The 48,428-nt window shown below is 46.5% G+C and carries 45 protein-coding genes and 1 riboswitch (1 of these 46 only partly in view); of the genes, 9 read left to right on the top strand and 36 right to left on the bottom strand.

All coding sequences use genetic code 11. The annotated features are described in order from the left end of the window. Positions 1-108: 108 nt before the first annotated feature. The 4 genes from EV211_RS00455 to metK form a co-directional block, all read right to left on the bottom strand. The gene (locus EV211_RS00455; RefSeq protein ID WP_133527462.1) at positions 109-849 is read right to left on the bottom strand and encodes a hypothetical protein; all 741 of its coding nucleotides are present in this window, start codon (positions 847-849) and stop codon (positions 109-111) included. Positions 850-938: 89 nt separating this feature from the next. Continuing rightward, positions 939-1,400: a MarR family transcriptional regulator gene (locus EV211_RS00450; RefSeq protein WP_133527461.1), complete on the bottom strand. Its 462-nt coding sequence runs from the start codon at positions 1,398-1,400 to the stop codon at positions 939-941. Between the two features lie 355 nt (positions 1,401-1,755). Further along, positions 1,756-3,066 (bottom strand): aspartate kinase, encoded by a 1,311-nt coding sequence (locus tag EV211_RS00445; protein ID WP_133527460.1) that lies wholly within the window; start codon positions 3,064-3,066, stop codon positions 1,756-1,758. A 15-nt stretch (positions 3,067-3,081) separates the two neighbouring features. After that, the gene (gene metK / locus EV211_RS00440; RefSeq protein ID WP_133527459.1) at positions 3,082-4,263 is read right to left on the bottom strand and encodes a methionine adenosyltransferase; all 1,182 of its coding nucleotides are present in this window, start codon (positions 4,261-4,263) and stop codon (positions 3,082-3,084) included. A 93-nt stretch (positions 4,264-4,356) separates the two neighbouring features. Continuing rightward, a riboswitch (SAM riboswitch) is annotated at positions 4,357-4,482 on the bottom strand. A gap of 108 nt (positions 4,483-4,590) precedes the next feature. On the opposite strand from metK, the gene EV211_RS00435 reads away from it, so the two are divergent. Then, the gene (locus tag EV211_RS00435; protein ID WP_133527458.1) at positions 4,591-5,784 is read left to right on the top strand and encodes a hypothetical protein; all 1,194 of its coding nucleotides are present in this window, start codon (positions 4,591-4,593) and stop codon (positions 5,782-5,784) included. 281 nt (positions 5,785-6,065) lie between these two features. Beyond that, positions 6,066-7,307 (top strand): alanyl-tRNA editing protein, encoded by a 1,242-nt coding sequence (locus EV211_RS00430; RefSeq protein WP_133527457.1) that lies wholly within the window; start codon positions 6,066-6,068, stop codon positions 7,305-7,307. Between the two features lie 59 nt (positions 7,308-7,366). Here the strand turns inward: EV211_RS00430 and EV211_RS00425 are convergent, their stop codons facing one another. The 10 genes from EV211_RS00425 to EV211_RS00380 all read right to left on the bottom strand — a co-directional run bounded on the left by EV211_RS00425 (position 7,367) and on the right by EV211_RS00380 (position 20,263). Next, positions 7,367-8,020 carry a 3-oxoacid CoA-transferase subunit B gene (locus EV211_RS00425; RefSeq protein WP_133527456.1) on the bottom strand — a complete coding sequence of 218 codons (654 nt, stop codon included), beginning with the start codon at positions 8,018-8,020 and terminating at the stop codon, positions 7,367-7,369. After that, positions 8,008-8,730: a CoA transferase subunit A gene (locus EV211_RS00420; protein WP_133527455.1), complete on the bottom strand. Its 723-nt coding sequence runs from the start codon at positions 8,728-8,730 to the stop codon at positions 8,008-8,010. Before EV211_RS00420 ends, EV211_RS00425 begins: the two co-directional genes overlap by 13 nt. 74 nt (positions 8,731-8,804) lie before the next feature. Next, positions 8,805-10,172 carry a TIGR00366 family protein gene (locus tag EV211_RS00415; RefSeq protein ID WP_133527454.1) on the bottom strand — a complete coding sequence of 456 codons (1,368 nt, stop codon included), beginning with the start codon at positions 10,170-10,172 and terminating at the stop codon, positions 8,805-8,807. 190 nt (positions 10,173-10,362) lie between these two features. Further along, complete coding sequence (gene kamE, locus EV211_RS00410; RefSeq protein ID WP_133527453.1) at positions 10,363-11,163, bottom strand: lysine 5,6-aminomutase subunit beta; 801 nt, start codon at positions 11,161-11,163, stop codon at positions 10,363-10,365. Further along, on the bottom strand, positions 11,163-12,719 hold the full coding sequence (kamD, locus tag EV211_RS00405; protein WP_133527452.1) for a lysine 5,6-aminomutase subunit alpha: 1,557 nt from the start codon (positions 12,717-12,719) through the stop codon (positions 11,163-11,165). Before kamD ends, kamE begins: the two co-directional genes overlap by 1 nt. A 12-nt stretch (positions 12,720-12,731) precedes the next feature. Further along, positions 12,732-14,375 (bottom strand): lysine 5,6-aminomutase reactivase ATPase KamC, encoded by a 1,644-nt coding sequence (gene kamC, locus EV211_RS00400; protein ID WP_133527451.1) that lies wholly within the window; start codon positions 14,373-14,375, stop codon positions 12,732-12,734. Positions 14,376-14,389: 14 nt separating this feature from the next. After that, positions 14,390-15,409 (bottom strand): lysine 5,6-aminomutase reactivase subunit KamB, encoded by a 1,020-nt coding sequence (gene kamB, locus EV211_RS00395; protein WP_133527450.1) that lies wholly within the window; start codon positions 15,407-15,409, stop codon positions 14,390-14,392. Between the two features lie 85 nt (positions 15,410-15,494). Next, on the bottom strand, positions 15,495-16,766 hold the full coding sequence (gene kamA, locus EV211_RS00390) for a lysine 2,3-aminomutase (protein WP_207667970.1): 1,272 nt from the start codon (positions 16,764-16,766) through the stop codon (positions 15,495-15,497). 149 nt (positions 16,767-16,915) lie between these two features. Beyond that, positions 16,916-17,977, bottom strand: coding sequence for an L-erythro-3,5-diaminohexanoate dehydrogenase (kdd, locus tag EV211_RS00385; RefSeq protein ID WP_133527449.1), 1,062 nt, complete (start codon positions 17,975-17,977; stop codon positions 16,916-16,918). Between the two features lie 204 nt (positions 17,978-18,181). Further along, positions 18,182-20,263, bottom strand: a complete 2,082-nt coding sequence (locus tag EV211_RS00380; RefSeq protein WP_133527448.1) for a sigma-54 interaction domain-containing protein — start codon at positions 20,261-20,263, stop codon at positions 18,182-18,184. Positions 20,264-20,431: 168 nt separating this feature from the next. Between EV211_RS00380 and kal the strand changes: the two genes are divergently transcribed. Next, positions 20,432-20,821 carry a 3-aminobutyryl-CoA ammonia lyase gene (kal, locus tag EV211_RS00375; protein ID WP_133527447.1) on the top strand — a complete coding sequence of 130 codons (390 nt, stop codon included), beginning with the start codon at positions 20,432-20,434 and terminating at the stop codon, positions 20,819-20,821. Between the two features lie 430 nt (positions 20,822-21,251). Here the strand turns inward: kal and EV211_RS00370 are convergent, their stop codons facing one another. From EV211_RS00370 to EV211_RS11030, 7 genes are all read right to left on the bottom strand, one after another. Further along, on the bottom strand, positions 21,252-22,241 hold the full coding sequence (locus EV211_RS00370; RefSeq protein WP_133527446.1) for a M14 family zinc carboxypeptidase: 990 nt from the start codon (positions 22,239-22,241) through the stop codon (positions 21,252-21,254). A 27-nt stretch (positions 22,242-22,268) separates the two neighbouring features. Continuing rightward, positions 22,269-22,973: a pseudouridine synthase gene (locus EV211_RS00365; RefSeq protein ID WP_133527445.1), complete on the bottom strand. Its 705-nt coding sequence runs from the start codon at positions 22,971-22,973 to the stop codon at positions 22,269-22,271. Further along, positions 22,960-24,345 (bottom strand): thioether cross-link-forming SCIFF peptide maturase, encoded by a 1,386-nt coding sequence (gene scfB, locus EV211_RS00360; protein ID WP_133527444.1) that lies wholly within the window; start codon positions 24,343-24,345, stop codon positions 22,960-22,962. Before scfB ends, EV211_RS00365 begins: the two co-directional genes overlap by 14 nt. Then, positions 24,345-24,488 (bottom strand): six-cysteine ranthipeptide SCIFF, encoded by a 144-nt coding sequence (gene scfA, locus EV211_RS00355; protein ID WP_133527443.1) that lies wholly within the window; start codon positions 24,486-24,488, stop codon positions 24,345-24,347. Before scfA ends, scfB begins: the two co-directional genes overlap by 1 nt. A gap of 79 nt (positions 24,489-24,567) precedes the next feature. Further along, positions 24,568-25,035: a low molecular weight protein-tyrosine-phosphatase gene (locus EV211_RS00350; protein WP_133527442.1), complete on the bottom strand. Its 468-nt coding sequence runs from the start codon at positions 25,033-25,035 to the stop codon at positions 24,568-24,570. 71 nt (positions 25,036-25,106) lie between these two features. Then, the gene (locus tag EV211_RS11130) at positions 25,107-25,511 is read right to left on the bottom strand and encodes a DUF4143 domain-containing protein (RefSeq protein ID WP_408608606.1); all 405 of its coding nucleotides are present in this window, start codon (positions 25,509-25,511) and stop codon (positions 25,107-25,109) included. Positions 25,512-25,531: 20 nt separating this feature from the next. Beyond that, positions 25,532-25,966 (bottom strand): AAA family ATPase, encoded by a 435-nt coding sequence (locus tag EV211_RS11030; protein ID WP_330564449.1) that lies wholly within the window; start codon positions 25,964-25,966, stop codon positions 25,532-25,534. 532 nt (positions 25,967-26,498) lie between these two features. Here EV211_RS11030 and EV211_RS00340 point away from each other — a divergent pair. Then, complete coding sequence (locus EV211_RS00340) at positions 26,499-27,239, top strand: hypothetical protein (protein WP_133527441.1); 741 nt, start codon at positions 26,499-26,501, stop codon at positions 27,237-27,239. Here the strand turns inward: EV211_RS00340 and EV211_RS00335 are convergent. After that, positions 27,228-27,560, bottom strand: a complete 333-nt coding sequence (locus EV211_RS00335) for a hypothetical protein (protein WP_133527440.1) — start codon at positions 27,558-27,560, stop codon at positions 27,228-27,230. The two genes, EV211_RS00340 and EV211_RS00335, sit on opposite strands and share 12 nt — an antisense overlap. A gap of 13 nt (positions 27,561-27,573) precedes the next feature. Continuing rightward, a complete protein-coding gene (locus EV211_RS00330) occupies positions 27,574-29,676 on the bottom strand; it encodes a PHP domain-containing protein (RefSeq protein WP_133527439.1) in 2,103 nt (700 codons plus the stop codon). A gap of 496 nt (positions 29,677-30,172) precedes the next feature. Here EV211_RS00330 and EV211_RS00325 point away from each other — a divergent pair, with 496 nt between their 5' ends. The 3 genes from EV211_RS00325 to EV211_RS00315 all read left to right on the top strand — a co-directional run bounded on the left by EV211_RS00325 (position 30,173) and on the right by EV211_RS00315 (position 35,792). Further along, positions 30,173-32,680, top strand: a complete 2,508-nt coding sequence (locus EV211_RS00325; protein ID WP_166635313.1) for a PD-(D/E)XK nuclease family protein — start codon at positions 30,173-30,175, stop codon at positions 32,678-32,680. Further along, a complete protein-coding gene (locus EV211_RS00320; RefSeq protein WP_133527437.1) occupies positions 32,673-33,920 on the top strand; it encodes a UvrD-helicase domain-containing protein in 1,248 nt (415 codons plus the stop codon). Before EV211_RS00325 ends, EV211_RS00320 begins: the two co-directional genes overlap by 8 nt. Positions 33,921-34,022: 102 nt before the next feature. After that, on the top strand, positions 34,023-35,792 hold the full coding sequence (locus EV211_RS00315; protein ID WP_133527436.1) for a 3'-5' exonuclease: 1,770 nt from the start codon (positions 34,023-34,025) through the stop codon (positions 35,790-35,792). A gap of 169 nt (positions 35,793-35,961) precedes the next feature. On the opposite strand, the gene EV211_RS00310 is transcribed toward EV211_RS00315, so the two are convergent. The 9 genes from EV211_RS00310 to EV211_RS00270 form a co-directional block, all read right to left on the bottom strand. Continuing rightward, positions 35,962-36,468, bottom strand: a complete 507-nt coding sequence (locus EV211_RS00310) for a shikimate kinase (RefSeq protein ID WP_243108517.1) — start codon at positions 36,466-36,468, stop codon at positions 35,962-35,964. Continuing rightward, positions 36,458-37,099 carry a CpXC domain-containing protein gene (locus EV211_RS00305; protein ID WP_166635312.1) on the bottom strand — a complete coding sequence of 214 codons (642 nt, stop codon included), beginning with the start codon at positions 37,097-37,099 and terminating at the stop codon, positions 36,458-36,460. The genes EV211_RS00310 and EV211_RS00305 overlap by 11 nt, the downstream gene beginning before the upstream one ends. Beyond that, positions 37,083-37,697, bottom strand: coding sequence for an SMC-Scp complex subunit ScpB (scpB, locus tag EV211_RS00300; RefSeq protein ID WP_133527434.1), 615 nt, complete (start codon positions 37,695-37,697; stop codon positions 37,083-37,085). The genes EV211_RS00305 and scpB overlap by 17 nt, the downstream gene beginning before the upstream one ends. Further along, positions 37,687-38,475: a segregation and condensation protein A gene (locus tag EV211_RS00295; RefSeq protein WP_133527433.1), complete on the bottom strand. Its 789-nt coding sequence runs from the start codon at positions 38,473-38,475 to the stop codon at positions 37,687-37,689. Before EV211_RS00295 ends, scpB begins: the two co-directional genes overlap by 11 nt. Then, positions 38,459-39,376: a DMT family transporter gene (locus tag EV211_RS00290; protein ID WP_133527432.1), complete on the bottom strand. Its 918-nt coding sequence runs from the start codon at positions 39,374-39,376 to the stop codon at positions 38,459-38,461. Before EV211_RS00290 ends, EV211_RS00295 begins: the two co-directional genes overlap by 17 nt. Next, positions 39,376-40,434, bottom strand: coding sequence for an S-methyl-5-thioribose-1-phosphate isomerase (mtnA, locus tag EV211_RS00285; RefSeq protein ID WP_133527431.1), 1,059 nt, complete (start codon positions 40,432-40,434; stop codon positions 39,376-39,378). The genes EV211_RS00290 and mtnA overlap by 1 nt, the downstream gene beginning before the upstream one ends. 115 nt (positions 40,435-40,549) lie before the next feature. Further along, a complete protein-coding gene (locus EV211_RS00280; protein WP_133527430.1) occupies positions 40,550-40,828 on the bottom strand; it encodes a type II toxin-antitoxin system YafQ family toxin in 279 nt (92 codons plus the stop codon). Beyond that, positions 40,821-41,081, bottom strand: a complete 261-nt coding sequence (locus EV211_RS00275) for a hypothetical protein (RefSeq protein ID WP_133527429.1) — start codon at positions 41,079-41,081, stop codon at positions 40,821-40,823. The genes EV211_RS00280 and EV211_RS00275 overlap by 8 nt, the downstream gene beginning before the upstream one ends. A 131-nt stretch (positions 41,082-41,212) precedes the next feature. Continuing rightward, on the bottom strand, positions 41,213-41,938 hold the full coding sequence (locus tag EV211_RS00270; protein WP_133527428.1) for a transglycosylase SLT domain-containing protein: 726 nt from the start codon (positions 41,936-41,938) through the stop codon (positions 41,213-41,215). A gap of 293 nt (positions 41,939-42,231) precedes the next feature. On the opposite strand from EV211_RS00270, the gene EV211_RS00265 reads away from it, so the two are divergent. Both EV211_RS00265 and feoB read left to right on the top strand, forming a co-directional pair. Continuing rightward, entirely contained in the window at positions 42,232-42,459 is a 228-nt protein-coding gene (locus EV211_RS00265; protein WP_133527427.1) for a FeoA family protein, read from the top strand. Then, positions 42,459-44,483: a ferrous iron transport protein B gene (gene feoB, locus EV211_RS00260; RefSeq protein ID WP_133527426.1), complete on the top strand. Its 2,025-nt coding sequence runs from the start codon at positions 42,459-42,461 to the stop codon at positions 44,481-44,483. Before EV211_RS00265 ends, feoB begins: the two co-directional genes overlap by 1 nt. A gap of 574 nt (positions 44,484-45,057) precedes the next feature. On the opposite strand, the gene EV211_RS00255 is transcribed toward feoB, so the two are convergent. The 4 genes in view from EV211_RS00255 to truA are tightly spaced (at most 25 nt apart) and all read right to left on the bottom strand, a layout consistent with a single transcriptional unit that may run on beyond the window. Next, positions 45,058-46,434 (bottom strand): MATE family efflux transporter, encoded by a 1,377-nt coding sequence (locus tag EV211_RS00255; RefSeq protein ID WP_133527425.1) that lies wholly within the window; start codon positions 46,432-46,434, stop codon positions 45,058-45,060. Then, entirely contained in the window at positions 46,424-47,521 is a 1,098-nt protein-coding gene (locus tag EV211_RS00250) for a glycosyltransferase family 4 protein (RefSeq protein ID WP_133527424.1), read from the bottom strand. The genes EV211_RS00255 and EV211_RS00250 overlap by 11 nt, the downstream gene beginning before the upstream one ends. Before the next feature lie 19 nt (positions 47,522-47,540). Then, positions 47,541-48,005: a deoxycytidylate deaminase gene (locus EV211_RS00245; protein ID WP_133527423.1), complete on the bottom strand. Its 465-nt coding sequence runs from the start codon at positions 48,003-48,005 to the stop codon at positions 47,541-47,543. A gap of 25 nt (positions 48,006-48,030) precedes the next feature. Then, on the bottom strand, positions 48,031-48,428 hold the 3' portion of the coding sequence (gene truA / locus EV211_RS00240; RefSeq protein WP_133527422.1) for a tRNA pseudouridine(38-40) synthase TruA. The gene runs 370 nt beyond the window's last position; the window shows 398 of its 768 coding nt (coding positions 371-768); its start codon lies off the right edge, out of view; the stop codon is at positions 48,031-48,033.

The raw sequence follows: 48,428 nt of genomic DNA, 5'->3' as shown, positions 1-48,428 counted from the left end.
GTTACACAGGCTTTTATTTTGCTTTTTGTTTGTTTTTTGTATACAAAAGGGGCCTCGTCATTAACGAATCTCTTATTCGTTAATGCGACAGCCCCTTACTTTTGTGATCTAAGTTCTGGCAGCCTGGGCTCTCTCCACCCAGGCGTTGATCCAGTTGCTGAATTCGCAAGCCAAATGGATCTCGTGCTGTGCCAGTATCTTCTTTGGCGTGATCTTCGGAAATTCGACCACCAGTTTCACATGACAACCATCAGTTGTATCACGCATCTGATGGCGAACGCCGCCTATAACAGTACCATTTTGTATCCTGCAGATCCCCGTAGCCTGGCTCGGATAAGCCGAATCAGCCTTTGAGTTCAGACCGTTCTCCTGGCCGAAACAAACGTAGAACAGGCTTTGTTTTGAGAGACCTCCGGAAGCTTCGATAACCTCCTGCTCGTTGTTCTCGCGACCGATCAAAAGCATGTGATCGGGATTCGCACTGAGATTCAGTCTGCGGTTAGCCTCATTATTATCAAACATCATTCCGAAATACTGGTCATGAATCTCCTGAGCGCTGGCACCGGCGACCTCCATTTCAACTTCACAAAAAGCAGTCTTGCCCCGCGAGATTTTTGCCAGCATTCCCGATGTGACGTCGTTGCTCTTGCAGTTCCTGGCTGTGATCTCGCGCATCTTCTGCTCAGGTATAGTCATCTTCAGATCCGTCAGTTCCTCAGCCGTGGCCACCTTAGGTGTGCCCAGCTCCTTAGTAAGAAAATCAGAAATAAAGTCCACCCTCTTCTGCTCCCAGTCCTTAATGGTTTTCTTGGGCACTTCCTGACCTTTAATAAATACTTTGACTCCCATGGTAATTCCTCCTCTTTGGTTGGGTTTTTGTTTAGTTCTAAACAATCATGGTATAGTGATGGAACAAAACATTTCCCCTGTAGTGACTGCTAAACCTTACTCTTATAGTCCAGCATGCTCTCCTCGATCTGGTCTAAAAACTTCTCGATGCTGGCCAGGCCCTCGACCGTGTAGCTGTCCATCAGGTTATTCAACTTGCCGTAGAGCTCCTCGTGATATTTTTCATGGCCATCGTAAATGCGCTGGCCCTCCTCGCAGAGCTCGAATCGGATATTCTTATTATTGTCATCACTCTGGACACGCCGGATTATATCCTTCTTCTCCAGCGCCTTGGCCATCTGCGAAACGGCCCCCTTGGTCACTCCCAGATAATCTGTAAGCTCCGTCAGGTTCGCCTCGGGATGCTTGCCGATCATGTCGATGAGATGGATGGACGCCGTCCGCAGAGGCGTGGTGCCATCAAAGCTCAAAGGTATATTCTGAAAGTGCACAATCGTATTGGAAATCCGATAATACTGCCGCAAAAGTTTCTCTGATTCTGCCTGGTTCATTGCTTTGCTCCTTACTGTTTAATAAATTTAGTATATGCCTAAACTAAATTTATGTCAAGGCCTTTCTCACAACCAGGCGAGCCGTCCTTCCCTCGAACGATTTCGCAGGAGCAGATACAGTCCCCGACGAAATAAAACGACAAGAATAGCAAACACTATGCACTGTCTGAAGTTGAAGCAAAGGGTGAACACTCGAGGAGACCATACTTGTATGATCTCCTCGAGTGTTCACCCTTTAGAGCCTTGAAAAGGCTCCCTCGCTTCAACGAGTTTGCATAGTGTTCTATTCTTGGTTTTATAAGTCGCAGGGGCTGTTCGCGCACGAGGACCAGTGAGGGGAAGCGGCGGCTCGCTTCTATACAAATGCCTCGTATATAGCCTTTATAGCTTTATTGAAATCCTTATTCTCGACGCCGACGATGATGTTCATCTCGCTGGAGCCCTGGTCGATCATTCTGATATTGACCTTGGCCTCTGCAAGTGCCGAGAACAGTGTGGCCGAAACGCCCGGGCGGAAACTCATTCCGTATCCAACAGTAGCGATCAGCGCGATATTCTCGAATATCTCTATATTGTCCGGTTTCAACTGAGCGTTGAACTCGTCAACTATCTCATCCAGCCTGCCGTCAATGGCGTCGTTGGAGATAACTACGGAAACCGTGTCGATACCGCTTGGAAGATGCTCGAAATTGATATCGAAGTCCTCCAATATCATAAGTATACGGCGTACGAAGCCCTTCTCCTTGCTGAGCATATTCTTATACAGGGCGATTACGGTAAAGTCCTTATTGCCCGCAATGCCCGTTACTACCTTTCCGCTGGTTTCATCCTCGGCGGTAATGATAGTGCCCTTATCCTCAGGGAAATTGGTGTTCCTGATATTGATAGGAATATTCGCTATTCTCACCGGATAGATGGCGTCCTCGTGGAGCACCGAAGCCCCCATGTAAGACAACTCACGCAACTCTTTGTACGAGATGCGGTCTATCGGTTTCGGATTCTTGACTATGCGTGGGTCCGCCATAAGGAAGCCCGACACATCGGTCCAGTTTTCATAAGCGTCGGCCTCGACAGCGCGAGCCACCAGCGATCCTGTAATGTCCGAACCGCCGCGAGAGAAGGTCTTGACCTTGCCTGTGTCTTTGCAGGTTCCGTAGAAGCCCGGCAACACGGCGTTTTCATGTTTTGCCAGCTCTGTCTTCAGAGCCTCGTTAGTCTCCTCCGCCAGAAGTCTGCCTTTGTTATCGAACAAAATGAGACCTGCGGTGTCGACGAAGTCGTAACCCATGAAGGCTGCCACCAGAACGGCCGACAGGTACTCGCCACGGCTGGCAATGTAGTCAGAGGTGGTCTCCTGCTTCATCTGTTCGTGGATGGCGTCAAAATGCGTCTGCAGATCTACGTCGATGTTAAGATTCATTTTCACCGCGGCAAACCTGTCCGTCACTACCTGGAAAACCTGATCATAAGGGATGTTTTGTTCCATATGAGTCTGGCACAGGTACAACAGATCTGTGATTTTGTTATCGCTTTCAAAACGCTTGCCCGGAGCGGAAACTACTACGAATTTCCTGTCCGGGTCAGCATTGATTATTGCCTTGGTTTTGGTCAGCTGGATCCCGTCTGCTACGGAAGACCCTCCGAATTTAGCTACTTTTACTCCCATCTATTTATCAGCCTCCTATTTCAGCTCGGCCTTCAGCTCGTCAACTTTATCCAGATGCTCCCATGGCAGGTCGATATCTGTTCTTCCAAAGTGACCGTAAGCAGCTGTCTGTCTGTAGATAGGTCTTCTCAGATCTAACTCTTTGATGATTGCTGCAGGGCGAAGGTCGAAATGCTTATTTACGATTTCTGCGATCTTCTCATCGTCTAATTTACCTGTTCCCTCTGTGTCTACCATTACGGATACAGGTTTGGCAACGCCTATAGCGTATGCCAGCTGGATCTCGCATTTGTCGGCAAGACCTGCCGCTACTACATTCTTAGCCGCATATCTTGCAGCGTATGCAGCAGAACGGTCAACCTTAGTTGGGTCCTTGCCTGAGAAAGCGCCGCCGCCATGACGAGCGTATCCACCGTAAGTATCAACTATGATCTTTCTTCCTGTAAGTCCTGAATCTCCGTGAGGTCCGCCGATAACGAATCTGCCTGTAGGATTTACGAAGTACTTGGTCTCGTCGTCCAGAAGTTCCGCAGGTATTATAGGCTTGATGACATGTTCGATGATGTCAGCTCTGATCTGCTCCTGTTTGGCACTTGGATCGTGCTGAGTGGATACGAGAACTGTATCGATTCTCTTAACCTTGTCTCCGTCGTATTCAACTGTTACCTGAGTCTTGCCGTCAGGTCTCAAATATTTGATAGTTCCGTCTTTCCTTACCTTGGTAAGCTGAAGTGCCAGCTTGTGAGCCAGTGAAATAGGCATTGGCATAAGTTCAGGCGTCTCATTGCACGCATAGCCGAACATCATACCCTGGTCGCCTGCGCCGATAGCCTCGACCTCATCATTCATAGAGCCCTCTTTGTGCTCTAATGCGTCGTTTACGCCCATGGCAATATCGCCGGACTGCTCGTCGATAGCCTGCAGCACTGCGCAGGTGCTTGCGTCGAATCCGTATTTGCCGCGAGTGTAACCGATATCCTTGATGACTCCTCTGACAATCTTAGGAATGTCAACATAGCAATTAGTACTGATTTCTCCCATTACCATGGCATATCCTGTAGTCGTAGTTGTTTCACAGGCAACTCTTCCGTTAGGATCCTGTTCCATTATTGCATCCAGGATAGCATCCGAGATCTGGTCGCACATTTTATCAGGATGTCCCTCAGTAACTGATTCTGATGTAAATAATCGTTTCATTTTCTTTACTCCTCCTTCAAACTATTAATCCCTAACAAGTACAAAAATAGCCTTTTCTTCTCAGAAAGAAAAGGCATGGTTTTTCAAACTCATTCCTCATCTTTCAGAATACTAGATTCTGTAGGATTTGGCACCTTGCCTGTCATCGGCCATACGCCGCCTGACTTCCAGGTTGCCGGGCATCAAAGGGCCTAGTCCCTCCGCCGCTCTTGATAAGGATTATTTCTACATCATTATACTCTTTAGTGATTCTTTGTCAATATACAATCTTGCCTATTTTGTCTAAAGACGGTATACTTTTAACAAAGGAAGAAATGAGGTAATGATTTGGAACAGGATGTACGCAGATTCAAAGTAATAGAAGGCGGGCTGGACAAGCCCGTTACATACACCGGGGATCAGTCTTTCCGGTCGGCATGGATCACAGATACCAGGCTTATGGGGGTATTTTGCATGGGTGTCCACTGGCGTATGAACAAAAAGGAAAAGGCCCAGGACCGCGACTTGCATCAGTACTTTTATTTCGATGCTGAGGATCTGGGCTTCGACAGGTTCGAGTGGGTCTTTGGCAAGGACAAAACTAAACTCGAGGATACCGAGGCGTCCATGATCGGCTGTCTTGGCGGATCCAAGGTGGACATAGATCTGGTGGATGCTATCTACCTCCTGAAGAAATATGTGCATTTTAACGAGGTCAACGGCCTGCCTCTGCCAAATGGCAAAGAAAACTATATGTTCATGACGTCTATAGATGTACATCTGTCTGACGCTGCTGCCAGGCGATTGCTGTCCAAATGCTGCATCCGCTTTTCCTCTAAGACTGAGCTGGCTAATTATTTCATTATGCGTTACGTGGCCCGCGATACCGAGGCCCTGTCGATCCTCTGCCCTCCGAATATGCCAACGCCTGCGCCATGCAGTCGGCAAGGCTATATTTTGTACAAAAATGACGTGTCACCTACGGAGAATAATGATGTCTGCCGTTGCGCGTCACTGGTCGGCAATGATGCCGGATACAGGTTGCTGGTGTCTGAGCTTGAAATCAAGAATATGCTTGTGTGTGGATTTAAGCTTATTTCCAATATGGAAATAAGCGATGCCGAGGCATACATGAATCTGTCGCACTCAGAGTTCGTGACTATATACGATTATTCGGGGCCGTCGGAGGTTCTCAACAGGCAGTCGTCCCGGCTCACCAAGAATGCTATGATAATGAATGAGCACGGCGGCACCACCTGTATGATGTTGAGAAGCAATAATGAGCATGTCAATAAGAAGAACTACAAACTCTATGATGATATGATGGGCATCTACCATCTTACGGGGGATGGGCAGCTTATCATAGCGGCCAATAGCCTTGATGATATACAGCGGCTGGAGATGGATCTGACTTTTTCAACTCTGTACGCTGACCTGAAACTGAAGAACAGTTATGAGTTCAACGAACCGGTCCTCGCACAGTATCTGGAGAGTGATTTTTCAGATTTTATGGACTTTATTGATGCGATAAAATTAGACTAAAGTACAAGTTTGAAAGCAACAATTATGTAAACCCCTGTTCGTAATTCGCAAACGGTTTTCAACAATCGATAATCCCCAGTTTTTAAGGGCAAAGTGAGTTTTCCACAGGGTTTTCAAAAATTGTATACAATTTTATCAACAGATACCTGTTGATAACTCGAATCCGTATAAACCCATAAGTTCCAACGTTGTACAGGTTCAAACGGGTTTGTCAAGATGTAGTTTTCCACATTTTTTTGTTCGCCGTTATTATAAACTTGGTAAAGTTACCTGGAGGTCTTATGTATACAAGAAAAGCCTTTGAAAAGAGTGAATATTTAACCAAATGGGACTCCATTATCACTTCTGTAGAAGAAACGAATGGTAATTTTTTGGTTATTTTTGAGTCAACAATCTTCTTCCCAACCGGGGGTGGACAGAACTGTGATACCGGTACAATAACATCACCTGAGAGGGGCTCTTCTGCCCAAATATCTGATGTGAATATTCGGGATGGCGTCATCTATCATACCCTTGAAAATGTCCGGGGTGATTTCCAGCCGGGAGATAAGGTCACTATGGAAATCGACTGGCCCAACAGATTTGATAATATGCAGCGCCACTGCGGCGAGCACATATTGTCCGGGGCCTTCTACCGTCTCTACGGCGGCATGAACAAAGGTTTTCACATGGGAAAGGACTTCATAACCATAGATATCGCTTTCCCCCATGGGGATCCTTATCAGCAGGTGACCTGGGAAATGGCTGAAGCGGCAGAAGCCGATGCTAACGCCGTTATTCAGTCAGACGTTCCCGTGACCGTCGATTACTTTAAAACCCGCTCAGAAGCCGTAAAAATGCCTCTGCGCAAAGCCCTGGCCTTTGATGAGGATATCTCAGTAGTAACCATTGGTGACAAAGAGCATCCTATGGATTGTGTCGCCTGCTGCGGCACCCACCCTTCCACCGCCGGACAGGTTGGCCTGATCAAGATTTACAAAATAGAGCCTAACAAGGGCATGTCCAGGGTGTTTTTCGAGGCTGGCGGCAGAGCCTATGCCAAATACCGCGATCAGTTCGATGTTCTATACGACCTGGGGAACCGCCTGTCAGCCGGTTATGAGGACATATTGTCTAAATACGATAAGCAGGTCAGGAGAAACCAGGAAAGCCGTGACAGGCTACACAGACTGACACAGGTCTTGGTATCGCAGAAAAGTTCACAGATACTCAGTGACCTGTCATCAGTATCCGAATGCATGCTTGTATATGAGGAGGATCTGTTTACTGCAGACGACATCCTTGATATCGGCAAAATCATAGAGCCCTCCATAAAAGGGCTCGTTGCTCTGATAGCTACTGATACCAATACAGTATTCCTGTTTTCCGGCGGCGAACCGGCCTGCGGAAAGTTTGTCAAAGAATATGCATCCGATTTCGGCGGCCGCGGAGGCGGCAAGGCTAATATGGCCCGGGCGGTCTTCCCGGATAAAGCTGGATACAAAGCCTTTATCGCTGCTATAGATCCGCATATATGCAAATAATGAGTATCTAAAAAAAAGGGAACTGCAATGCAGTTCCCTTTAATATCGTCAATTTGCGATTAGTCTTCCATAGGTTTCAGATCAGGTGAGAAGATCAACTTGCAGCCTGTTGCTGCCTGCATTTCTTCCTTAGTGAAATCCGGATGTAATTCTGTTACAACCAGACCCTCTGGTCTTACTTCCATAACGCCCATCTCAGTTATGATGAGGTTTACGCACTTCTCTGCTGTAAGAGGAAGTGTGCACTTCTCCAGGATTTTAGGATTACCCTTCTGAGTATGTGTCATAGCGATAATGCACTCTTTGGCGCCTTCCACCAGGTCCATTGCTCCGCCCATTCCGGCAACTTTCTTACCAGGGATGATCCAGTTAGCAAGGTCTCCGTTTTCAGCAACCTGCATAGCTCCCAGAACAGTTGCGTCCACATGTCCGCCTCTGATGATTCCGAAACTTGTTGCTGTGTCGAAGAAATTAACTCTTGGAAGAGTTGTAACATAGCTTCCGCCTGAGTCGATAACATCTACATCCTGTTTTCCATCTTCAGCCATAGAATCTAGGCCTGTGAATCCGTTCTCTGAATGTATCGTAACCATTATATCTTCTGGAATAAACTGTGGTACCATAGTAGGAAGACCGATTCCCAGATTTACTGCATCTCCGTCGTGCAGCTCTTTTGCTACTCTCTTAGCAATTCTTGCTTTTATATCTGCCATTTTGGTTCTCCTTCCACTACATCATTGACCATAACTCCTGAAACTGCAAAGATATCAGGGTCAACTGATCCAATTTCAACCAGCTTTTCTGTTGCTACTACTACGTGATCTGCAGCTCCTGCCATTACGTAGTTATAGTTCTTAGTAGCCTTAGCACTCATGAAATTGCCAAATCTGTCGCAAAGGGATGCTCTGCAGAAAGCATAATCTGCATGGAGAGGTCTCTCAAACAGGAATTTCTTTCCGTCGATTACAACTGTCTTCTTCTCTCTGCCAAGTTCATCTTTCTCAGTCTCCATAGGAGTACCAAGACCAGTCGGTGTAAGAACTCCGCCTAACCCGTAGTTAGCTGCTCTGATTTTCTCAGCCAATGTTCCCTGTGGAACCAGAGTATATGTCAGGGTGCCATCTGCAAACTGCTCGTTAAGTCTAGGATTTACTCCAAGATGTGAAGCGATAATATGGTCTACCATGTGGTGTTCCAGAAGTTTACCGATTCCTCTAGGGGTTTTTCCCGGTCCATTAGCAGGCTGTCCTTCGGCTAATCCGCCGTCGTTACCTATTACTGTCAAATGCTTTACGCCTTTTCTGACAAGAGCGTCCATAAGGATCTCCGGTGAACCTGTTCCCAGGAAGCCGCCGACCATTATAGTCATTCCGTCTTTAACGCCTGCAACCGCTTCATCAGCAGTTATAACTTTGTTAATCATTTTTACTAATCACCTTTCTATTAAAAATTTAATTAACTATATCAATAGCTAGCCCGACATGTTGATCTGACTACCTACAATAGTCCTACTATGACGAAACCACCGCAAACGACGATTCCGACAAATATCAGTGTTATCAAGCAGTATCCCATGATATCCCTTGCGGATAGTCCCGCGATACCAAGAGCAGGTAATGCCCAGAATGGCTGGATCATGTTGGTCCAAGCATCTCCCCAGGCAATAGCCATACCTGTAACTGACGGATCTACGCCAAGTTTCAATCCGGCAGGCATCATTATAGGTCCCTGCACTGCCCACTGTCCGCCGCCTGACGGTACGAATATGTTTACGATACCTGCTGACAGGAATGTAAACAACGGGAAGGTAATCTCATTTGAAATAGATACAAAGAAATTACTAATGCAGCCTGCCAGGGATGTGCCGCCCTCTGGGGTGAACACCATCATACCCATAATGCCCGCATAGAACGGGAACTGAAGGATGATGCCCGCAGCGCCTTTGGTAGACTCAGTAACGGCTCTGACGTAGCCGATAGGAGTCTTATGGAATATTATTCCTAAAACAAGGAATATGAAGTTTACTATATTAAGTGTAAGGTTAAATCCTGCTGTAGCGAAATAATATACCAAGAATATCAATCCTGCAACAGAAATTATTCCCGAGCATACGACGCTGTTCTCCAGTTTCTCTGCCGGAGTAACCGGCTTGGAGTAAGCTATCTCTTCTTCCATAAGAAGTTTAGGATCTACTACTATGGTCTCTTCCGGTGATGGATGCATCTTCGCATTGATAAATGGAAGACATATTATAATTACCAGAACCATCAGCAGATTCCATGGTGAGAATATCGTCTGTGAAGTTGCTATTACGCTTGTTACTGCTCCGCCTGTAGCTGTAGCCAGTGTGCTCGCTGCTCCTGCAACGTCCGGCGTAGCCAATGCCAGTGGAATAGAACCGGAAAAGCCTGCGTGCCAGATAACGAATCCCGAATAAGCGGAAGCTATCAGTAATCTGTAATCAACACCCTTGACCTGCCTTGCAATTTCTTTCGCAAGGATAGCTCCTACTACTAAACCGAATCCCCAGTTCAACCAGCAAGCTATCAGTGAAAAGAAAGTTACTACTATTATACTCTGTTTAGGCGTCTTGGCAATACTTGCGATTTTTGAAATCAACCGCTTGACTGCCGGTGCATTAGCTAGAGCACTTCCCAGTACCAGTACCAACGCCATCTGCATTGAAAATGCCAATAGATTCCATACTCCTGTACCCCACGCATTGATAATAGTGATCGGGCCCTGCTTAGTAGCAGGCATAGCACCCAAGAATACTATTACTGTCAATACGATACAAAAAATGAAGGGATCTGGCAGGAAACGATTCACAAGATGAACGCATCCATTAGTAAGTTTCTTAAACATCTCTTTTCTCCTTAAATAACAATAACAACGGTGATAATAAATACAATATGAATAATATCATTGCACCTTCATTATAGTCCTGTAAGGAGTTATTGTCAATTAATTGTCAAACATTGTCTTAGACGTCAAAACACTTAAATTTCAACGTCTAAGACATATTGTTCAGAAATTAACACAAAACTATTCAGTTTTATCTGTCTTCTATCTTAGGCTTTTTCTGCCAGCCTCTCTTGACGATCTCTTCCATTATGAATGACATAACGTGTTCTGCGTATTTTCCAGGGCCAAAACCAGCATCATAACCCAGCTCCTGAGCCATGTCATGTGAGATTCTAGGACCGCCGCATGTAAGAATGATCTTATCACGCAGGCCTTCAGCCTCAACCAGTTCAACCATGTTTGTCAGGTTCATGATGTGGATATCCTTCTGAGTAACTGTCTGTGAAACCAAAATGGCATCGGCATTTACTTCCTTAGCCTTTGCTATCAGTTCTTCATTAGGCACCTGTGAACCCATATTGTACGCTACTACGTTCTTGAATCTCTCAAGTCCGAAGTGACCATGGAAGCCCTTCATCTGGATTATAGCATCAATACCAACTGTATGTGCGTCTGAACCTGTGGAAGCTCCTACAACTACTACATCTCTGCCGATGTTGTCTGCGATCCACTTGCCGCACTCTTCTCTATCGAAGATAGGAACATCTACCTTGTTGACCTTGATCTTAGTGAAGTCAACGGTGTGCTGTGCCTTAGCGTAAACTACGAAGAACGTATATCCCGGGCAAAGCTCGTGATAATATGTTACGTTAGGCTCTTCCATTCCCATTTTTCCAACATACTGTTTAGCTGCTTCTTCTGCTTCTTCACCGTAAGGTACCGGAAGCGTGAAAGCCAATTCCATATAGCCATCATTCATAGTGTCGCCATAAGGCTTAACTTTAGTCAGATCAACCTGTGAGGTTGCTGCTCCGCAATTCTTATCTGCCATTATTCTGCACCTTCTTTCATTAGTGGAATAAATGGGTTGAAGTACTGATCGTCTTTGACGCATACTCCGTCAAGTCCATGTCCACCGTCTTTAGGTCTCTTGACTCCGCCGAATTTGCCCTGCTCAATAGTTGAGAACAAGCCTTCCTTCTCGATATCTGCAAGGAGATCGTTAGCCTTAGAAAGTACTAACTGAGCTCTCTTCTGGATGATTCCGTCTTTCTTGAATTCGACTTCTTCTCCCAGATCTCTGCAGTTATTAAAGATGTAAGATGCGTTCTCGATCGACAGGTATCTGTCCTGCATATGCGGTGTCAGAATAGCCTCCGTCATCATTCCCAGCAACTGGATGGACTGACCTGACCAAACTGAAACCAGATTGAACAGAGCGTCCTGTATATGACCTCTGAAAATATTACCTGTCATATACTTGGTTGGAGGCATGTATTTCAGGCAGGCGTTAGGGAATATTTCCTTAGCCATTATAGCCTGAGCCAACTCATAAAGGAATCCGTTCTTCGTCATTGGATCCATCTCGAAGGCATGGCCAAGGCCCATCTGCTCTTCTTTAATGTTTGCAAGTACTGCGAACTGTTCATTTATGAACTGTGAAGCTGTAACTGTATGAGCTGCTTCATAAGCGTCATCTGTAGTCAGGTAGTTATCCTCGCCTGAGTTGAAGATGATTCCGCAGTAACCGATGATTACACGGCTCATATACTGGTCTACCAGTGTTCTCTGCATATTGATATCTCTGAACAAAATACCATATATAGCATCGTTCAGCATCATGTCAAGTCTTTCAAGAGCTCCCATGGCTGCGATCTCCGGCATGCACATTCCTGATGAATAGTTGCAGATTCTGATGTATCTGCCAACTTCTTCTCCTACCTCGTCAAGACCTTTTCTCATGATCCTGAAGTTCTCCTGTGTAGCGTATGTTCCGCCGAAGCCTTCAGTTGTAGGTCCGTAAGGTACATAGTCAAGAAGTGACTGTGCAGTAGTTCTGATAACTGCTATTACGTCAGCTCCCTGTCTGGCCGCTGCCTTAGCCTGAACAACGTCCTCATAGATGTTGCCTGTGGCTACGATTACGTACAGATATGGTTTGGTGCCTTCGCCCAGTGTTTTCAGATACTCATCTCTCTTAGCTGTCTGAGCCTTGATTTTCTTAAGGGACTCGTGAACAGCCGGCATTATTGCCGCTTCTGCATCTTTGGCAGATGCTGTATCAAGTTTGGTGATTTCCAACTCACCTGCAGAAACCTTTTCAGCGATTTCCTGTGGCGTAAGTCCTGTCTGGATCATTGCATTGCCCATCCAGTACGCTGTACCTCTCTGAAGTCCGCCTGCTGCCTGGATCTGTTCAACAACAACATTTGGAAGCGGAGTTTCAACATCGTCAATGCCATCAACTCCCAACAACCTCAGGATCGTTCTCTCTGTGCTTACTGTAGTATGCGCATCGATGAATTCCTGCATGTCCTTGGCGATATTTGCCGCATGATTACGGGCGCTATCGACCATTTTAGGATCAATGTTTAATTTGCTTTTCATCCTACTATCTCCTTATTCAATATATTTTTTTGCTCCATTTATGATCTCATCACTGAGACCGAGCATTTTTGCTATATTTAAAGCATCTTTGGGTATTTCTCTGTTTTCCGTGACGGTATAGAGTCTGTAGTCCATATACCTGGAAATAATATTGATTCGTTCTTTTCTGTTTGCTATATGCAGTTCGCTGTCCAACTTTCTGAAATCCGCATCTGCCAGACCTCTAACCTGCATATTCACAATGTCTTTCTCTTCTGTAACCGCCTCGAAATGAGTGGTTATCAGCGAAATGTATGTTTTCTTTTTCAGATAATCTATTATGCTCTTGGTCAAGGCCAATCCTTCAACGGGATTCGTCCCGCTGGCTATCTCATCAATGAGCAGGATAGTTCTATCCATGCTGTTGTCCAGCATTTCCTTCAACTCTTCCATTTCACTACCGAAACTGGAAAGACCTCTCTCCACCGACTGGCTGTCGCCTATCAGTATCTGCATATAATTTGAAAGCCCTATTCTGGCCCTGGTGCACGGAACAAAGAATCCGTACTGAGCAAGTATAGGTACCAGACCGGCCAGTTTCAATGAAATGGTCTTCCCTCCCATATTCGCTCCCGTGATACAAGTCACACCGTCAGCCAGTTTGATACTTACGGGGCAATACTCTTTTTTCTTGGAATTGAGGATATCCTCTACCTGCAGTTGTCTACCGTTTTCTATTTCAACGATATGCTCTTGGACTATTTCCGGTTTAACGCAATTATGCCTGATTCCATAAATAGCTTTCGCAAGGGCCAGATCCAAAGCTCCCACTTTGTCACAGTTGCTCCTCAGGATCTCATCGTATTTGGCGACTCTTTTGGAAAGAGCCTCCCGAACAACGAGTTCCTCCTCCTCGATTTCACTGTTGACATCTTCTATTTCCTTGACGTGTTCGAATACTTCTTCAGACTTGCCAAGTTCGAAGGTCACTGACATATAGTCTTCTGTGACCTGCTCAAGATCCTTGATCTGCTTTGCTTTCTCCAACTCTTCGCTGGACTTGGAAATTATTACGTCAAACTTAGGCGTCAGCACGATGCCATAGTCCTTTCGAATCTCCTCTTTCCTCGCCTTCTGAGCCTTCCTTACTAAAATTTCAAGCTCATGTTTCTTCTTTCGCGATTCTGCCAGTTTTTCTGAAAAGTCATCGTAGATATAAAAAGTGTTAAGCCGGTCTTTCCTTGGATCTAGACAATCCAGCAGCTCCTCAACATCCTCCAGAATATATTCCTTCGGTACTGCACAATCCGGATCTTTACATATTTTATCCAGGTCTTTCATCTGCAAAAGCAGAGATTTCACTTCGAAGAGTTCAACTACTGACAGTGCAGTCTTATGACTGCGCTCCAAAGTGTAGGATAGGTCTTTCATCATCATGAAATTTTCCTGCATCTTAGATACTTGTCTCTCGCTGGCTTTAACGAAGGTCATCATGCCCTCGACTTTATCAAGTTCGGCCCTCAGCTCTTCTTCCTGACCGGGATAGAAGGGCTTAGTCTCCTTAAGAAGTTTCTTTCCGAAAGGCGTATTCAGATCTAAATTCTGCATTACATACTCGAGCCCTGTTTCAGTCCTGGTTTTTACATTAGCCAGTCTTCTATTAGCGCCTTGTTTCATAACTGCTCCTTAAATCACATTCTTACATCTAATACCGGAATATCCGGAAGCGCCTCCTGCATCGTATCCCTCAACGTTCCATGGTCGAAAGAATAACCGCTCGGCGCATATGGATTAACGGTCACTGCCGCAATCTCTATGTTCTTCAGGACACTGACTATGAATCCCTTCTTAACAAGCTGTCTCCAGTCCATAACATTGATAAATATCCTCGTAGGATCTTTCAGAATGAATTTGACCTGTTTCAGCTTGTCGCGCTCTATATCAGCGATAACGCTGTTAGTGAACGCGCCCGGGATATACACATATCTGGTATTCTCATTGATAGCGTCATCTATGAACCGACTGGCTCCGAGACCCGTAGTCAGGTTGAGTTTATTGATCTTACCCTTGTCATCAACGAGCATAACTCTGTTTTCATGACTATGTTTAGCGATCTCATCTCTCACCTTGCCCTCTTCAAGAACAGGGAGATTATACAGATTCACTACATGGCTGGTCTCCTCCACAACCTTCTTGATACTCCTCGAGAGCACTGCTCCCGTAGAAAGTATAATGGCGTCCGAAGTGTCCGGTGACGCAATGGACTTTCTATCTATGGCCCCGTCTATCAGAATCAGTTCTGTCCCCATATCAAACATCCTACCGCACATCTTCTTGGTTTCAGCAGTTGCAACAGGTCCGGCTATCTGAACATACCCGCTCTCGCATACTCTGCAAAGCAAAACATCGCCTAATGCTGTTCCGAATTTAGTCATTTCAACTATTTCCAGTCCAGCTTCAGCTAAATCGTAAAGCTGCGATGGTATGGACACGATAGTGTCCTCGTAAAGAAACACCTTAGGTTTATCCGTTCCGGTAACCAGATCCAGCGTTTCGCCGTCTCTTCCTGTTGATGTGATGCCTAGTGTAATGCCTTCATCGTCGGCCTCTTCTATCAAATAGTTCAGGGCCGTGGTTTTCCCAGCATTTTTGGCCATTCCGACAATTGATAGGGTTTTATATTTGGTTGATAGATCGTAAAGCAAGCCCATGTCAATATCCTTTTATTGAGGCTATAGGGAGACCGAAGCCTCCCTATAGTCTATAACCTTATAGGTAGCTACCTAAGCAGTTTCCCTATCTATTCTGATTCCTCTTATTTCTCTCGTGTCTAGCCATGTGAGCAGGCTCGATCGTCTTGATCTGAAGTCCTTCGCCCAATGCTGAAACGCCTTCGTACTCGTATTTCTTCTTGCCTGTGCAATAATCGCAATGGCATGGAAGATCCGGCAGACGAGGCTGAGTATAAGTAGTAATAACTCCCTCGTAGTTTCTCAGAATAACCTTATCAGGTGTCTCTGAAATTACGTACTGAGGCTGTACAGGTGTCTTTCCGCCACCGCCAGGAGCGTCAACTACGAATGTAGGTACGCAGAATCCTGAAGTATGACCTCTCAGACCCTCGATGATCTCGATTCCTTTAGCAACTGATGTTCTGAAGTGCTCGATACCAACTGACAGATCGCAGATGTAGATGTAGTAAGGTCTAACTCTGTTCTTAACCAGTACATGAACCAGGTCTCTCATTATATGCTTGCAGTCGTTAACTCCTCTGAGCAATACTGACTGGTTGCCTAGTGGGATGCCAGCATCAGCCAGCTTCTTCAAAGCAGCTTCTGCATCCGGTGTCATTTCCTTAGGATGGTTAAAGTGAGTATTCAGCCAGATTGGGTGATACTTAGCAAGCATCTTAACCAAGTCGTCTGTGATTCTCTGTGGCATAACTACAGGAGTCCTTGTTCCGAGTCTTACGATCTCAACGTGATCGATCTTTCTCAGCTCGCTGATGATGTACTCGAGAGTATCATCCTCAACCAGAAGAGCGTCTCCGCCTGAAAGCAGTACGTCTCTAACTTCAGGAGTCTTCCTGATGTATGCGATACATGCATCGATATCTTCTCTTGATCTTGCTCCATCAGTTTCTCCTGCGAGTCTTCTTCTGGTGCAATGACGGCAGTACATTGAGCACTGGTCTGTGATCAGGAACAATACTCTGTCAGGATATCTGTGAGTAAGTCCAGGTGCCGGTGAATCTGAATCCTCATGAAGTGGATCAGCATCATCAGCTTCTGATCTATGCATTTCAGCAAGTGTAGGAACAGCCTGCATTCTTACTGGATCTCTTGGATCATCAGGATCCATCAGTGATGCGTAGTAAGGAGTGATTCCAACTCTGAATCCGCCCATTACCTTTTCGATATCAGCTTTTTCCTGGTCTGTCAGGTTTACAACTGCAGCAATGTCCTCTACTGTGGACAATCTGTGTGATACCTGCCAATGCCAATCGTTCCACTGCTCGTCTGTAACATCCTTGAATAGAGGGATGTCCTTCCAATTTCTAATTGCCATAATAAATCTCCTATCGTTTACTAATAAACTGTTTATTTTGTATGATATTAAAGAATATTCATGCATGCCCAGCAGAGCCGCCCATGCAGCCCTGTCAGTCATGCTATTTTACAATAGGTATTAACTTGCTAGATCTGTGTGCAAATCAATTATGCATACATCTCCTGGAACAACTTTCTCAGTCCGTCATGATCTCTCAGGCACTGAAGTGTGATCTCTGCATGGCCCTTGCAATATCCGTTACCAATGATCATGTTAACGTCTTTGCCAACGCCCTCTGCACCCAGAGCAGCCTTAGTGAAGCTTGTAGCCATTGAGAAGAAGTAAACAACTCCGTCATCCTTGCATGCAAGAACTGAAGCCATCTCTGTGTTCTCGATGTTTACGCAGTTGATAACTACGTCGCAAAGCTGTCCGTCTGTAAGTTCCATGATCTTGTCATACATTCCAACTGCATCTGTAGCATCAATGTGGAAGTACTCGTCAGCAAGATCAAGATTCCTTGCTCTGTCTTCTGATTTCTGTGAACCTGCTGCGCAGATTACCTTACCTGTAACGCCAGCTCTCTTCTTAGCCTCGAACAGGCAAAGAAGTCCGGATTTTCCGCCGCCGCCGATAACCAGTACAGTCTGTCCTGACTGAACGAGTTTAGCTGTCTGAGCAGGAGCTCCTGCTACGTCTAATGCTGAAAGAGCAAGTCCTTCTGGCATATCATCAGGCAACTTAGCATAGATGCCGCTCTGGAACAGGATAGCATGTCCAGTAATGTCAACCTGGTCGATTGAAGCTCTCATCTCGTGGATCTCATCGATTACGAGCGGTGTCAATGACAGTGAAACCAGTGTTGCGATCTTGTCTCCAACCTTCAGGTCGCCCTTCCAGTTAGGTCCGATTTCTTCAACTGTTCCGATAAGCATTCCGCCGGAACCTGTCCATGGGTTCTTATGCTTGCCAGCTTTGGCAACGATTCCCATCATGCAATCCTTGATCTTCTGGATCTCGTCTGCTGAAAGGTCATCTGTAGGCTTCTTGCCTACTGACTGTTTAACGATCTCTGTGAATGAAGCTGAATCTATGTTCAAAGTCTTAACGTTGATTTTAACTTCGTTATCGTAGATCTCCATGTTGTTGTCGATTACGTCTGCTGGCTGTGGCAGAACTCCTTTAGGTGAAATTACTCTGTGAGTTCCATATGGGTTTCCTTTTTTCATTATCGTATCCTCCTAGAAAAATAATATTAATTATAAGCCGAAGCTTACTACTGACTAAATATAATTATAGTGTTATGGTAATTATATGTCCACATTTAAGTACAATTCCTTTGTGAAATTTTTGCTAATCTCAATTGTGAACCGTTTTATGTTCAATCTTAAAAGGCTATGAACCTATATGGATTCATAGCCTTGCCCGCCTTATTACAAGTTGTATTTTTTCTTCTTCCGTACCAGCTGTGTCTGACTTATGCCAACGGCTTTCGCGATTTTTCGCGTCGATCCGTACTCCTCGCAGGCATGCTTCAGAATATTTTTCTCAAAGTTCTGCACCATCTTTTCAAGGTCCATGACCTTGTCCGGGTTCTCATTTTCCAAAGGCGGCTCTATGGCCGATGAATCGAAAATGTCTCCGTGAAGTTCCTTCATAACATCTATCAACGTGATCTGCTCGTTGTTTGCAGACATCATAAGCCTCTGAACGACATTTTCCAGTTCTCTGATATTGCCCGGCCAGTCGCACTGTTTCAAATACTCCACAGCATCCCTGTCAATAGTCCTCTTCATATCAAACTTGCCGCCATACATTTTAAGGAAGTGGTTGACCAAAGCAGGTATGTCACCCGCTCTTTCCTTCAGGCTCGGCACCTTGATCCGTACTACGTTCAGTCTGTAATAGAGATCTCTCCTGAAACCGCCGGCCTCTATGAGTTCTTCAATGTCGCGGTTCGTCGCCGACATTATCCTCACGTTTGTTTTGATAGGCAGCGTCCCGCCCATCCTGTAAAACTCGCCATCCTGTATGACCCGCAGAAGCTTTGCCTGCATATCCTGAGACAATTCCCCCACATCATCCAAAAAGATAGCCCCGTTGTCCGCCAGCTCAAAGTACCCTTTGCGCTCGCTGGAGTTCTCCCCGGACAGCACGCCCTTCTCACAGCCGAAAAATTCCGCCTCGATCAGTGTCGGCGATATGGACGCGCAGTTTACTTTGATAAACGGTTGCATCTTCCTGTTGCTGTTTTTGTATATGATGTTAGCGACTTTTTCTTTGCCAACGCCGGTCTCGCCGGTGATGAGCACGTTGCAGTCGTACTTGGACACGGTCAGGATCTCATCCAGGACGGCCGCCATGGCTCTGCTTTCGCAAACAAAATCTTCTAACATGGTCTTCCGCTGTCCGGAGACTTCCTGGAGTCTGGTGCGGCGGTTGATCGGGTACGCCGGATCGTCGTCAAGCTGCTCGCTGGTCTCAACGGCTGACTCTATGTAAGGGGCAAGCTCCTTGACGATCTCGATGTCAAATTTATCGTAGGCTTCCACATAGCCGTCGGCGCATCTGATGTCAAGCTGCCTGGAGATGGACTCCGTAATGTACAAAGCGATGTTGTAGTTGTTTATGAGGTTGGCAAAGACTACCGTGCCGCCTTTCTTGGTTGCCAGGATGTTTATGGTCTCTGCGCCGGGTATGTCTGCGCAGTTGACCGATAGGTCAAAGGGTGCCTTGGTATCCAGGTCAGCCAGACATTCCAAAGGTTTAAGAATGTCTACCCGTTTGACCTCGGTGAAAATGCCAGTCATGAGTTTTTCTATAGAACTGCCCTTCAGGACGGCGTAGGCCTTCTTATCCAGGAGGCATACGATTTCAGCATCCTCCCGGGCTACTTTCTTGATGGCATATCCGTAGAAAATGTTTGTCAGCTGGTTATTGCCGACTACGAGGAATTTCTTCTTGCCAACGGCAGTGCTGCTGATTTTCAAAAGCGTGCCTGACTCGTTCAGGGCAAAGAGCATCAGGTTGATCGGCACGTCCTCGGGTTTGCGCACCAGCGGTACCAAAGGGTACAGTATGGCGTAGCCTTCAACATCTACCTGACCGAAGGCCCGGTCTATGGCTGTGACCTTGTCTATATATAATGGTATGGAAGTCAGGGAAGCGTTGCACACTACCCGGTCTCCAACTTCAAAGCCTTTATCGTTTGGATACTCAGCACCGATCTCCGTAATGAAACCGCAGAACAAACCGCCCGTGTCTGTTACGGGGTTATGCAGTTTGCCACGCCTGATAACTATATCCATTATTTTCTGTTTGATACGTTCATCGTTATCGTTGGCCTCCAGGCATATCTGCTTGAAGCTGGTTCCTTCTATATGTATCTTATTGACTGCGATTTTCAACTCGAAGGGCATTATCTTCCTGCCGTTGTCCAGTTTCCAGGCCGATACAGGCAGGACATACTGGGGTTCCAGGACTCTATTAATACCAAAGTCAAGGTTCTGGTTCATTTTCAGTTCACTCCTTTTCCATCGAACACAAATCGGTTCAAGTGTCGTCACTCAAATCATAACGCAATTTGTAATATTTTGCAAATATTATTTACTTATGGATAAATCATAGATATAATGTCATTATGTATTTTAAATAATAAGTTGAAAAGCAAAGGAGAATCTAAAATGGAAAAAGTAACATCATTGATCAGAGTTAGAATGTCTGCTAAGGACGCTCATTACGGCGGAGAATTAGTTGACGGAGCACATATGGTTCATCTATTCGGAGATGTAGCTACAGAGCTGCTTATCAAGTTGGACGGAGACGAGGGTCTTTTCTGCGCATATGATAACGTAGAATTCCTGGCACCTACATATGCCGGAGATTATATCGAAGCTTACGGCGAAATCACTAAGGTTGGAAACACTTCAAGACAGATGAAGTTCGAAGCAAGAAAGGTTGTTGTTTCAAGAAAAGACATCAACGCTTCAGCTGCTGACTTCCTTGAGGAGCCTATCGTTGTTTGCAGAGCTACAGGAACTTGCGTAACTCCTAAAGAGAGCAAGAGAAAATAGTTTAGCAAGATAGTTAAACAGCCTTCTGCAGAATGCGGGAGGCTGCTTTTTTATTGGGAACAACACCGTAGGGCTTCGCTGGTCCTCATAGCAGGTAGCCATATAGTCTCACTCGCCAAGAACAGAATGTGCGGCGAACTCGTTGAAACCTTTTAATGTGGCTGATAGGAATTCATTACAGCCACATTTCAATGGTGTTCACCTTGAAATATCATGCAGGCATGATATTTCTGCGATTCACACCCTTGGGTTTCAACTCAAACAGCGCCACACATTTGTCTGTTCTTGTTGCTCGTCTGCGACTATGGCTACAACTGCCACTGCGGAATCACTCTGTCCTACGGTATTGCTCCTTGGTTATTGATTATTATCCAAATTGGCTTATTTACCAAACCCAAAACCCCAGTCACTTTCAACCAGGCCGGGCCGGCTATTTATATTTCTTAGCGGTGGCGGCGAGTACATTCTTATACTTACTGTAAATCGAATTAAACTGGCTATGTGGTACAGGGATCCTGTTTCCCGTCTCGATGCAGACATAAGGCTTATGTGTCGTCTTAATAATATAATGCTCGAAATCTCCGTGGTCATTCTTGCTGGCGCTCTCATTGATCGGGCGGTAGCCGTTGAAAGATCTGATCATCTTAACGAAACTCCAGCAGGCCGACTTGTACTTCTTGCTGTAATATCCCCAGTAAGAAACATTGCCCATACTGTGCATATTGATGAAAGCCTGAATATCCGTGCACCCGCTCATGGCCGTCAGGATTGCCTGAGACTCAAGCTGATCCTTAGCCGTCTTGCCGCCGTAATAAGCATACTGCGGCTTCTTGGCCCCTTTGGACCAGACCTTGTAATTTCGATTCAGATCCACGCCGAGAGCATTAGCCTGCCAGTTTCTATATCCGCCGTAACGGTACATCTTCTGAACCTTTGCGCGCAGAGTCTTGTTGCGGATGACAGTGCTGGAGCCGGTGGTCGCAATGGCCACGCCGTCGGGATTGACCATTGGCATTATAACTATGCAGACATTATTAAAAAGGTCTGCGTAGCTGGTGCCTTTGTACGAGCCCGTATTATAATTAGCGCAGTAATACTCCACGCTTTTCATGACTACCTGACCGTTGATATATTCCCGGGCGTGCATGTCCGCAGTAACAAAAATCTGCTTGGGAGCGTTACGGTTGCCCAGGTATAAACAATAGAGGCTCCTGTTGTCGGCCGTCTTGCCAAGGACCTCGCTCTGAAGGATCTCAGGGTAGGCCGCCGTCAGCTGAGCGACATCAGCCTTCAGATCTCCATAGGTGTATTTACTGTCGGAGCTGCTAACCACAGCGCCGTGGCTGACAACAGTGGCAATAGTAAACACCATTACCAGCGCAGCCGCCAATAAGATCGACTTTCTCAAACTCAATTTCATTATTAATGCCTTTCTCCAAGTGTTGCTCTACATATCCATCAGATATTCGATTTCGCTCTGGGTCAGCTTCCGGTACTGGCCCGGCTTCAGGTGCCCAAGCTTGATGTTTCCAATAGAAATACGCTCCAGTTCCTCTACGCCATAACCCACTGCCTCGAACATGCGGCGGATCTGGCGATTTTTGCCTTCGTGGATGGTGACCTCCAGAACATTCGATCTTCTGGTTCCCTCCACCAGATCCACCCGGGCCCTGGAAGTGACGAAGCCTCCTATGTCGACGCCGTGACGAAGCTTTCCGATTTTTTCTTTGCTGATGTTTCCTGCGATCCTGACGCGGTAAACCTTGTCCACGCGGTTTTTCGGGTGGGTCAGCTTGTAGGCGAAGTCGCCGTCATTGGTCAGGAACAAAAGTCCGCTTGTGTTGTAATCCAAACGTCCTACCGGGAATACGCGCTCCTCCACATCCGTCAGCAGATCAACTACTGTGAGCCTGCCTTTATCATCGGTCACTGAGGTGATGACTCCGATCGGTTTATTCATGGCGAAATAGACCTTCTTCTCGCTGGCCTCCAGCTTGTGGCCTTCCACCTCGACTACGTCACAGGTGACCACATCATATCCGGGTTCATTCATTGTCAGGCCGTTGACCTTGACCTTGCCGGCCTGTATCAGCTCATCCGCCTTGCGCCGGCTGGCATAGCCCGCGCCGGCAATGTATTTATTTATCCTCATTTTCTTCTCCGTAAGTTTCTGCAACTTTCATCATTATAGCGCATTCTATGCGCTTTTTAAAGAGTTTGCAGCCATATTCGTATATGCCTTTGATGGAGCCTGTGCCGTGATAAGCATTGGCAGCACAGCCGCCGGAGCAGTATAGCCTGGCCCAGCAATCACGGCATTCTTCGCGAGCATAGACATTGCACATTTTGAAATCCTTCAAGAGTTCGCCGTTTGTGACTCCCTGCCAGATGTCGCCCATTTTAAACTTTTCCTCGCCGACAAACTGATGGCATGGGTAGAGATCTCCCCAGGGCGTCACAGCGTAATACTCCGTGCCGGAGCCGCAGCCCGAGATCCTTTTGTATATGCAGGGCCCGCCTGTCAGGTCTATCATATAATGATAAAAGGTGATCGGGTGGCCTTCCCGCTCACGGCGGAGCATGTCCTTGGCCAGGATCTCATATTGCTCGCAGATCTTCGACAGGTCCTCTTCAGTCAAAGCGTAGGGGTCTTCCGGTCCGCAGACTACCGGCTCCATAGACAGCTGGTCGAAGCCCAGGTCTGCCATATGGAAAATGTCATTGGTAAAATCCACGTTATTATGAGTGAAGGTCCCGCGCATGTAGTAGTCCTTGCCGCCTCTGGCTGCAACGAGTTTCTGGAAGCCCGGCACTATCATGTCGTAGCTGCCGCGGCCGTCAGGAGTCTTGCGAAGCCTGTCATGAACCTCTTTGCGTCCGTCCAGGCTCAAAACCACATTATGCATCTCTTTGTTCGCGAAGTCGATAACGTCGTCATCTATAGCCACGCCGTTAGTTGTCAGGGTGAAGCGGAAGTTTTTATTATGCGCCTTTTCTATAGAACGGCCGTAACGTACGATTCCCTTGACTACGTCCCAGTTCATAAGGGGCTCGCCACCGAAGAAATCCACCTCCAGATTCACTCTGTCGCCGGAATTTTCTATGAGGAAGTCCAGGGCCCGCTTGCCGGTCTCCAGACTCATGAGAGCCCGCTCGCCATGGAATTTTCCCTGGCTGGCGAAGCAGTATTCGCAGCTGAGATTGCAGGTGTGAGCCACATGAAGGCACAGGGCCTTTATATCCGTGTGACGGTTTTTCAGGTCGAAAGCCCGGGGCTCGTAAGTGTCCTCTTCAAAGAGTTTCCCGTCTGCCTTCAGCTGATCCACATCGTCGAAGACCTCATTCACATCTGCCATCGTCACGGGATATTTCTTCATGATCGCATCTGCGATCTCCTGCCGGCTCAGGTTCCCCTCATAAAAAAGCTGGATGATGTCATAAGCAACATCATCCACGCAATGTACGGAACCACTGTTCACATCCAGCACTATGTTATAACCATTTAACTTGTACTGGTGTATCATTATTCAGCCTTCTCACACTTCTGGTTAGCAACGCCGCATGAAGTCTTGCACGCCGACTGGCATGAAGTCTGGCATTCGCCGCAACCTCCGTTTTTAACGCTGTCTTTCAGGTTTCTTGTTTCAATTGTTTTGATTCTTTTCATTTTATCTCTGCCTTTCGTTTTTTATAGTACGGAATATATCTTACCTATTTTCACAGGTTTTGTCAACTTTTACCGGGATCTACAGGTCATGAGCTTCCTTCAGGCATTTAAGCAGCCCGGACAAACCCACCAGTATATCATCGTAGGTATCGTCAAAATCGTGAGTGTACCACGGATCCGGGATGTCCTTGTCATTGTCCGTGAACTCCATGAGTTTGTAGGTCTTGCCGTCGGGATCGCCGTTGAACAGCTGCCGCAGCTCGCGCATATTCAGTTCATCCATACCTATTATATAGTCGAACTCTTCATAGTCGCGGCTGGTCATCATGCGAGCCTTCTTGTTTTCATCATAGGATACGCCGACTGCCTCCAGCTTTTCTCTGATTCCCTCATGTATGCCGTTTCCTATTTCCTCAGTGCTCAGGGCCGCCGAATCAACATATATCTCGTCATCCAGCTGCCTGTACTTGACCATATCCTTCATCATGAACTCCGCCATAGGCGATCTGCATATATTGCCATGGCAGACGAATAATATCTTTATCATTTTCTTGTAACTCCTGTTAAAATCTAAACGCAACATACTTAATATACCATATTTCACACAATTCTTCCATATCAATTCTTCAGTTGCTTCAGAGCCAGTCCAATCAACCGGTCCGTCTGGTCTGCCATGAACAATGGGATATTCAGCATATCATCATCCAGTTTCAGATTATCCAGGGAAAATCTGATTCGAAGTTTGACCTGATCAGGGAACAACTCCTTGAATTTTTTCAAGCTCTTGCTGGTAGTATTAGCCTCAGACTTGACTTCCACTGGAAAGATATCGTTCTCACGTTGAATAAGAAAGTCCACTTCATAAGACGGATTATTCCGGCTCCAATATCGAGGCGTAACTTCAAATTGTGTAAGCAACGTTTGAAGGACATAGCTCTCGGTCAATGCGCACTCTTTGACAACCTTGTATATAAACTCTTTATTCTCTCTTGCGAGCTGAGATGGGACAGACTTCCAAATCATAGAAATTTTAGGGAATTCACTTAGATCGGGATGCTTGGCAAAATCCCTCTCATAAGCGCCGAGTATTTCCAGCAGAGCCTCCTGCATAGCTGAGTGAATGTCATGGGGTCTATCTGCATGAAGTTGACCTTCCCTACAGGAAAGGTAGATGGCTTCGCAAGAGCAATACCGAACAGAGAACCAGCGCAGGCAATATGGTACTGCGAGGCGTTTTCACAAAAATACTTCATGGAGTTAATGACCTTAGGGCAATCTTGTACCTCATCAAAAATAATCAATGTCTGTTCCGGAACAATCTTCTGCCCACTGGCCAGCATTAAATTCTGAAGAATACGTTCCACATCTTTAGTGGTCTCGAAAAACCGCCTGTACTCCTCGTTTTCATAAAAGTTAAAATAGGCTGTATTCTCATAATAACGTCTGCCAAACTCCTTTAGGATCCAGGTTTTCCCCACTTATCGAACGCCCTTTAAAATAAGCGGTTTACGATAAGGTGATGTTTTCCATTTCAGCAATTTATTTAAAATCAGTCGTTCCATGGGTGGCCTCCTCTCACACTTTTATATATATTTATGTGTATAATAATCACACTTTTATTATATCAGGAATTACAACTCTATTTTTTCAATTCTTAAAATTATCTAACTGTCTACTGGCAAAAGTGATTTCCACCCCTGTGTGTCGATATGGATGAAGATGAGCGACTGGGATGGTGAACGGTCGCTCAGCTTTTTTCTTATATACAAATTAATATTATCCATCATCAGATCCACCTTTTCCTGTGTAAGATGTTGGCATGATACCTTCTTAGGCAATATACTATCAATTGATAGTAGTCAACATTAAAGATATTTGGAATAGTATTGTGAATTTTCTGAATTAATAATATAATATTGAATAAGGATGTGCACTATCATGAGTGAACCTCAGAGATTACAAACAAACACAGATTAATATGTTAATCGGAAAGGACTAATGGTGTTAACGATGAGCAAAACAGACAAACTGAATGACCTATTTAAAAAATGGGAAAGCAAATACGTTTTTAAACATTTTATCCAGGATGGAATTGTTGATGAGAGCCAATATGAGAAGCAACGTATACATATTCTTTTCGTGCTACGTGATAAAAATGATAAAGAAGTCACAGACGCAACGGAAGCAACCGATTTAGAGCCCCTAAAGGATTTAAGAAAAACACTATTGGTCGATAAGCAAGGCCACGTAGAAGGCTGGAGGACATGGAACAACATCGCCCGTTGGACACAAACGATATTGGACCAATCCCCATATTTACATGATGTTAGTTTAGCTAAACGTATTGAAGAATTGCACCGTGTAGCTGTCATGAACTTGAAAAAGGAATGTGGCAGCAGTTCATCTGATTTAAATGAAATTGAAGATGCAACAAAAGAGCAATCTGATCTTATACTAAAGGAAATCAAAATCTGCGACCCTGATGTAATTATTGGTTGCGGTTTGGGTGGTGACCGATCAAACGCCGCATTGCTAAAGAAATATGTATTCCGTGATAATGTTTCTGATTCCGGGTCTATGAAATCAAAAAATGATAAGGATCGTAGTTGGAATTATTATTATACTGCCATAAATAAGAGAAAAGTTCCGGTTATCGAATTCCGCCATCCATCAACTCGTTGCAGCCATGAGAAATCGGAATGGCTATGCAATGATATGGCTGAGTTATGCGACATACTATTAGTTAAATAGCAAGCACTCTCTGCAGTGATAATGTATATCGTACTCGACTACGTATTCGCTCAGGTCAAAGGCTTTGATGATTTCATCAAGTACCGACTTGTTGTTTATGCACCGGTCGATATAGATTACAGCGCAAGTATTGGTCTGGTCCCAGACCACGCGGCCTCTCGGATAATCGATATAATCACCTGTACTGTAATTGTCATCGTAGAGGCTTTCATGACTATACGAATTATCCAGCTTATCAGCCTGCTCCCTCCCTTCTTCGAGAGAGCAGGCATTGTAAATCAGCTTATGCTGAATGAAAAAGAACGGTCCTATTTTAGCCATAATATCTATCCTCCTATTTGAAGCTCTTGTCTTCATTATGTTCTCTGCGATATTTCAAATATGGCGCATACCCTTCGATTATGTGAGCCTTAGGGAATAAGAATTCGATATTCTCCAGTGACCTGAGATACCATTCAGGCAATTTGGAACGTCTGACTATCTCCTTCATGTCCGGCGTAAGAGGCAGCCCTTTGAACACGACTTCCATTATGCTGGCAGCTACATCCTCCATATCCACATAGTCCTCTATCCCCGCATATGCATCAAGCCCCTTGATGCAGCTTATATCAGCTTCGCGGACTATATCATTAAACACATCATCTCTGGTCGAAATAACAGTTTCCAGCGTGGCTTCTCCGGAATCCAGAAGTTCCTGGGCGTTATTCTCCCATGCCCCTGAATCATGAGCCAGGGCGCAGGCCGCGAAAGCCCCCGCAAAAGTCTGAGGATCATACTCGTTTATGATCTTGGAAACACGTCCGCTTACTTGTTCATGTTCAGCAGCGGGATATGATAATGCTGAATCGCAGATCAAGCCAAACCTTACGGTGGATCTGGGCAGATCGGTATCGCGGAACTCCATTACCGGAAGCGATGAGAGTTCATCATAACCTGTAACAGGCGTGATCTCATTTATATCTACATTCTTTCCGAGCACAATCAATTTAGCTATACGAGGATCCTTATACCAGACGTTCGCGTTATCGTCTGAAACAACCATAGTACTGCTTTGACATACATTCCCTTTACCAAAGGCTTCCTCAAGGTAAGTAATTATTTCATCGTATATCTCAGGAGCAACGGTGAGCTCCATGTCCAGAGCGCGTCCCCCATCTTCCCTGAACAATGTCTGATAGGGGATATTAAATCCGATTTTCTCCATAGGTTTTTTACAATCCGGACAAAGTCTGCTGACTAAGTCGAGGCATATGCCTCGAGTGGCAATATAACGGTCATCAGTATGGTGACAATCCGGGCAATGGTAATGAGGCTTTGACGGGTTTACATCAGTGATGCCGAGAAAATAAGCGATCAGACTCGCCCCCAGACAGCCACGATAGCCCATATGATATCCCAGCTCCCTTGATTTCTCTGCGATCATTGCGGCAATCAGGAACGACTTCTCACTGCACTGAAATATCATGCATCCAAGCTCTTTCGCTAGTCTGTCCTCGATAAAGTCAGGCAAAACATCGCCGTACATCTCATGAGCGGCTTTCCAGGCAAGCTCTCTTACCATTGGCGTATCCGCGTCTTCTATGGCTGAATCATAGTCAATGCCCTCTTTGTACTTCTCGCTTCCTGGTATTACCGGTGAATCCACTATATCCGCAACAGGCTGTATTATATCGCACGCTTCAGCTATCTTATTCGAATTACATATAACGATTTCATCGGCTTTATCCTCACCCAGGAAAGAAAACGCATCCAGCATCCCCTCAGTAGATTGTAAATGTAATGAATGCACATCTCCGGTAGCAACGACAGGTATCCCGCATCGATCACCTGATTCCGTGATCATCCTGATGATCTCTTTGATTCTCTCAGGGCCTTCAACATCCTTCATATCATTCTTCGGCGGTTGTACCTCCAGATAATCATAAAACCCTGCGATGTTATCAATCTCCTGCTTATCAACACCCCTGAGCATTGCCTGATACATCTCCCCTTTTGAGCAACCGGAGCCCACCAGCAGGCCTTCCCGCTTCTTATTCAATTCGCTTTTAGGGATTATCCGCTGGCCCTCATCCAGGTACTTAGTCGCAGAATCTGATATGAGCGCGTACAGATTCTTTCTGCCTTCCTCTTTAGAAATGAGTATCGTTGCGTGAAATACAGGCCACACTGACGGAGGGGCTGAAGTAGAATCGTCAGCTATATTTGCCTCTATGCCATATATGACTTTAACAAATTTCCCTTTATTGTAATACTTCTGTTGCATTCGACAGACTCTGGGGAAATCGCTGACTGAAGCATGGTTAGTGATGGCGACTGCTGTTACCCTGTTCTTTATGGCATGTCTTATCAACTCATTGACACTGATAGCGCCATCTTTCTCGCCGCATATAGTGCGGCAATGCAATTCTACTCGCATCATATTATCTCTTGTATTCATAAACTGGTCTCCTTTCCAGACATTTGTTGTACTTAATAATGTCTATATTTAAGATCCTCAAGATAATTTAACTCCTCTACGATTATGGTCAATAAAATATCCAGAATCGATAGTATAAGAGTTATTGTAAGAGTTTTTGTTTCCTTCTTCATGATAGTACCTCCTGTCTCATCTACCTTACCTTATCATAATATCAAACAGTGCCCCTCCCTATATAATGGATTTTAAAATCGTAAATCCCTCTTTTTTGTGGGTGGCTTTCCAAAAAAAATACAGATAAATTCCATAAAATAACAGATTTTCATCCCATAAATTCCCATATCTTGGTCCGCACACTATATAGGGTATAAATATAAATAGAGCTGCACTATCGTTTTTATGCAATCCACCAGTAATAGTCCATGCTATTGAGGAGATCATAGCTGCCGCTTTTGAATTTTTTTAAATGTGCTACAATACAGGTATATTAGCTACGCTCATTCAAAGGAGTATCATTATGCGAGAAAGAATTATCCTTGCGCCGGGCATAGGCGAAACTGAGATGTTACGCACTCTGGCAAGATTCGGAGTCAATACGATCGGCACCCGTTTCATGAACGCTGTTGAACTTTCTGAAGCAGCGCTGGAACGTTTTGGAATATCTACTACGGAAGAATTCCTCACGAGGCAGGAGGAGCCTTCTGTCATCAGTTCCTTTTTAAATGATATACCCTACTTCTCGGCTGCATCATATGTGGATGCAGAGAAGCTCTCTGCGGCCCTTTACGATATACGCAGTCTGGTTACCAGCGAGGAAGCATCTACGATCCACACATACCTTTCCAAAAGTGTTTTCCGCCATAAGAATACTGCCATTGCAGAAGTTTATGACAGATACATTTCTACATATGAAGAATCCCGTAAGATTGACAGTATCAGTCTTATCAGAAGAGCCATGGAAACAGCCAGTCCCTTTGATGCGGATTTTATATACATCCGAGAGTTCCCTCTGACTCCCCTTGAGAAGGAACTCATTCTTCAGCTGTCTTCGGGCCGCGCGTCCGAGCTCAGCATCGCTGACCTGTTCCAGGTAAATCAGAAATCTATTAAAGATCTGACATACACAAACTGTTACGGCGCTGTAAATGAAGTGGAACATGTCATCACTGAAATACTTGAAAACAATATCCCACTTGATAAATGCACCATAGCCTGCGCAGATTCTTTAGCATATTCCCAAATATTATTCGACATATCTCGTAATTATAATATCCCCGTTACATACGGATCAGGAATCGCCATCACCAATTCCGAACCGGCCAGATTATTGCAATTGATACATCTATGGGATACTGACGGATATCATGGCATAGACGCACTGCGGAACATTTTTCTTTCTGAGTCCTTCAACCGAAAGGCCCTGGCAAAGGAACTGGGCCCCGACTACCCACTCGACAGAGCTCATATCGAAAGCATAGTGAAGATGGCAGGCAATCTGCGTTTATCTTTTGACAACAAAACGAATGTTGCAAAAATCAACGCCTGCGGCGGGCCGGATATTCTTAATAAAGTCGGATGCCTATTCGAGTCAGGCATTACGGGATTTATTCGAAAGTATTCTGCCATCCGGCAAGGACCCTTCGTGCGGATGGATATATCTGCAGTCAGCGTAATTACCGATTTGATCAGTACATATACCATGTATGCTCCGAATGCTGATGTAAGCGACATAACACCTGACATTCTCAGGGAATCCATAGGCTCAGAAGTCAGCAAGGAAGGCTCTCTCCACATTACGTCCATCACCGGCGCCATTTCATCACTGCGAGAGCATCTCTTTGTGTGCGGATTGTCAGCGGACGAATTCCCGGGAACGCCAGCAGAAAACCACCTGCTGCTGGACGATGAGCTAACTACATTTGCAGACAGTTCTACCGCGCCGACATCGGGAAATCATATTAAGCAAAATAAGCAAAGCCTGACCGACCTTTTGTCACTGGCTTCCAGTCTCGGCATCAGTCCAAGGCTGTCATATTCAGGGTACGACCTGTCAGAGCTGAAGGAACATAATCCATCTTCCGTTCTTTTCACATATTATGAACTCGAACACCCTAAATGTACAATGGACGATTTCAATAATGCCATCAAACACGTACAATACTTCGATGACAAACTGTCCAATGTCAGATATATGGCCAAGGCATACAACGAAGGCCGCATGACATCTTTTGCGCCTGTTTACGCAACCATGCCCGGCACGGACGGAATCCTAGACCGCAAATGGTCACCGTCGGATTTGGATGTATTCTTTCAGTGTCCACGACGGTTCTACCTGAAATATATCGCCGGCATACCTGAGAACGAAACAGATGACCCATTTACAGTACTCGGCCCTGCCGATATCGGAATCCTTGCGCATTCATTGATGGAGTATCTCGCCTCGGCAAAAATGACGAAGTCGGAATTTCTCGACGCGTGCGAGAATGCCTTCGATGACAGACTTGTACAAAGGCCGCCGCTGCACGCAGATGACGCAGCTAAAGCAAAAGAAGATTTTCTGGAGATGATGGAGTCGGCATTTCGGCAGGATCCGGGCAATGTGGTGGTTTCTGCAGAAGATAAGTATATGCATGTTCACCCCAGCGGCGTGAGCCTTCACGGATACCCCGACAGAGTTGAAAAAGATAAAGATGGAAAATATCTGATTGTGGATTTCAAGACAAAAAGAAAAATGGACCATGTTAAGGATGACATCGACACCTGCCTGCAGATAGTAATCTACGCATGGCTATGCGAACAGAAGGGTATACCCGTAGATCGTTGCGAATACAGATATCTGCGTAATGGTCTGACCATACCATGCAGGTATGATGATTTAATGAGAACAGCTTTGGATAAGAAAATGGAAGAATTCGCGGCTGCTGTAAGTGGCAACGATTTCCCTCGCAGAGCCAGTGATAACAACTGCAATTACTGCCAGATGTCGGATATATACATATGGCCGGAGGATACAGAGAATGATTAACAATGACGGAGATAAGGCATCACGCGCTAAGATACGTGAAAATATACACTCGAATTATTTCGTTGAAGCCGGCGCGGGTTCTGGAAAGACAAGTATGCTGGTAGACCGCATGGTAGCCATGGTGGAAGGCGGCATAGATATTGGAAAGATCTGCGCCATCACTTTTACGAAAGCGGCCGCAGGCGAATTCTACGCCAGATTCCAGAAGAAACTTTCGGAGTCCGATTCCGAATATGCCAGGGCAGCTGTGAAAGACATTGACCTATGCTTCATGGGTACGATCGATTCTTTTTGTAACATGGTAATATCAGAACATCCAGCGGAAGCCGGTATCCCTTCGGATGCGGCAGTACTGGATGACACAAGCATCACGGCCAAATACCGCCGCGTATATTCACGTATTCAAAGCGGAGACTACAGTGATGATCTGCAGAAGAAGTGTGCGCGTCTGAATGGCTACTTCTTCAATGCAGAAGATTTTTTCCAAGGCACCGTGAGGATCATCTCGTCAAATGCTAATGTTGATTTCAAATATCAGAAGCCACCGGCATCCAAACCAGATATAGCATTTGGGAGCCAGCGCACAGAACTTATAGAGTTTCTGCAATATCTTTCAGACCATGAGGAGCTCAGTTATGATAGAAACAAAAACTCCATAGCAGCATGGACATACCTGAGGGAGAACTCCCGTACTATCTTCTCGTCATGGAATTACAACCTGGAATCAGTGGTATATGCTTTGAAGCAACTGCAAGGGCTCAAGGTAATACCCGAATTCGATCCTGCAACGCTTGGGATAAACCATGAGCATTTCCTCAGCCCTCACCTGACCAGAAACAAACTCACCTGGTATGAAATCAACAGTGATGAAGATCCGCTTATGCTGAATAAATTAGATGGGTATCGATTTTCGGTTCTCATGGATTTTGTAGTTCCTGCAATGCCAGAAATTTCAGCAACTCTGAGAAGTGAAGGTGCTATGACATTCTCCGATTATCTTATCTGTCTGCGTGACCTTCTGAAGAAGGACGCGACCGACGACGGGAAGCTTATTCACCACATATATGAGAGACACAGCTATTTTCTGATAGATGAATTCCAGGATACGAATCCAATGCAGGCGGAGATTTTTTTCTATCTTACGGGGCAGAAGCCTGTGGCCGACTGGGAGAAATGCCAGCCAAGGCCCGGCTCACTTTTCATTGTCGGCGACCCTAAGCAATCTATTTACAGATTCTGAAGCGCAGACATAACTTCATTCCAAAAAGTACGGACGCTGTTTGATGATCCATCTGTCGGTGAAGTTTTACATCTGACACGTAATTACAGGTCGTCAGATACTATGTGCGCCTGGTTCAACGATGTATTCACAGACTTGCTTCCTGATAATAACGCCAACCAAAGCAAGTTCGATCCGATACCCCTGATGAAAGAATCGCCCTGCTCCGCCACTCTGAGCGGCGCTTATAAATACAGGGTCACCTACTCCTATAAAAGAGAGAATAACTCTGATCCTTCTGTTGTAGCAGGAATAATATCAGACATCATGAATGATCCCGCCATGACCATCCAGGATAAGGATAGAAACAGCGTAGCAAGTCTTCCCAGGAAACTTGAGTATAGGGATTTCATGGTGATCACGCCTGGTAAAGGGCACCTTTCTGAATATATGAACGCCCTTTCCGATACTGGCATACCCTTCAGGATCGAAGGCGAAGTATTGTTTGGTCAATGCCCGGCCCTGATTGCTGTTTCACATCTCATGTCAGCTGTTGCCGATCCCTTTGATAAGAAAAATCTCTTCGCGGCGTGCTATCTTTCCGCTTGTGATATAACAAAGGATAGCCTGGGGGATTACCACGCAATGGCGCTCACTATATCGCCGGCCGCGGTGTTTACTATGCTTCTCGAGGAGAATCGTATATTCGCCTGCACAGGCACACATAATGCGGAGTATGTATTCTTCGCTCTTGAGTTGCTACGCAGCGCGGAAATATCCGGCGATGTTACATCAATCAGACAAGGCGCGGAATTTCTGCATAGCCTTATCAGTAATGACTCCGGTGAAGAACGCTGTCTCCAACTCCTTCCGGATACAAACAGGGTCCTCATAGCAAATCTTCATAAAGTCAAAGGCCTGGAAGCGCCTGTCGTGATCCTGGCAGATCCTGCTGAAAGACGGCTACACGCAGACTACAGAACAAATTATACAGATAAGGCCCCACAGGGATGGATATTTAAGATCAACACACTGAAAAGCAACTCATTCCCATCAGAGAAAATCAAAGAGGAAAGCGCACTGCATAGGGAAAATGACAGGCTTATTTATGTTGCTGCAACCAGGGCCGCTAACGCGCTTATTATTGCCGATTGTATCAAATCCGATGGGACGCCGTACGAAGGCAGCATGTGGTCTCCCCTTCTCCGATCCACAGAAAGAGATATCTACGACCTGGTAAAGAAACAACAAATTGAAGCTGTAGAAGAAATAATCGTGGATTCCGACGATCTCTATAAGAAGGCAACTAAAGAATGCGTATTATTCAATAATGCGCCTTTTGCGCCTAGTTACACCATAGACCGTCCCAGCGATACGCCGCTCATGAGCAAAGCTTCGCCTGAAAACAGGAACCTGCGCCATGATCCGGCCCTGACCGGAACCATAGTGCACAGGCTAATGGAGGTTCTGGTTTCTTCCGCCAACACTGTCGATGTAGAACTATTGATAAAAGAGATTTCAAATGACTACGGAACAGACGATAGCTATTACACAGACCTCCTGAGAAAAGTGGCAAAAACTACCAGGAGCGGCGGTTACCCGCAGCAGGGCTCCGTGCCCCATGATATTCTCACAGAACTGCTGGCCGCAGATGAGGTCTTCTGCGAACTCCCCTTCTGCTTAGCTCAAGAGAACGCCGTGATACTTAACGGTGTAATCGATGTAGTATATCCGAAGTGCAACGCCTGGCACATAATAGACTATAAAACTGATGCGGATACCGAAGACATCAACCAAAAGCATCAGAAGCAGCTCTCCGACTATACCACCGCCTTCAAGGCCATTACCGGCAACGATGCTGACGCTTCAATATACCATATAGATATTTCATAGGCGCCTGCAGTCATATCGGCTGAGCACTTGACTGCCGTTTATTCCCCACACTTGCATTCTGCTTCCTGATGATTGTAACTGTGTTGAAATTAGTTGTAACAATCAAAGAACATTTTATTCAGTTGCTTCAAATCGTGACGTCATTTCATCAGCGGCTTTTAAACAGGTACTATATTAAGAAACTGCTGGAATAAACTATTTTTTCTATGACCTGCTCCACTGTGCAGCCATCTGCGTCGACAGTAATGTCGGCGTATTTTTCGTACAACGGCGCCCGCTCCAGGTAAAGCTCTTCTATAGTCTGTCCTTTGTCCATGGAAATGCCTCTGGTCCTGATATTGCTCATTCTATCCAGAATGTTCTCAGGCGAAACCTTCAGATAAACAACTACGCCGTCACGTCGGAAATGTTCCATGGCATCGTCGAAGTAAACGGCGCTGCCGCCTGTAGCCACTACCTGACCGCTGCCCTTGAAATCCATCAGCACCGACCTTTCAACACGGCGAAAATAATCATTTCCCTCGGCATCGATGATCTCCTGAAGGCGCCTGCCTTCCCTTTGTTGTATGAGAAGGTCCGTGTCCAGGAAGCCTTTGTTCACGGTCTTGGCCAGTACAACGCCGACAGTGCTTTTGCCGCAGGCCGGCATTCCTATGAGTATGATATTACTTTTCAAAGCGCTCGCCTATCCACCGCTGGTCGACTTCGGCGTACTTGTTCGACGGTATACCCAGGACCTCTGTGTAGTCTGAAGCCAGCTGATTATAAAGGTTGTCGTCGAAAGGTATGGTAAGCTTCTCGCCGGCCTCGTTTTCTGAAGGCCACACTACCAGGTATTCCTCGTCGTCGTCGAACATGAACAAAAGGTCGCCCTCTTCAAGGTCCGGGTAGTCTTCCTTTACATCGTCCCAGACAACGAACTTATACAGCTCGACGACTCTGTCGTCTCTGTTGCGCTCGGCAATGAGGATCTTCTCCATAAGTTGCAGACCGCAGGATGTCAGCCTGTAAACGGCCTCTTCGTCCTGATCCGAATCAGGCACATCCAGACTGTTCAGCTGTTCCAGCATGTCATCCTCGTGCTCCGGCGCCATATATACATTCAACTTGCGGCTGGGATCCATGTACATTACAGGGTATTCCACCATTACTCCATCACCGCAGCCGGGACATTCGTTGAGGAAGAAATCCCCCTCTATGATCTGAGCCTTGTACTCAGGATCCTCGACTACGTCAACGAACTCATTCATATTGACCTTGATGGTCTCGCCGCAATTCGGGCATTCTACTTCAATTATTTCGGACATCTTCACCCTCCATTTCAATAGTGATCTGTCTGGAATCATCTTCTACTTCATCATCGGTATCGTCATCTACATTGATGATACCCTCTATATTCTCGATTTCCGGCAGGTCCTTAAGGGACTCGAAACCGAAATTCTTAAGAAATGCATCTGTGGTGCCGTACAGCACAGGTCTGCCTACGGCGTCGCTCCTGCCGAGATCCTCGATCAATTCCTTCTTCATAAGGCCTTCTATGACTCTGTCACACTTGATGCCTCTGATCGAATCTATCTCGCCCTTGGTTACAGGCTGCCTGTAAGCAATAATCGCCAGGACTTCAAGTGCCGCCTGAGACAGCTTCTTGATCTTAACCGGCGTACAGAGCCTCCTGACGAATTCCTCGTTATCGCCTCTGGTGACGAACTGGAAGGAATCGTTGACTCTGCGTATGAGTATACCACGGCCCTCCTGCTCGTATTCAGCCGCCAGCTCCTCGAAGTACTCGATGGCTTCATCCTTGCTGATATCGAATATTTCCGCGGCATCTCCCGCGGGCAGCAGCTGTCCCCACACATAGAGCATGGATTCGAATGCTGACTTTATTACCTTCTTACTGGTCATCAGTTAGTACCTCCATTGGCGCCTCGTCAAATGACTTCTTGCCTTTTTTCACCGTTATTTCTCCGTAGGTGACGCGCTGTGTGGCGTCGAGATATCTGTAACGCATCATCTGCAGCACCGAAACGAAGGTCACGACTACATCGAAGCGGTCGCGGGCGTTCGGCACCAGGTCTCTGATGCTGATTTCGTAATTCCCTGACTTTTCTTCCCGCTCAAAAGCCGTCCTGATGTAGGCCATGCGATTTTCCATGGTTTCTCTTTCACGCTCGACCATAGTGTAATGCCGGGCCGTCTCCTCTATCTTCTGCTTTTTGTGCAAAAAGAGACTGAAGGCCTTGGCAAACTCCTTAATGTCCAGGCTGAGATATTCGTCCGGGTTATCAAGGTAGCAGGAAATGTCCTCCTGCGGTTTCTCGAAGACGCCCTCCATATCCTCCTGGCATTCTTTCAGCAGCTGGCTGTAATGCTTACAGCGCTTGTATGCCAGCAGCCTTTCCACCAGATCGCTCCGCGGATCCTCTACCTTGAGAAGATCTGAATCAAGATCGGATTTCGGCAGCATCATCTTGGATTTGATTTCGATGAGTTCCGCCGCCAGCAGCATAAATTCAGATGAAAGATTGAAATTCATCTCGTTCATGCTGTCGATATAGTCCAGATACTGGCTTGTGATGGTCGACACCTGTATATCGTAGATGCTCATCTGGGCATCCTCTATGAGATATACGAGAAGGTCGAAAGGCCCCTCAAAGGTGGGCAATTTAACTTTGTAGCTCATTCTCTTTTTCCTCTAGGCCCGTGTAGTGGTTGTAATACAGCAGACCGATAACTACGATGGCTGCGCCGAGCAGCTCCCATGATGTAGGTATTTCGCCAAGGAAAATGAAACTCAGTATTATAGCGAATACCGACTCGCCTGACTCCCATGCCGATACATATAATGAATCAACATAGCCGAAGCACAGGTTGAATACTGCGTGAGCGCCGATCTGGCATACCAGTGTCAGAAGCACTATGAGCAGATAATCTTTAGTTGAGTATCCAAGCAGCTGTGTGTGAGTGGCCGCGGATCCCACGGCGAAACATACCCAGCATGCGAAGAAGCAAAGGAATACATAGACAGGCCCTACGACGTTTTTGCGGACTTCATTTCCTACCAGGAAGTATACGCCCATGAATACGGCCGCGGCAAAAGCCAGTATGTCGCCTTTGAAATTGCCTGAGGACAGGTGCCTGTAATCAAGGCCGGCCACCAGCACTCCGCCCAGCAGAGCCAGGATAATGCCCATGATAGGTCTTCTGCCTACGTGACGCTTGAATATGAATATGGTCACCAGCAGTACCACCAGCGGATGAAGGGCTGCCAGCACTACGGCGCTGGCTATGTCTGTCATCTTCACTGCGTTATACCAGCTGAAGAAGTGACCGAACAGGAATGCGCCTGCCACGAAAGACCATATCAGGTCCTTCCTGGACACTGCCTTAAGTTCATCTCTCATGTTCAGCAGAACAGGGACGGCGAAGAAAGGTACGCCCAATGTCAGTCTCCAGAATCCTATGGCCATGGACCCGGCGCTTATAGCCTTGCCGAATATGCCCGATGACGATCCTGCAATAACTGCGAATATTACTATGATTTTAACGTATTTTGCCAGAAAGCTTTTCTTTTCCTCTGCCATTATTTCACCGTTCTTTCCTTAAGTTTAAGCAGATTTTCTTCATAAGGTGCTCTCACTATGCCATTTTCAGTTATGACGGCGGTAATGTACCTGGCCGGCGTCACGTCGAAGGACGGGTTATATGTTTTCACTCCCTGTGGTGCCATTGGCTGTTTATACCACATTTCGGAGATCTCTTTTCCGTCTCTGAGTTCTATCTGTATATCGTCTCCCGTTTTCGTGTCGTAGTCTATTGTCGACGTAGGCACGAACATGTAGAAAGGGATGCCGTATTCCTTGGCAAGGATGGCCACTGCTGATGTGCCTATCTTGTTGGCTCCGTCGCCATTGGCTGCCATTCTGTCGCAGCCTACTACCACAGCGTCTATCCAGCCGTTTTTCATGACTATGGACGCCATGTTGTCGCATATGAGTGTCACGTCCACTCCCGCCTTGGTCAGTTCCCAGGCTGTCAGTCTGGCCCCCTGAAGCAAAGGTCTGGTCTCATCAGCAAAGACTTTAAAGTCGTAGTTTTTCTCTGTGCCAAGGTAAATAGGCGCAAGGCTTGTACCGTACTTGGCTGTTGCCAGGGTTCCGGCATTGCAGTGGGTAAGGATACCCATGCCCGGCTTCAGAAGTGTGAGCCCGTACTCACCCATCTTGTGACACGAGTTCTCGTCTTCGACTCTGATCTTATCCGCCTCGGACAAAAGCATCTGTTTGGCATCGCTCACGTCGCCGTTGAATGTGTCCAGCCTGTCCATCATGCGGCTAAGGGCCCATGAAAGATTGACTGCTGTTGGCCTGGCCTTGACTATGTAGTCTGCCACTTCTTTCACCTCAGGTCTGAACTCCTTCAAAGTTTTGGCGTGGCTGTGGCGCGTTGATACATACAATCCGTATGCGGCGGCTACGCCTATGGCCGGAGCTCCTCTGACCTTAAGCTTCTTGATGGCCACATATATATCTTCCTTGGTCTCCATTTCCAGGTACTTTTCTTCTCCCGGAAGCTTGCTCTGATCAAGTATTAGCATCTTCCCGCCGACAAATTTGACCGGAACTACTTCTGATACCTTCATTTCCTCATCTCCTGTTAAATGTATTAATCACGAACATATATTATATCATTTATCTCTGTCTATGGCAAATATCCAAAGCAAAAAAAGACCGGCGCGATGCCGGTCCCTGTCATTATCAGAAAAGATCACTATGTGTACCTGTTCTGGTCAGATACAGTATCAACTCATTATCAGATATTTCGTAAATCAGAAGCCAATCCGGGGTTATATGGCACTCTCTGCACCCTCTGTAGTTTCCCATCAGGTTATGATCATTGTACTTTTCAGGCAAAGGCTCACCAGCTGAAAGAGTATCTACCACATACTCTAACAGGTCGATATTGTATCCTCTTTTAACAGCTGTTTTCAAATCTTTCCTGAATGCTCTGGTCAGAACTATCCTGTATTTAATCATTATCAATGCCTTTCATTATTTCCGCAAAAGAACCATATGTCTTTTTATCAGGATCAGCTTTTAACTTTTTTACTTCTTCCATAGCTTCAATAGTTTCAGCATTTGGTGTTCCATAATCGATAACACTCTGCATATATCTTATAATATTCCCTTTAACGTTCTCTCCATTTCCTGTAACTATACTCTTATATGCGTTATAGACATCCCTGTCCATTACGAAAGAGCAAGTAACAGTCTTCATGTTATTATTCATGTTTCAAGTCCCCTTTCTGTTACTTAGTAAACTTACTTAGTAAATATAGTATATCTTCTTATTCATAGCATGTCAACAGGGATTTTGCCGAAAAAAAGACCGGCGCGATGCCGGTCCCTGTCATTGATTCTTTAAACGTAATTGTGTCTTGCCAGATATTTCTTGATGTTCTTCATAGTCCTTACTCTGGCATTGGATGTAGTCTTGCTGTAGTGGCCTGTCTTGACAGCGTATGTTCCGCAGCAGTATCCTGCAATGCCCTTGGAGTAGTTGTAATTGAAATACTTGAGATTGTACCTCAGATAGCTGGCTGCCACCTTGATGCTGTTCTTGGCTATCAGCAGTTCGCTCTTGCTGAATCCCTTAGCTCTGCCCAGGCTTGCGCTGGTCTGCATCATTCCGTAGTATCCTGCCGGATTATGAGCTCTGGCGCTGAAGCCACTCTCATGCTTAGCCATAGCCATAAGTGCCAGAGGGCTGACCTTGTACTTCTTGCCATAGCTGATGAAATAACCTGCCAGCTTCATGGAACCTGCCTTGCTGTAATTTCCATTGACCGCTCTTATGTATGAAGCCAGACCCTTCTTATACTTAAGGGCTTTAGCCTTCTTGGCAGCGGCCTTCTTCTCAGCCGCTGCTTTCTTAGCGGCTTCTGCTTTCTCCTTGGCCGTTGCTTCTGCTGATGCGTTATTATCTGCTTCCGCAGTAGCTGTCGTTTCTGTAGATCCCGTCGTCGTCTCTGCAGTTGCAGTTCCCGATGTCGCAACGCTGGTGGTACTGTCGTCAGCGAACACCATACCTGCTGATGTAGTAACTATTGTTAATGCTATTAAAACTGTGAATATCTTCTTGATCATAAAATGTGTTTTCTCCTAACTAATGAAAATGTCGAGCAAACTGATGCTCAACACTCTTATAGTATATATGAGAAAGTATTAAGACTTCTTAAGAACTTGGAGTTTTCACAATACCAACACACGAACAATGTGTTTATTGTTTGTTGTAACATCTTTTTTAATATTATTTTGTTTCTCAGATGAGATTGTATACAATTTCACTTAATATTCCTTAAGAACTCTTAAGGAATAACCCCGCGAGAACATAGCCAAAACTTCTTGTAAGATGCCTCTAACCGTTATATACTATTAATATGAAATTAAGCGAATTAAAAAAAGGAAAAAAAGCAATAATAGAGACTGTAGGCGGCAAGGGCGCTCTCCGGCGCAGGCTGCTGGATCTGGGCCTCACCCCTAATACCGAGGTGAGAGTCCGGAAGGTAGCTCCCTTCGGAGATCCTATAGAGATCTTTTTGCGGGGCTACGAGCTCTCCATCAGGAAAGATGAAGCCGCCGTCGTAACAGTCAGGGAGGTAAATTAATGGCCAGATTCAATGTGAATATCGCTCTGGCCGGCAATCCCAATTCGGGACTAACGACCCTCTACAACCAGATGACAGGCGGACTGCAGCATCAGGGCGTATTCTCGACGCCCGGAAACAAGACCAAAGAAGGCCCCGTCAAGGGCCATAACGGAGCCAACGTCATCGAACTTCCGGGAATGTACTCCCTGTCCGAATACACCGTAGACGATATGGCCAACAGACAGATACTTCTGGAGGGCAAACCCGATGTCATCATCAATATAGTAGACGCCACCAATTTCGAAAGAAATCTGTACCTTACGCTTCAGCTTATGGAACTGGAGATACCTATGGTGCTGGCCCTGAATATGATGGACGAGGTCTACAGCAACGACATAGAAATCGACATGAACAAACTTTCCGAGATCCTTACGATCCCGGTCCTTCCTATATCCGCCTCCAAGAACAGGGGCATTCACGACCTGATACACTACGCCATCGAGGCAGCAGACAAACATCAGGTACCTACCAATATAGATTTTTGTAAAGGCCACGTACACACGGCCATCCACTCCATAAGCCATATAATAGAAGAGCCGGCCAGAGAGATCGGCCTGCCCGTCAGGTTTTGTGCTACCAAGATCGTCGAAGGCGACAAGCCCGTCATCAGGCAGCTTTCCCTGGACGACGGCGACAGTGCTATCATCCGCGACATCATCAAAGACATGGAGCACCACATGGACACGGACAGAGAAGCGGCCATGGCCGATATGCGCTACGCCTTCGTGGAAGATGTATGCAAGGAAGTCGTGACCAAGGAAATCACCACTACGATACAACACGACCGGGCCATTAAAATAGACAAAATACTGACGAATCGTATATTTGCGATCCCAATTTTTCTGTGCATAATGGTCTTCATTTTCTGGCTGACCTTCGGCAGCCTGGGAAGCTTGCTGTCAGACTGGCTGTCCGTTGGCGTCGACTGGGTCATCAAACAGATCGGCAATGGTCTGCTGTCTGCCGGAGCCTCCACAGAGGTCTACTCTCTGGTGATCAACGGCGTCTGTGCAGGAGTCGGAAGCGTCATTTCCTTCCTGCCCATAATTGCTGTTCTGTTCTTCTGCCTGTCCATTCTGGAAGACAGTGGATACATGCCGCGAGTAGCTTTCGTTATGGATAAACTCCTAGAGAAAATCGGTCTGTCAGGCCGTTCTCTGGTGCCTATGCTCATCGGTTTCGGCTGTTCCGTGCCTGCCATCATGGCCACCAGATCCCTGCCCAGCAAGCGCGACCGTCACTTGACCATAACCCTGATACCATTCATGTCATGCAGCGCCAAGCTGCCTTTGTACGCTATGATAACCGCCGCGTTTTTCCCGACAAACGGCACCCTGGTCATGGCCGGCCTGTACATTACGGGCATACTGGTGTCCATAATCTGCGCTTTGATATTTAACAAAACCCTGTTCCAAGGCGATCCGGTACCGTTCGTAATGGTGCTGCCGCCATACAGGATCCCGGCGGCCAAAAGCGTGGCCCTGCGTGTTTGGGAAAACGTGAAGGGCTTCATCAAAAAGGCTTTCACGGTAATATTCGTCGCGACTATCGTCATCTGGTTCCTGCAGAGTTTCAGTCCGGGCCTGACTATGGTGTCCGATCCGAGCCACAGTATGCTGGCCGCTATCGGCAAGTTCGTGTCGCCTGTGTTCGAGCCTCTGGGCTTCGGCGACTGGCGGGCGGCGACGGCGCTGATCACAGGTCTCTCGGCAAAGGAAGCCGTGGTGAGTACTATGGCCGTTTTAACAAAGGCTACAAGCGGCCTGACTCTGGCGCAGATGTTGTCTCAGATGTTCACGCCTCTGTCGGCTTACTGTTTCCTGACATTCTGTCTGCTGTACATGCCGTGCGTAGCTACGCTGGCTACAGTCAGAAGAGAAATGGGTGGCTGGAAATACGCCTTCTCGACAGTTCTCTTCCAAACCGGCGTTGCCTGGATCGTAGCATTTATAATCTATCATATCGGAAGCCTGTTTGTATAAGCTGGCGTTGGGCTGCAAGAATTGGTCGATGGAATTGCTCACCAGCCTGCGGCCCGGTCCGTGCAAGAATCGGTCGATGGAATTGCTCACCAGCCTGCCTGCAAGAATCACTGTCTTTTTTATTGCAATGTGGCGTATCAAATCAAGGTGACGGGCTTGCGTGCAAGAATCCTCGGATTATTGAAGGCACTGTGGCGTCTCACCAAAATATTAGGGAGCCTCACGCAAGAATCAAGGAAATTACATAAGTAATGTGGCGCGTAGCCATTGGAAACGCTGCCGTTGAGGCCGGTGGCCGCCACAATGGATCAATTATTTGGCTGATTCTTGCACGGATCCTGTTATGAAATCTGATATCCGCCACATCAGTCCAATTATCAGGCCGATTCTTGCGTTTCATTGATTTCGAAAAAGGATAGTGCCACAATGGCAATCATTTCAAAGCAATTCTTGCGGCCGACGTCCTGCGGCCCGGCCCGTGCAAGAATCGTTGATTTTCCAGTTATGATGTGGCGCATCAAAAGCGCAGATATTTCGTGGATAAATAGCCATATGCGGGAGATGCCCACTGATCTTACAGTCCGGTTATGACCGTATTCATCCATTTCTTAGATTTGAATCTATGATAGAGTATGATGCTCTCCACCAGGTCGTTGCCTCTGACGCAGAGGACAGCCATATAAATCGGCAGATGCCACCACAGTGATGCGGCGAAGGCCAGGGGCACGGCCACTGACCAGATGCATCCCACTTCGGTGAACATGGCGTATCGGGTGTCTCCGCCTCCTCGCAGAACACCGGTGATATTGATCCCGGCGAAGAGATTCAGGCCCATAGTCAGGCCATAGACTACCAGTATCCTGAAAGCGTAGATCTTGCCCAGAGCAGTCAGAGCAAAGAGGTTTACCAGGGGCCACGCCGCCGCAATTACTACGAGACCGCACAGGACGCCGAACAAAGTGCCGATCTTCAGCATCTTCTTGGCCAGAGCGTAAGCATAGTCTTTTTTCCCCTCACCCAGTTTGGCGCCGACCAGGATCAGCGTGGCGTCGCCGACGCTGAAGGCCGCAAATGAAAAAATGTTATTGATGGTAGCCGCCGCCTGATAGGACGCATAGGCCGTAGTACCTATCCTGGCAAAGGCCGCCACATACATAGAAGTGCCGATGCTCCAGAAGAGCTCGTTTCCTGTGGTAGGCAGAGCGTTCTTAACAACTCTGACTATGAGTTCTCTGTCCCATCCCAGGAAATCCTTCAGCTTTCCGTCCAGGCCGTAATTACCTCTGTTGGCCACTATCATACTGATGACCATCTCTGCGCATCTGGCGATGCAGGTTGCCAGAGCCGCGCCGCTGATGCCCATAGCCGGAGCGCCGAATTTGCCGAAAATGAAAACATAATTCAGAAAGGTATTAGTGCTGAAAACCACTGCGCTTATGATCATAGGCACCTTGGTCTGCTGTGTGGATTTGAAAGCAGTCTCCAGCGGTGCTGACACAGCCAGGAAGAAATATGTCACAGTGCCTATTTTGACGTAGGGTCTGGCCATGGCGATTATGACCGAATCATCAGTATATATATGAAGTATCTGATCAGTAAAGAAAAATGACACTATGAAGAACAGTGTGCCGATGCAGAGGGCCACCGCCATATCGAATCCCAGGACCTTCCTTATATTCTTCTTATCGCCGTTTCCGTAAAACTGAGCCATGAATGTGGCAGTGCCGCTGTTGAATCCAAATAAAAAAAGATAGTGTATGAAGTACACCTGGGTGGCTATGCCTACGGCTGCCAGCTCGGCTTCTCCAAGGAACCCTACCATTAAGTTATCAACTAAACCGAGGGTGGCTGAAACCACCCCCTGGATCGCTATCGGTATTGCAATTTTCACCAGTTTATCAAGCAACGTTCTGTTGTCGATGGTCACTGTGTTCTGATTGTTAATGCCCATCCTTCTTTTCTTTCTTCTCTTCCTTCTCGATATTGACTGCCTTTATCTGTGGCATCTTGTGGTTCGGATCTGTCAGGAAAACATAGAGGTAAATTGCCGCTATTCCCACCAGTACGAAGGAGTCCTTATATAATTCTCTGCTTACCAGTACAGCCGCCATTCCCATAATAGCACTTATGCCGTAGAGCATGAGCACCGCTCGCCGCTGGCCATAACCCGAGGCCATGAGATGATGATGAAGATGGCCTTTGTCCGCCTCCATGATTGGCCGCTTGTTGACCATCCTCCGCACTATAGCGAAGAACGTATCGAAAATCGGCACGCCCAGTACCAGTACCGGTATAACTACCGCAATCAACGTTGATTTCTTCAATGGCCCCACTACGGACAATGCCGCTATCATAAAGCCCAGGAACAGGGAGCCACTGTCTCCCATAAATATCTTGGCGGGGTAGAAGTTGTATGGCAGGAAACCCATGGCTCCGCCGGCAACTGCCATCATAGCCGCGCAGACTATGAGAAGTCCGTATTTATCCCCGTGAATGTAGGCAACATAAGCCACACTGAGGCAGGCTATAGTCGCAATGCCTGCAGCCAGTCCGTCCAATCCGTCTACAAGGTTAATGGTATTGGTGATCCCAACGATCCAAAGCACCGTCACGATGAAGCAGACTACGGCTCCGAATCTCCAGAGACCCGGTCCGAAGTAGTTATCGATGAATTCAATACGCAGTCCCATGTAATACATGAGTATGGCTATCAGTACCTCGCAGAAAAACTTCAGTTTAGCATTCAGGTTTTTCAGGTCATCTACGACTCCAAGGCTATATATGAGCACGCTGCCGACTATGACGGCCATGATCTTCTCGTTGCCGTGAAGGAACACCAGAAGGGATACGGTGACGCCCACAAATATGGCCAGTCCGCCGAATCTCGGCATTGGCTTCTTATGCATCCTCCGTTCGTCTTTGGGTATGTCCATAGCGCCTATTTTCGGAGCCAGTCTGATAGCAAAAGGCGTCGTCGCCAGTGCTACAAAAAAGGCTACAAAAAAGGAGCCGAATATGATCAATTTGGTTATTTCCATATATAATCCTCTATTTCGATTATTTCTTAAGTTCTACAACTTTAAGGCCGGCCTCGTCCAGGATCTTGACCGCCAGCTCATCAGGATATCCGTCTCTTACGACTATCCTCTTGATTCCTGCGTTGATTATCATCTTGGCGCAGATAACGCAAGGCTGATTGGTAATGTAGATGTCGCCGTCTTCAATGCTCTGGCCAAGGGTCGCAGCCTGAATAATGGCGTTCTGCTCAGCGTGTAAAGCTCTGCACAGCTCGTGCCTCTCACCGGAAGGTATATTCATCTCTTCCCGCAGGCATCCGCCGATCTCGCTGCAGTGGGCAACCCCTCTCGGAGCTCCGTTATAGCCTGTTGCGATTATATGCCGGTCTTTCACGATCACTGCCCCCACGTGTCTCCTCAGACAAGTGGAACGCTTAGCTGTAAGTTCTGCCATTCCCATGAAATATTCATCCCAGGAAGGTCTGTCGTCAACTTTATGAGCCATCTGCATCTCTCCTTCACCTTAAAAGTTAATAATATACTTCAACCAGATAGAGTCCCTGAGGCGGCGCCGTATGGCCTGCCGTCCCCCTGTCGTGACTATCCAGTATGTTTATCATCTGTTCCGGGGCTATCTTCCCCCGTCCAACTTCTACCAGAGTGCCTGTGATTATTCTTACCATATTATACAGAAAACCGTCTCCGGCGATCTCTATGGATATGTCTCTGGCGCCCGGCTCTCCCTCCTGAAAAATATCAAGGGAAGTCACTGTGCGCACTGTAGTCTCTCTCGGCGTTCCGCCGGCAGCCTGAAAGCAAGCAAAATCATGCTCGCCGATTATGTATGACGCGGCCGTACGCATAGCATCCATGTCAAGAGTTTCCGACACCTGATACCTGTAGTTGCGCAAAAATACAGCCATATTCT

It is taken from the genome of Aminicella lysinilytica, from assembly GCF_004362975.1.
Classification (GTDB): domain Bacteria; phylum Bacillota; class Clostridia; order Peptostreptococcales; family Anaerovoracaceae; genus Aminicella; species Aminicella lysinilytica.
The sequence above is the reverse complement of the archived record's forward strand: the minus strand, read 5'-3'. Positions and strand labels throughout refer to the sequence as shown.

Bases quoted from the DNA above. Each gene is read 5' to 3' on its own strand.
- EV211_RS00250 (WP_133527424.1), bottom strand. From the start codon at position 47,521: ATGGAAATAACCAAATTGATCATATTCGGCTCCTTTTTTGTAGCCTTT.
- EV211_RS00245 (WP_133527423.1), bottom strand. From the start codon at position 48,005: ATGGCTCATAAAGTTGACGACAGACCTTCCTGGGATGAATATTTCATG.
- scfB (WP_133527444.1), bottom strand. From the start codon at position 24,345: ATGATACACCAGTACAAGTTAAATGGTTATAACATAGTGCTGGATGTG.
- kamA (WP_207667970.1), bottom strand. From the start codon at position 16,766: ATGGCAATTAGAAATTGGAAGGACATCCCTCTATTCAAGGATGTTACA.
- EV211_RS00255 (WP_133527425.1), bottom strand. From the start codon at position 46,434: ATGGGCATTAACAATCAGAACACAGTGACCATCGACAACAGAACGTTG.
- scfA (WP_133527443.1), bottom strand. From the start codon at position 24,488: ATGAAAAGAATCAAAACAATTGAAACAAGAAACCTGAAAGACAGCGTT.
- EV211_RS00370 (WP_133527446.1), bottom strand. From the start codon at position 22,241: ATGAAATTGAGTTTGAGAAAGTCGATCTTATTGGCGGCTGCGCTGGTA.
- EV211_RS00265 (WP_133527427.1), top strand. From the start codon at position 42,232: ATGAAATTAAGCGAATTAAAAAAAGGAAAAAAAGCAATAATAGAGACT.
- kamB (WP_133527450.1), bottom strand. From the start codon at position 15,409: ATGGGCTTGCTTTACGATCTATCAACCAAATATAAAACCCTATCAATT.
- EV211_RS00280 (WP_133527430.1), bottom strand. From the start codon at position 40,828: ATGATTAAATACAGGATAGTTCTGACCAGAGCATTCAGGAAAGATTTG.
- EV211_RS00320 (WP_133527437.1), top strand. From the start codon at position 32,673: ATGATTAACAATGACGGAGATAAGGCATCACGCGCTAAGATACGTGAA.
- EV211_RS00450 (WP_133527461.1), bottom strand. From the start codon at position 1,400: ATGAACCAGGCAGAATCAGAGAAACTTTTGCGGCAGTATTATCGGATT.
- EV211_RS00445 (WP_133527460.1), bottom strand. From the start codon at position 3,066: ATGGGAGTAAAAGTAGCTAAATTCGGAGGGTCTTCCGTAGCAGACGGG.
- EV211_RS00380 (WP_133527448.1), bottom strand. From the start codon at position 20,263: ATGAACCAGAACCTTGACTTTGGTATTAATAGAGTCCTGGAACCCCAG.
- EV211_RS00430 (WP_133527457.1), top strand. From the start codon at position 6,066: ATGTATACAAGAAAAGCCTTTGAAAAGAGTGAATATTTAACCAAATGG.
- feoB (WP_133527426.1), top strand. From the start codon at position 42,459: ATGGCCAGATTCAATGTGAATATCGCTCTGGCCGGCAATCCCAATTCG.
- kal (WP_133527447.1), top strand. From the start codon at position 20,432: ATGGAAAAAGTAACATCATTGATCAGAGTTAGAATGTCTGCTAAGGAC.
- mtnA (WP_133527431.1), bottom strand. From the start codon at position 40,434: ATGAAGGTATCAGAAGTAGTTCCGGTCAAATTTGTCGGCGGGAAGATG.
- EV211_RS00340 (WP_133527441.1), top strand. From the start codon at position 26,499: ATGAGCAAAACAGACAAACTGAATGACCTATTTAAAAAATGGGAAAGC.
- EV211_RS00415 (WP_133527454.1), bottom strand. From the start codon at position 10,172: ATGTTTAAGAAACTTACTAATGGATGCGTTCATCTTGTGAATCGTTTC.
- kamE (WP_133527453.1), bottom strand. From the start codon at position 11,163: ATGGCAGATAAGAATTGCGGAGCAGCAACCTCACAGGTTGATCTGACT.
- EV211_RS00335 (WP_133527440.1), bottom strand. From the start codon at position 27,560: ATGGCTAAAATAGGACCGTTCTTTTTCATTCAGCATAAGCTGATTTAC.
- EV211_RS00290 (WP_133527432.1), bottom strand. From the start codon at position 39,376: ATGGCAGAGGAAAAGAAAAGCTTTCTGGCAAAATACGTTAAAATCATA.
- EV211_RS00270 (WP_133527428.1), bottom strand. From the start codon at position 41,938: ATGATCAAGAAGATATTCACAGTTTTAATAGCATTAACAATAGTTACT.
- kdd (WP_133527449.1), bottom strand. From the start codon at position 17,977: ATGAAAAAAGGAAACCCATATGGAACTCACAGAGTAATTTCACCTAAA.
- EV211_RS00350 (WP_133527442.1), bottom strand. From the start codon at position 25,035: ATGATAAAGATATTATTCGTCTGCCATGGCAATATATGCAGATCGCCT.
- EV211_RS00275 (WP_133527429.1), bottom strand. From the start codon at position 41,081: ATGAATAATAACATGAAGACTGTTACTTGCTCTTTCGTAATGGACAGG.
- EV211_RS00420 (WP_133527455.1), bottom strand. From the start codon at position 8,730: ATGATTAACAAAGTTATAACTGCTGATGAAGCGGTTGCAGGCGTTAAA.
- metK (WP_133527459.1), bottom strand. From the start codon at position 4,263: ATGAAACGATTATTTACATCAGAATCAGTTACTGAGGGACATCCTGAT.
- kamC (WP_133527451.1), bottom strand. From the start codon at position 14,375: ATGAAACAAGGCGCTAATAGAAGACTGGCTAATGTAAAAACCAGGACT.
- kamD (WP_133527452.1), bottom strand. From the start codon at position 12,719: ATGAAAAGCAAATTAAACATTGATCCTAAAATGGTCGATAGCGCCCGT.
- EV211_RS00295 (WP_133527433.1), bottom strand. From the start codon at position 38,475: ATGAGCTACAAAGTTAAATTGCCCACCTTTGAGGGGCCTTTCGACCTT.
- EV211_RS00455 (WP_133527462.1), bottom strand. From the start codon at position 849: ATGGGAGTCAAAGTATTTATTAAAGGTCAGGAAGTGCCCAAGAAAACC.
- EV211_RS00305 (WP_166635312.1), bottom strand. From the start codon at position 37,099: ATGTCCGAAATAATTGAAGTAGAATGCCCGAATTGCGGCGAGACCATC.
- scpB (WP_133527434.1), bottom strand. From the start codon at position 37,697: ATGACCAGTAAGAAGGTAATAAAGTCAGCATTCGAATCCATGCTCTAT.
- EV211_RS00315 (WP_133527436.1), top strand. From the start codon at position 34,023: ATGTGCGCCTGGTTCAACGATGTATTCACAGACTTGCTTCCTGATAAT.
- EV211_RS00330 (WP_133527439.1), bottom strand. From the start codon at position 29,676: ATGAATACAAGAGATAATATGATGCGAGTAGAATTGCATTGCCGCACT.
- EV211_RS00365 (WP_133527445.1), bottom strand. From the start codon at position 22,973: ATGAGGATAAATAAATACATTGCCGGCGCGGGCTATGCCAGCCGGCGC.
- EV211_RS00425 (WP_133527456.1), bottom strand. From the start codon at position 8,020: ATGGCAGATATAAAAGCAAGAATTGCTAAGAGAGTAGCAAAAGAGCTG.
- EV211_RS11130 (WP_408608606.1), bottom strand. From the start codon at position 25,511: ATGATTTGGAAGTCTGTCCCATCTCAGCTCGCAAGAGAGAATAAAGAG.
- EV211_RS00325 (WP_166635313.1), top strand. From the start codon at position 30,173: ATGCGAGAAAGAATTATCCTTGCGCCGGGCATAGGCGAAACTGAGATG.